Annotated in this window: 71 protein-coding genes and 2 pseudogenes (2 of these 73 running past the window's edge); 50 read left to right on the top strand and 23 right to left on the bottom strand. The window is 51.6% G+C overall.

Features of this window, described 5'->3' with window-relative positions:
- The 20 genes from HV302_RS23530 to HV302_RS23435 all read right to left on the bottom strand — a co-directional run.
- Window positions 1–182, bottom strand: partial view of a VpaChn25_0724 family phage protein gene (locus tag HV302_RS23530; RefSeq protein ID WP_016239612.1) — the 5' portion only. It extends 106 nt beyond the left edge of the window; 182 of the gene's 288 nt are visible here — the first part of the coding sequence; it begins with the start codon at window positions 180–182; the stop codon falls past the left edge of the window.
- A 12-nt stretch (window positions 183–194) separates the two neighbouring features.
- Window positions 195–500 carry a DUF2730 family protein gene (locus HV302_RS23525; protein ID WP_016239613.1) on the bottom strand — a complete coding sequence of 102 codons (306 nt, stop codon included), beginning with the start codon at window positions 498–500 and terminating at the stop codon, window positions 195–197.
- Window positions 501–707 carry a TraR/DksA family transcriptional regulator gene (locus HV302_RS23520; RefSeq protein WP_181626634.1) on the bottom strand — a complete coding sequence of 69 codons (207 nt, stop codon included), beginning with the start codon at window positions 705–707 and terminating at the stop codon, window positions 501–503.
- Window positions 704–1,312, bottom strand: coding sequence for a hypothetical protein (locus HV302_RS23515; RefSeq protein WP_181533150.1), 609 nt, complete (start codon window positions 1,310–1,312; stop codon window positions 704–706). The genes HV302_RS23520 and HV302_RS23515 overlap by 4 nt, the downstream gene beginning before the upstream one ends.
- Window positions 1,300–1,707, bottom strand: a complete 408-nt coding sequence (locus HV302_RS23510; protein ID WP_181533152.1) for a hypothetical protein — start codon at window positions 1,705–1,707, stop codon at window positions 1,300–1,302. The genes HV302_RS23515 and HV302_RS23510 overlap by 13 nt, the downstream gene beginning before the upstream one ends.
- Entirely contained in the window at window positions 1,700–1,918 is a 219-nt protein-coding gene (locus tag HV302_RS23505) for a hypothetical protein (protein WP_023277381.1), read from the bottom strand. Before HV302_RS23505 ends, HV302_RS23510 begins: the two co-directional genes overlap by 8 nt.
- A 1-nt stretch (window position 1,919) precedes the next feature.
- Window positions 1,920–2,510 carry a glycoside hydrolase family 108 protein gene (locus HV302_RS23500; protein ID WP_181626633.1) on the bottom strand — a complete coding sequence of 197 codons (591 nt, stop codon included), beginning with the start codon at window positions 2,508–2,510 and terminating at the stop codon, window positions 1,920–1,922.
- A gap of 96 nt (window positions 2,511–2,606) precedes the next feature.
- The gene (locus tag HV302_RS23495; RefSeq protein ID WP_181626632.1) at window positions 2,607–2,930 is read right to left on the bottom strand and encodes a hypothetical protein; all 324 of its coding nucleotides are present in this window, start codon (window positions 2,928–2,930) and stop codon (window positions 2,607–2,609) included.
- A gap of 4 nt (window positions 2,931–2,934) precedes the next feature.
- Entirely contained in the window at window positions 2,935–3,342 is a 408-nt protein-coding gene (locus HV302_RS23490; RefSeq protein ID WP_016239620.1) for a Mor transcription activator family protein, read from the bottom strand.
- Window positions 3,339–3,866 (bottom strand): gp16 family protein, encoded by a 528-nt coding sequence (locus tag HV302_RS23485; protein WP_181626631.1) that lies wholly within the window; start codon window positions 3,864–3,866, stop codon window positions 3,339–3,341. The genes HV302_RS23490 and HV302_RS23485 overlap by 4 nt, the downstream gene beginning before the upstream one ends.
- Before the next feature lie 2 nt (window positions 3,867–3,868).
- Window positions 3,869–4,183, bottom strand: a complete 315-nt coding sequence (locus HV302_RS23480) for a hypothetical protein (protein ID WP_181532976.1) — start codon at window positions 4,181–4,183, stop codon at window positions 3,869–3,871.
- A gap of 4 nt (window positions 4,184–4,187) precedes the next feature.
- The gene (locus tag HV302_RS23475) at window positions 4,188–4,391 is read right to left on the bottom strand and encodes a hypothetical protein (RefSeq protein ID WP_048216328.1); all 204 of its coding nucleotides are present in this window, start codon (window positions 4,389–4,391) and stop codon (window positions 4,188–4,190) included.
- Window positions 4,392–4,781 (bottom strand): hypothetical protein, encoded by a 390-nt coding sequence (locus tag HV302_RS28425; protein WP_326926346.1) that lies wholly within the window; start codon window positions 4,779–4,781, stop codon window positions 4,392–4,394.
- An 89-nt stretch (window positions 4,782–4,870) separates the two neighbouring features.
- Window positions 4,871–5,398: a host-nuclease inhibitor Gam family protein gene (locus HV302_RS23465; protein WP_057063585.1), complete on the bottom strand. Its 528-nt coding sequence runs from the start codon at window positions 5,396–5,398 to the stop codon at window positions 4,871–4,873.
- 13 nt (window positions 5,399–5,411) lie between these two features.
- On the bottom strand, window positions 5,412–5,666 hold the full coding sequence (locus HV302_RS23460) for a host nuclease inhibitor protein (protein WP_071445090.1): 255 nt from the start codon (window positions 5,664–5,666) through the stop codon (window positions 5,412–5,414).
- A gap of 12 nt (window positions 5,667–5,678) precedes the next feature.
- The gene (locus HV302_RS23455; protein WP_044712157.1) at window positions 5,679–5,969 is read right to left on the bottom strand and encodes a hypothetical protein; all 291 of its coding nucleotides are present in this window, start codon (window positions 5,967–5,969) and stop codon (window positions 5,679–5,681) included.
- 2 nt (window positions 5,970–5,971) lie between these two features.
- The gene (locus HV302_RS23450) at window positions 5,972–6,211 is read right to left on the bottom strand and encodes a hypothetical protein (RefSeq protein WP_061068290.1); all 240 of its coding nucleotides are present in this window, start codon (window positions 6,209–6,211) and stop codon (window positions 5,972–5,974) included.
- A gap of 4 nt (window positions 6,212–6,215) precedes the next feature.
- Window positions 6,216–7,154 (bottom strand): AAA family ATPase, encoded by a 939-nt coding sequence (locus tag HV302_RS23445; RefSeq protein ID WP_061068291.1) that lies wholly within the window; start codon window positions 7,152–7,154, stop codon window positions 6,216–6,218.
- A gap of 95 nt (window positions 7,155–7,249) precedes the next feature.
- A complete protein-coding gene (locus HV302_RS23440) occupies window positions 7,250–9,187 on the bottom strand; it encodes a transposase domain-containing protein (RefSeq protein ID WP_326928735.1) in 1,938 nt (645 codons plus the stop codon).
- 48 nt (window positions 9,188–9,235) lie between these two features.
- The gene (locus tag HV302_RS23435) at window positions 9,236–9,472 is read right to left on the bottom strand and encodes a helix-turn-helix domain-containing protein (protein WP_131381044.1); all 237 of its coding nucleotides are present in this window, start codon (window positions 9,470–9,472) and stop codon (window positions 9,236–9,238) included.
- Between the two features lie 224 nt (window positions 9,473–9,696).
- On the opposite strand from HV302_RS23435, the gene HV302_RS23430 reads away from it, so the two are divergent.
- From HV302_RS23430 to HV302_RS23230, 42 genes and pseudogenes are all read left to right on the top strand, one after another.
- Window positions 9,697–10,149 carry a DNA-binding protein gene (locus HV302_RS23430; RefSeq protein ID WP_131381046.1) on the top strand — a complete coding sequence of 151 codons (453 nt, stop codon included), beginning with the start codon at window positions 9,697–9,699 and terminating at the stop codon, window positions 10,147–10,149.
- Window positions 10,150–10,430: 281 nt separating this feature from the next.
- Window positions 10,431–10,694, top strand: a pseudogene (locus HV302_RS23425) (YmfL family putative regulatory protein); the annotation flags it as partial.
- Between the two features lie 172 nt (window positions 10,695–10,866).
- Window positions 10,867–11,046: a DUF4222 domain-containing protein gene (locus HV302_RS23420; protein ID WP_003034732.1), complete on the top strand. Its 180-nt coding sequence runs from the start codon at window positions 10,867–10,869 to the stop codon at window positions 11,044–11,046.
- On the top strand, window positions 11,036–11,893 hold the full coding sequence (locus HV302_RS23415; protein ID WP_181626629.1) for a conserved phage C-terminal domain-containing protein: 858 nt from the start codon (window positions 11,036–11,038) through the stop codon (window positions 11,891–11,893). Before HV302_RS23420 ends, HV302_RS23415 begins: the two co-directional genes overlap by 11 nt.
- Entirely contained in the window at window positions 11,890–12,789 is a 900-nt protein-coding gene (locus HV302_RS23410; protein WP_181626628.1) for a phage N-6-adenine-methyltransferase, read from the top strand. The genes HV302_RS23415 and HV302_RS23410 overlap by 4 nt, the downstream gene beginning before the upstream one ends.
- A complete protein-coding gene (locus tag HV302_RS23405; RefSeq protein ID WP_181626627.1) occupies window positions 12,782–14,779 on the top strand; it encodes a DNA cytosine methyltransferase in 1,998 nt (665 codons plus the stop codon). The genes HV302_RS23410 and HV302_RS23405 overlap by 8 nt, the downstream gene beginning before the upstream one ends.
- Complete coding sequence (locus tag HV302_RS23400; RefSeq protein WP_000780154.1) at window positions 14,776–15,174, top strand: RusA family crossover junction endodeoxyribonuclease; 399 nt, start codon at window positions 14,776–14,778, stop codon at window positions 15,172–15,174. Before HV302_RS23405 ends, HV302_RS23400 begins: the two co-directional genes overlap by 4 nt.
- 86 nt (window positions 15,175–15,260) lie before the next feature.
- Complete coding sequence (locus HV302_RS23395; RefSeq protein WP_163208392.1) at window positions 15,261–15,632, top strand: KilA-N domain-containing protein; 372 nt, start codon at window positions 15,261–15,263, stop codon at window positions 15,630–15,632.
- Entirely contained in the window at window positions 15,629–16,450 is an 822-nt protein-coding gene (locus tag HV302_RS28080) for an antA/AntB antirepressor family protein (RefSeq protein ID WP_081328879.1), read from the top strand. Before HV302_RS23395 ends, HV302_RS28080 begins: the two co-directional genes overlap by 4 nt.
- Entirely contained in the window at window positions 16,447–16,968 is a 522-nt protein-coding gene (locus HV302_RS23380) for a hypothetical protein (protein ID WP_069219404.1), read from the top strand. The genes HV302_RS28080 and HV302_RS23380 overlap by 4 nt, the downstream gene beginning before the upstream one ends.
- Window positions 16,969–16,978: 10 nt before the next feature.
- Window positions 16,979–18,034, top strand: coding sequence for a DUF968 domain-containing protein (locus HV302_RS23375; protein WP_181626626.1), 1,056 nt, complete (start codon window positions 16,979–16,981; stop codon window positions 18,032–18,034).
- Window positions 18,035–18,055: 21 nt separating this feature from the next.
- Window positions 18,056–18,745 (top strand): bacteriophage antitermination protein Q, encoded by a 690-nt coding sequence (locus HV302_RS23370; protein WP_181502011.1) that lies wholly within the window; start codon window positions 18,056–18,058, stop codon window positions 18,743–18,745.
- A 74-nt stretch (window positions 18,746–18,819) separates the two neighbouring features.
- A complete protein-coding gene (locus HV302_RS23365) occupies window positions 18,820–19,035 on the top strand; it encodes a hypothetical protein (protein ID WP_181502010.1) in 216 nt (71 codons plus the stop codon).
- Entirely contained in the window at window positions 18,986–19,177 is a 192-nt protein-coding gene (locus HV302_RS28420; RefSeq protein WP_181629377.1) for a TrmB family transcriptional regulator, read from the top strand. The genes HV302_RS23365 and HV302_RS28420 overlap by 50 nt, the downstream gene beginning before the upstream one ends.
- Window positions 19,178–19,327: 150 nt before the next feature.
- The gene (locus HV302_RS23360) at window positions 19,328–20,380 is read left to right on the top strand and encodes a DNA-methyltransferase (RefSeq protein WP_131351221.1); all 1,053 of its coding nucleotides are present in this window, start codon (window positions 19,328–19,330) and stop codon (window positions 20,378–20,380) included.
- Between the two features lie 148 nt (window positions 20,381–20,528).
- On the top strand, window positions 20,529–20,915 hold the full coding sequence (locus tag HV302_RS23355; protein WP_065944628.1) for a phage holin family protein: 387 nt from the start codon (window positions 20,529–20,531) through the stop codon (window positions 20,913–20,915).
- On the top strand, window positions 20,902–21,183 hold the full coding sequence (locus HV302_RS23350; RefSeq protein ID WP_024160547.1) for a phage holin family protein: 282 nt from the start codon (window positions 20,902–20,904) through the stop codon (window positions 21,181–21,183). Before HV302_RS23355 ends, HV302_RS23350 begins: the two co-directional genes overlap by 14 nt.
- The gene (locus tag HV302_RS23345; RefSeq protein WP_065944629.1) at window positions 21,183–21,800 is read left to right on the top strand and encodes a glycoside hydrolase family 19 protein; all 618 of its coding nucleotides are present in this window, start codon (window positions 21,183–21,185) and stop codon (window positions 21,798–21,800) included. Before HV302_RS23350 ends, HV302_RS23345 begins: the two co-directional genes overlap by 1 nt.
- A complete protein-coding gene (locus tag HV302_RS23340) occupies window positions 21,797–22,336 on the top strand; it encodes a DUF2514 domain-containing protein (RefSeq protein ID WP_071681467.1) in 540 nt (179 codons plus the stop codon). Before HV302_RS23345 ends, HV302_RS23340 begins: the two co-directional genes overlap by 4 nt.
- Before the next feature lie 215 nt (window positions 22,337–22,551).
- Window positions 22,552–23,040, top strand: a complete 489-nt coding sequence (locus tag HV302_RS23335) for a DUF1441 family protein (protein WP_044700360.1) — start codon at window positions 22,552–22,554, stop codon at window positions 23,038–23,040.
- On the top strand, window positions 23,040–25,142 hold the full coding sequence (locus HV302_RS23330) for a phage terminase large subunit family protein (protein WP_071681911.1): 2,103 nt from the start codon (window positions 23,040–23,042) through the stop codon (window positions 25,140–25,142). Before HV302_RS23335 ends, HV302_RS23330 begins: the two co-directional genes overlap by 1 nt.
- On the top strand, window positions 25,139–25,354 hold the full coding sequence (locus HV302_RS23325; protein ID WP_001082414.1) for a hypothetical protein: 216 nt from the start codon (window positions 25,139–25,141) through the stop codon (window positions 25,352–25,354). The genes HV302_RS23330 and HV302_RS23325 overlap by 4 nt, the downstream gene beginning before the upstream one ends.
- On the top strand, window positions 25,351–26,859 hold the full coding sequence (locus HV302_RS23320) for a phage portal protein (RefSeq protein ID WP_047499054.1): 1,509 nt from the start codon (window positions 25,351–25,353) through the stop codon (window positions 26,857–26,859). The genes HV302_RS23325 and HV302_RS23320 overlap by 4 nt, the downstream gene beginning before the upstream one ends.
- Entirely contained in the window at window positions 26,804–28,828 is a 2,025-nt protein-coding gene (locus HV302_RS23315) for a ClpP-like prohead protease/major capsid protein fusion protein (protein WP_220131621.1), read from the top strand. The genes HV302_RS23320 and HV302_RS23315 overlap by 56 nt, the downstream gene beginning before the upstream one ends.
- 91 nt (window positions 28,829–28,919) lie before the next feature.
- Window positions 28,920–29,246: a DUF2190 family protein gene (locus tag HV302_RS23310; RefSeq protein ID WP_181626624.1), complete on the top strand. Its 327-nt coding sequence runs from the start codon at window positions 28,920–28,922 to the stop codon at window positions 29,244–29,246.
- On the top strand, window positions 29,239–29,514 hold the full coding sequence (locus tag HV302_RS23305) for an ATP-binding protein (protein ID WP_086504789.1): 276 nt from the start codon (window positions 29,239–29,241) through the stop codon (window positions 29,512–29,514). Before HV302_RS23310 ends, HV302_RS23305 begins: the two co-directional genes overlap by 8 nt.
- A gap of 8 nt (window positions 29,515–29,522) precedes the next feature.
- Window positions 29,523–30,101, top strand: coding sequence for a phage tail protein (locus tag HV302_RS23300; RefSeq protein ID WP_086504790.1), 579 nt, complete (start codon window positions 29,523–29,525; stop codon window positions 30,099–30,101).
- The gene (locus HV302_RS23295) at window positions 30,098–30,499 is read left to right on the top strand and encodes a phage minor tail U family protein (protein ID WP_127790513.1); all 402 of its coding nucleotides are present in this window, start codon (window positions 30,098–30,100) and stop codon (window positions 30,497–30,499) included. The genes HV302_RS23300 and HV302_RS23295 overlap by 4 nt, the downstream gene beginning before the upstream one ends.
- A 9-nt stretch (window positions 30,500–30,508) precedes the next feature.
- Window positions 30,509–31,252, top strand: coding sequence for a phage tail protein (locus HV302_RS23290; RefSeq protein WP_103848673.1), 744 nt, complete (start codon window positions 30,509–30,511; stop codon window positions 31,250–31,252).
- A 10-nt stretch (window positions 31,253–31,262) separates the two neighbouring features.
- Window positions 31,263–31,694, top strand: coding sequence for a phage tail assembly chaperone G (gene gpG, locus HV302_RS23285; protein WP_047499062.1), 432 nt, complete (start codon window positions 31,263–31,265; stop codon window positions 31,692–31,694).
- Window positions 31,637–32,008 (top strand): annotated as a pseudogene (locus tag HV302_RS23280) (phage tail assembly protein T); the annotation flags it as partial. The gene gpG and the pseudogene HV302_RS23280, both read left to right, overlap by 58 nt.
- Window positions 32,001–35,132 (top strand): phage tail tape measure protein, encoded by a 3,132-nt coding sequence (locus tag HV302_RS23275; RefSeq protein ID WP_181626623.1) that lies wholly within the window; start codon window positions 32,001–32,003, stop codon window positions 35,130–35,132. The pseudogene HV302_RS23280 and the gene HV302_RS23275, both read left to right, overlap by 8 nt.
- Before the next feature lie 2 nt (window positions 35,133–35,134).
- Window positions 35,135–35,473, top strand: coding sequence for a phage tail protein (locus HV302_RS23270; protein ID WP_151237493.1), 339 nt, complete (start codon window positions 35,135–35,137; stop codon window positions 35,471–35,473).
- 92 nt (window positions 35,474–35,565) lie between these two features.
- Window positions 35,566–35,907, top strand: a complete 342-nt coding sequence (locus HV302_RS23265) for a hypothetical protein (protein ID WP_151237491.1) — start codon at window positions 35,566–35,568, stop codon at window positions 35,905–35,907.
- Between the two features lie 63 nt (window positions 35,908–35,970).
- The gene (locus HV302_RS23260; RefSeq protein ID WP_181626622.1) at window positions 35,971–36,708 is read left to right on the top strand and encodes a phage minor tail protein L; all 738 of its coding nucleotides are present in this window, start codon (window positions 35,971–35,973) and stop codon (window positions 36,706–36,708) included.
- A 2-nt stretch (window positions 36,709–36,710) separates the two neighbouring features.
- Window positions 36,711–37,445 (top strand): C40 family peptidase, encoded by a 735-nt coding sequence (locus tag HV302_RS23255; RefSeq protein WP_181626621.1) that lies wholly within the window; start codon window positions 36,711–36,713, stop codon window positions 37,443–37,445.
- Entirely contained in the window at window positions 37,423–38,040 is a 618-nt protein-coding gene (locus HV302_RS23250; RefSeq protein ID WP_181626620.1) for a tail assembly protein, read from the top strand. Before HV302_RS23255 ends, HV302_RS23250 begins: the two co-directional genes overlap by 23 nt.
- Window positions 38,041–38,093: 53 nt before the next feature.
- Complete coding sequence (locus tag HV302_RS23245) at window positions 38,094–41,294, top strand: host specificity protein J (RefSeq protein ID WP_181626619.1); 3,201 nt, start codon at window positions 38,094–38,096, stop codon at window positions 41,292–41,294.
- Complete coding sequence (locus tag HV302_RS23240) at window positions 41,287–41,604, top strand: hypothetical protein (protein ID WP_048220767.1); 318 nt, start codon at window positions 41,287–41,289, stop codon at window positions 41,602–41,604. The genes HV302_RS23245 and HV302_RS23240 overlap by 8 nt, the downstream gene beginning before the upstream one ends.
- Window positions 41,605–42,279, top strand: coding sequence for a hypothetical protein (locus HV302_RS23235; RefSeq protein WP_161668396.1), 675 nt, complete (start codon window positions 41,605–41,607; stop codon window positions 42,277–42,279). It begins immediately after the preceding gene.
- Window positions 42,280–42,387: 108 nt separating this feature from the next.
- Window positions 42,388–42,627 (top strand): phage exclusion lipoprotein Cor, encoded by a 240-nt coding sequence (gene cor / locus HV302_RS28415; protein WP_232794673.1) that lies wholly within the window; start codon window positions 42,388–42,390, stop codon window positions 42,625–42,627.
- 57 nt (window positions 42,628–42,684) lie between these two features.
- On the top strand, window positions 42,685–43,782 hold the full coding sequence (locus tag HV302_RS23230) for a tail fiber domain-containing protein (protein WP_181626618.1): 1,098 nt from the start codon (window positions 42,685–42,687) through the stop codon (window positions 43,780–43,782).
- Between the two features lie 127 nt (window positions 43,783–43,909).
- Here the strand turns inward: HV302_RS23230 and HV302_RS23225 are convergent, their stop codons facing one another.
- The gene (locus tag HV302_RS23225) at window positions 43,910–44,152 is read right to left on the bottom strand and encodes a DinI-like family protein (RefSeq protein ID WP_181626617.1); all 243 of its coding nucleotides are present in this window, start codon (window positions 44,150–44,152) and stop codon (window positions 43,910–43,912) included.
- Between the two features lie 78 nt (window positions 44,153–44,230).
- On the opposite strand from HV302_RS23225, the gene HV302_RS23220 reads away from it, so the two are divergent.
- Window positions 44,231–44,620 carry a HumD family translesion DNA polymerase gene (locus HV302_RS23220; RefSeq protein WP_181627489.1) on the top strand — a complete coding sequence of 130 codons (390 nt, stop codon included), beginning with the start codon at window positions 44,231–44,233 and terminating at the stop codon, window positions 44,618–44,620.
- Window positions 44,621–44,652: 32 nt separating this feature from the next.
- Here HV302_RS23220 and HV302_RS23215 read toward each other — a convergent pair whose 3' ends face one another.
- Window positions 44,653–45,747 (bottom strand): tyrosine-type recombinase/integrase, encoded by a 1,095-nt coding sequence (locus HV302_RS23215; protein ID WP_149911819.1) that lies wholly within the window; start codon window positions 45,745–45,747, stop codon window positions 44,653–44,655.
- Window positions 45,748–45,834: 87 nt separating this feature from the next.
- On the opposite strand from HV302_RS23215, the gene dusA reads away from it, so the two are divergent.
- Window positions 45,835–46,872, top strand: a complete 1,038-nt coding sequence (dusA, locus tag HV302_RS23210; protein WP_181626616.1) for a tRNA dihydrouridine(20/20a) synthase DusA — start codon at window positions 45,835–45,837, stop codon at window positions 46,870–46,872.
- Between the two features lie 133 nt (window positions 46,873–47,005).
- Window positions 47,006–47,248 carry an envelope stress response protein PspG gene (gene pspG, locus HV302_RS23205; protein WP_016155352.1) on the top strand — a complete coding sequence of 81 codons (243 nt, stop codon included), beginning with the start codon at window positions 47,006–47,008 and terminating at the stop codon, window positions 47,246–47,248.
- A 232-nt stretch (window positions 47,249–47,480) separates the two neighbouring features.
- On the opposite strand, the gene HV302_RS23200 is transcribed toward pspG, so the two are convergent.
- On the bottom strand, window positions 47,481–48,464 hold the full coding sequence (locus HV302_RS23200; RefSeq protein ID WP_016155445.1) for a quinone oxidoreductase: 984 nt from the start codon (window positions 48,462–48,464) through the stop codon (window positions 47,481–47,483).
- 64 nt (window positions 48,465–48,528) lie between these two features.
- Here HV302_RS23200 and dnaB point away from each other — a divergent pair, with 64 nt between their 5' ends.
- From dnaB to HV302_RS23175, 5 genes are all read left to right on the top strand, one after another.
- On the top strand, window positions 48,529–49,944 hold the full coding sequence (gene dnaB / locus HV302_RS23195) for a replicative DNA helicase (protein ID WP_003826610.1): 1,416 nt from the start codon (window positions 48,529–48,531) through the stop codon (window positions 49,942–49,944).
- Between the two features lie 47 nt (window positions 49,945–49,991).
- The gene (alr, locus tag HV302_RS23190; RefSeq protein WP_016155354.1) at window positions 49,992–51,071 is read left to right on the top strand and encodes an alanine racemase; all 1,080 of its coding nucleotides are present in this window, start codon (window positions 49,992–49,994) and stop codon (window positions 51,069–51,071) included.
- A 129-nt stretch (window positions 51,072–51,200) separates the two neighbouring features.
- Window positions 51,201–52,394 carry an aromatic amino acid transaminase gene (gene tyrB / locus HV302_RS23185; protein ID WP_181626615.1) on the top strand — a complete coding sequence of 398 codons (1,194 nt, stop codon included), beginning with the start codon at window positions 51,201–51,203 and terminating at the stop codon, window positions 52,392–52,394.
- Between the two features lie 249 nt (window positions 52,395–52,643).
- Window positions 52,644–53,357 carry an acid phosphatase AphA gene (aphA, locus tag HV302_RS23180; RefSeq protein ID WP_003826615.1) on the top strand — a complete coding sequence of 238 codons (714 nt, stop codon included), beginning with the start codon at window positions 52,644–52,646 and terminating at the stop codon, window positions 53,355–53,357.
- A gap of 126 nt (window positions 53,358–53,483) precedes the next feature.
- Window positions 53,484–53,725: the 5' portion of an MmcQ/YjbR family DNA-binding protein gene (locus HV302_RS23175; RefSeq protein WP_016155357.1), read on the top strand. It continues 115 nt past the right edge of the window; the window shows 242 of its 357 coding nt (coding positions 1–242); it begins with the start codon at window positions 53,484–53,486; its stop codon lies off the right edge, out of view.

Below are 53,725 nucleotides of genomic sequence, written 5' to 3'. Positions count from 1 at the left end.
GACAGGGTGACGAGTCCCTGTTCACGTAGCCACGCAAGGAGGGTGCGGACGGTGTCACGGGAAACCCGATGGCCGTAAGTCTGAAGGCAGGTCTGTAGAATGGATTCGTTTGCACTGTCTCCGCACTCCACCAGTGAGCGCAGAATGACCAGACGCTGGTCGCTGTTGAGGATTTCTTGCATGCTCATAGCCTCTTAATTTTTTTCCTTCAGTTCGTTTTCCAGCAACAGATCGCTGATACGTGTGGCCTGCCGGAGCATTCCGGAGAACTCCCGTATTTCGCCGCGCAGGTTGCTCATATCCAGTTGCAACTGGTGGAGTTCCTGTCGCGACGGCATCCCGTCGATGGCCTTTTCAAGTGCACTCATCCGGCTGTTAACTTTCTCCATCTCTTCCCGGCGGGCATAGGTTTTCACAAGCAGCAGGTGGATAATATTGATACCGGACATCAGTCCGGCCCAGATGACAGCCCAGTTACTTCTTACGGTTTCCCACTCCATTTATGCCGTCTCCCTGAGTGTCTGACAGTCAATGCAGGTCACTGCATCCGGCATGGCCGCCAGTCGTTTTGGGTCAATTTCTTCACCACAGTCGTTGCAGTGACCGGGAATGTCAGGAGATTCTTTAACCCTGTTTAACCGAGCATTTAATGCCCGTTCACGGTCAGCCATCTCAAGGCCGCTGGCCTTGTCCAGTTCATCCGTCATTTACCCGCCACCATCGTTTTGTGTTTGCTGGATTTGCTGTACCGGGCGAATCCGTCGAGGGTACGAAAACCGAGATACCCCAGTGCCGGCGTCGCCAGCATGAGTGCGATATCCCAGTCCGGTGATGGCATGGAGAAGGCATGACCAAAAGCACCGGATATCGCGCCAGCCTGCTGACCCACTGACATCAGCATCACATACACAATGCTGCTGTAGAGCGACAGTCTGGCCATCAGCGGTCTGGTCTGACGGACATATTCATCCGTGGCGTTGTCCCCGTTACGGATGGTTTCCTGTTGCTCATGGTGAGCAGCCTGACGGTCAGCCAGTACGGCTTTGTCCCGCTCAAGCTGGAATTGCTCAATCTGGACTTTCAGGGACTGAAGCTGAACGAACTGTTCTGGCGGCAGCGCCGCCAGTTTCTGCTCAAGCACCCGTTGCTGGTCCTGCGGGTTTATGACGCTGTTGACGTTCTCAACGATCCCCGCCACAGAATCTGCCGTTCTGGCGGTGTCGCCACCGAACCAGCCGCCCACGGTACGCAGTAACGACGGTCCGGCCTTCATCAGAACGCTGGCAACGGTAGAGATGGTCACTGGATCCATGCGAGAAGCCCCTTACGTTCAACCCACATACAGAAAAGAACGCCGATTGCAGCACCCACTGGTGAAAGAAAAATCAGGTATAACGGGATGGCATATAGCTGGCTCAGAATGAGAAGAAAAACGCCTACAACCCAGATGACCCACGCCCAGAAACGGGCATGCCGGCTGATATGCATTTCAGGTTTAAGAAGCCTGTACGGAAGATTGCCGAGAAAGATGCTGAATCCGATCAGAACCACGCCGGAGAGTGCCAGCCACCAGACCATAAATGCCTGGCGGCCTGTGAAACTACAGATGAACAGCGACAGGCCGACGAGAATGACAATGCTCCATCCGGAGCGCAAAACCTGTATCCGCGCCAGCTTTAACCAGTCGCAGCAAAACGATTTAAACATTATGTTTTTCCTTGTATCGCTGGCATTGCCAGACGATGTCTCTGATATCGACGGATGACCAGCCGCGCATGTAGTAACTGGCGTGTGTACCGTCATGACCTGCATAACTTGTCGGAACGGGGACGGGGCCACCGGCCATTCGGTGAAGAACTTCCTGCCGCAGCCGGTCACGTCGTCCCTGCTTCAGCGAAGCGTCCCATCCCTTGCCCATATCAGCTCCGGGCTACCGAATAGTGGACACCGGAAATCTCACGACAGGCGTCAGCGAGGTTGTCAAGGCGGTTAAACCAGCCGTTGAGGAACTTGCCCTGCGAAGAGTTTGCTTTGATGATGTCGGCGTAATAGCGGGAACGTTGCAGAAACAAACGGTTCAGCAGCCAGTCAGGGTCAGCACGCTCAACGGCTGCACGGGTGTTTTTACCGGCGATACCGTCAACGCTTTTGCCAGTGAAACCCACAGCTTCCTGAAGCAACTGGACAGCCTTTTTGACGCCATGCTGGACGGCAGAATCAAAGACAAACAGGGCGATATCATCCGGCCATAACTGGCAATACGCCGGATACCAGTAGTCACGGAAGTAAATCTGTCCGGCCTGTTCAACCGTTAAATCACGAATACGAGTATCAGGCTTGCCATCGCCATTAACGTCGGTCATGCCATCGGCAACACCGTCGCGTTTATCTGATATACCGAAGTTAGTTTCACCGCCACGGTCAGTGGGGTCATTGACATATCCGCGTTCTGCGCTGAGCACGAAAGCAAGAGCATTGCGAAATGCGGGAGAATCGGGGGTGTTGTTCATAAAACGGCACCTTTGGAAGTGGGTTAGATTTCCCTTCCATCATGTGCCGGACGAAAAAAAAGCCGGATTAACCGGCTTCATTGTATTGGCTATAACTTAATAGAATAAATAATCTTTGTAGCGATAGAGCAACCATCCTGATACCAACAAAAGTAGAATAATAAAACTTACGCTTTTATCAGTCTTTACTGGATATTCTTCCGCAGCGATCAATAAAGATTTCCTGTTGATCATATACCAAATAAAAGGAAGTATAAATATACTCAGCGCAGCCCAAACCACAGGGTGTATGCCTCTGCGACATCCTTTTCGCACACCGTCTCTAACAACATAACTTCCTATGTTGTTAGAAGTAGCATCAAAGAAAACCCAAAAAACACATATAATACAAACTATGTTAATAACAATCACACCAACCATATTATCACTCCATATTAAATGAGAGCTGCCTCTTACCTTGCTCTAACTTTCGCATTCTCCGGATTGCTTTATACACCGTTTTATAGGTAACACGGTAGCGCTCAACCAACTCTGTGATGTTTCTGCCGTTGAAATCGCGCCAGATTTTCATATCACGAATCAATGACTCAAGAGTCTGGCCGCGTGGGAAATAAATCTGCATGCCGCCAATCTGACAGCTAATCGCGTAAACCAGCTCCAGAGAGATACGTGGGTCAACGCCATGCTTTGTCAGTTCGCCACGCAGCAGCGTATTCAGTTCTGTCAGCAGTGCAGGGAAACGCACAGTTTCCGCCGAACTGTCATCGTCCAGGTGCTCCAGAATACTGTCGTCCTGGATATCACCAAACAGGTCGTTCTGCTTTTCGCTCATGTGCGCACCTTTCTTACTTTACTGGAATACAGGCTGTTGATGGCGTCATAACCCCGATTATCCTGAAATGCCAGGTCTCGCGGACTCAGCGCCTCTGTCATTTCTCTCAGGTGCCATTGCTTGAGGCTTTCCAGCACCATCAGAAGATTATCGCCACGGCACCATGCCAGGCTGGCGATACCTTTACCTTTGTTGGTTCTGACAGTCATCTTCGCGACGAACGAATCCAGTGCGGTATCGCTGCCATCACGGATAAACCCATCAAGATGCATCTGCCGCCAGATGCTGCGGACCTTTGCGGTGATATCTGTCTCACGATGACGGCGAGCCGGAGAACGGGGACGGGTACGTCTGAAACCCTTATCCTCCAGTACCTTCAGCACATCCTCCAGTTGGCCGACTCTCAGGTCACGACAGCTTTGCTTTCCCGTCACTCGCATCAGTACAGAACGGTAGGTGTCATCGTCCAGCTGTAGATTGCGACGGGCAACATGGATTAACTTAATCAGGGATGCGCGGCTCATCGTTACTTCTCCTTCACGCCAATGCCAGCGGCGGCAACATATTTTGCTGGGCTGGCGTTCTGGCGGTTCGAGCGGCATACCAGCGCCCAAAAATTCATTTCGCAAATTATCGCTGCCGTTGTTTCAGCCCGGCTACGGAACCCCAATTTATTCGACTTTCCGACCGAGCGTTTACGCTGACGCATTACCTTTCTCGTGTGCGCAGATTGCACTTCATCACGGCGCTGTTTTGATGCGTAAACACCTTTTGCTGGTACTTTACGCGCCTGCTTCTGATACGCAGTTAACAGGTCGTGTACGTCTGTAAATTTAGCCATGCTGTTATCGCCCCCAATCAGAAACTTCTTCCTGCACACGGAATTCAGCCTCTACCGCGTCAGCAACATCGTTATCCATCTCAAGACTCGCCGCTGCCAGTTCACGCGCAAATGCCTTCCGCCGCTTCTTGTTTCCCATATTCCACTCACGGCCTTTGAGTTCGTTATTCCACGCCCTGACCATGTAACCCATCATTGATTTAGCCATCTATTCATCCCCCTTCACGCCAATGCCAGCGGCGGTCAGTTCTGCGTCATACAGCCACGCATCAATCGGATTCAGCGAGTTTTCGATGGGCGCACCGCCAGATTGATACATCAGAGCCTTTGCACGTAAAAACAATTCACGCATAGCCTCCAGTTCTGTTATGCGTTTTTGGGCCTTGACCAGTTCATCTGCCAGTGTCCATTCTGATTTTGACAGGACGTCTATTTCACCCAGCAACAATTCCACGACTTCAAGAGTGAAACTGCGCTGGGTCTCATTGATAGTTTTAAGACGATTAATACTGGTATCGGGGCCAAATGGCGGCATTGCTTTACGTTTGCAGATATCGTCACGTATCTGCTGGATATTGATAATCGTATGCCTGGTCATTCGCTTAAACTCCATATTTAGTTGCCTGCGGGTGCACGAAGCCCCGGCAGGCATACCGTATTAAAATTCTGAGAATCAAAGAAAGTTAATTAATCAGTTACAGTTTGTTCAAATGGGATTATTTCAAAATCCTCAACATCTGATTTAATGGATATCCCTGCAATTCCCTTAACTTCATTCGGTGATGCAAGAATTGCCTCTTTATTAATTTCCTCTTTATTGCGAAGAAATTTACCCAGGCTGAATTTCTTGAGTAACGCAATAACATCTTCAACTTTGCGAATGGTGACGCTGGGTGGTCGTTTACGCCAGCGGACCTCACCCGTTGTCAGGTTAGCCGTCTTGGTCTTGCCGTCTTTCGTCAGCTCTGCACGGTTGGCTTCACACCATGTCTGAACGCCAGCCTGCAAACGCGCAAGCTCTTTTTTTAGTGCTTCAATGCCGGGCGCAACATCATTTGTCAGGGCCGCTATTTTGTCATTCAGTTCCGTTTCACGACGCAGAATGACACGGGTAATATCGCCAATCTTGCGGATGTCGCTGATTACGTCATCGCGGCATTGAGGAACGGCAACAGCAGCGGCTGATTTTGCGCGGGGCTTTTTGGGTGCTTTCATGTAAACCTCAGCTTTATTTTTCAATATATTCACGAGTGATAAGGTCAGTAAATCTCATTAGTGCATTACATCCCTCATGCTGGTTACTGGCTTCAGGGACTCCCGGCACAAGAAGCTCGCTACCTGCACGGGAATGTCTGGCATGGATATCAATTAAATCCCTGATTCGATTTTCTTCGCCAGTGATAATGGGCAATGCCCCGTTGGGTAGTGTTTGTCCGAATTCAATTAACCCCGAAGCCCAGGCATAAGCAGTAACTTTTGCCATTTCACACCTCCGTTAATTACCTCTATAAATAATGTTAAATACCTGACTACGGGACATTTCCATTTTTTCGGCGATAACCGAGATGGTCAGCCCCTCCTTATAAAGCTCACGACACAAATATGCGTCGTCATCATTTCCTGCTCTGATGCGCAGCGAAAGACCCTGCCGAATGGCGCAATTCTGCACTGACTGTTTAGATCGCCCCAGTTGCAGCGCCAGACCGCTTACACTTACCTTTCCCGCGTTCTGTTCCAGAATAAGGAGTTCTTCGCGTGACCATGCTCTCCCCGTACTCCAGCCCATACTTACCTCCAGATAACCCGGCAACCTTCCAGACTGGCTACCCAGACGGAGCGGGTGCCGCCGTTGTGTGTTTCCGATATACGGGATGCACTACGCACCAGCTCTGTTGGTGGGCAGACAATCTCCAGTAACGGGCGACGCATGAAAACCCGAACGTCAGTGACACGGCTACCACGGGAGCGAAGCCAGTTCTGAGCCGCCTCTGCCATGCTGATGTGTTCTGCAATACGTTCAGTAATCATGGTGTTATTCCTCGTTCAGATTGCTGTGACCCAGTTCCAGCATCGCAGACTGGATGTGTGACGTGCCGATGGTCTCACCCTTGCCCTGTGCGTAAATCCCCGCCAGCGGGAGGATGTGAGACAGAGAACGGAGAGCACCGGGACGACGGGCGATCATCTTCAACAGTTTCCGTTCCTCCTGTCCGCAGACCTGCCAGGCATCACAAAAACTGTCCACGTCACCGGCTGATACGGTGTTGATGACGTACTTTTTAGAGACGCGGGAGAACAGACGGGCGAAGTCCACACTGCGTTGTCCACCGGTCAGGCGGTCGTAGACTTTATGGTTTCCGACCAGCGCCAGACCAACGCCGCATTCCTCCTGGAGAATTCGCAATTCTTCAACGGCATCCAGACTCAGCCAGTCAGCTTCATCCACGACGATCAGACCACGCGTATCCGGCAGACGCTGGCGTAACAGACGGGACAATGCGCCGCGACGGTATGGTGCATCAGCAATCCCCATTTTCAGCGCCAGTTCGTACAGTGTTTCCAGTTCGTTGCTGCGGGACTTGCTGGCGGTGATATGCCAGACGTTGTTTCCTGTCGCTGCATACTGTCTGATGGCTTTTGTTTTACCAACGCCAGGGTTGCCGTAAACCAGCACAATCGTTCCGGCCAGTTGTGCCCACGTCAGGGTGGCGAGAATTTTCTGTGAGGTCGGTGTTTCAACGAAATCCGGAGCCACTGGCAGCGAGGTTTTCGCGGCAGTGTGGCTTTCCAGCCAGGTATTCAGGCTGGCGGCAACCGTATCGTTATCGCCCTTATATTTCCCGTTCAGAAACTGAGAAACCGTAGCCGTTGAGGTGCCGGTTTCACGTGCCAGAGCTGCGCCTGAAATCGCTTTGCTGTCAATTAATTCACGAATGGCACTACGCACAACATCATGGTTAATTTGCGTCATGATTATTAATCCTGTATTTTTCAAATGGCCTGTACTTAATCAGGTGTTAAAACTGATTCACTTCATTCAAAGCGGCGCTCGCAACGTCGCTTTTTTTATTTCTGCGACTGTTTCGCTTTATTAACGAACGTCTGAAAAATCACATCATTCTCGGTTTGCGTATCCTGTATTTCCTCCACACGTCTGACGGTGTTACCCATATTGAATACACGCTCAACAACATGGCGTTCAGGCAACTCTGCATGTTCTGTCTTCGGTAGCAGGTCGTTAACTTCAATCGCCGTCATACGGTTTAGTGCCTTCGTTGCTTTCTTCGTGCTGCGCATCATTTCACGACGGGCGCGGTTGTGTTCACGACCAGCCTCGGTATCACCAAACGCCACTGCGGCGCGACACTCCGCCATACAGAGGAAGCGGCCATCAAGGTCGTAACAGGCCACTTCACTGTGAAGGTTACGCGGGTCAAAACGGACTGTAATTTTGCGGGAGCGATGGCTGACAAGTTGCTCACTCCAGTAGGTGTTTTTGCGGCCAAACAGGGAGCCGCCGCTTTCCATCGTGAATTCTCCGGTTGGTTTCACGCGAACCGACTCTGCCGGCAGCATGAACTGGCGGATTTGTTCTTCAGTTAAACGGGTGATCACAGTCTGGCTGTAGCTTTGTTCAAAGGCCTGATCGAAGGACAGTTCGCCCCGGCACATTTCCGTTTTACGCTGGGTTTTCCTGTTAAACATGGCGACACCTTCACTGATAATTTCCATAAAGGTCTCAACATCAACAGCGCGGCTGCCGTAGTTTTCTGGTTTGGAACTGACATTTTCACCGGCAAATGCGCCAGCCAGTGCCGGATGTTTATCAATGTATTCACCCAGACCACCCACACCAAAGGCACGTTCTACGGGTTTAGCCTGGCCCCAGCCTTTACCACCGATAACACCGGTCCAGTGCAGCTTGATACCCAGCAGAGGGATAATCCCCATCGGGTCATCCTCACGGACTTTGAACCGGTAGCGGTTAGGAACGCCACCAGACAGCCATTTGTTCGCCGCTGCACGGGTGTTGTCTATCGTGATGTGTTGGGGTTTCCCGTAGGTTTTCAGCGTATCCATGAGTGACAGGCGGATACTGTCGCTGTTTTCTGATACATCAGCCCGCCAGCCGACAATTTTGCGGCTGTGGACGTCCTGCCAGAACCATGTTTTAGGACGAATGATTTCACCGTTAAACCAGCGGACAAACACGTTGTGCTGATAACCGTCACCATTAATCCATTCCATCGCATGCAGCTGCGCGACGGTGCGCTGTTGTGATGGGTGCATCTGCGCCAGGGCATTTTCACCTTCACGGGTGGCAACGACAATGCGCGGATCAACTTCACGTTCCAGCTTACGACGCAGGGTACGTTCAGCCGGTATGGTCCAGCCATGTGTTTCTGCGGCGATTTCCAGCCGTTCATAGCATTTGGAGAAAAACGGTGCTTCGTTGCGCAGGTAATCGCCCAGGAAGAATTGCCATGCATCATCAGAGATTTCAGCCGAACGTCCTGTCACGCGTTTTTCACGAACCCGGCGATCCAGCAGTACCGGTCCCCAGAGGTCAGGGCTGAAGTCCTTCACTTTGTAGTACAGGTTGCGCAGCGTTCCTTCACTGATTTGCAGTTGCTTGGCAGCAAGGGTAATAGCTTTGCGATTGCCAACACCTGATGCCATCAGCTCAGCCACCAGCGCGGCAGCTTTCGTGCGACGCTCTGCATGCAGTCGCTGTTCGCCTGTTGCTTTCTCCCAGGCTGACCAGAGACGCTGACGATCAAGATCATCAGCAGCCACACGTTCCGGCTCTCTCGGCAAAGTAATGAGTCCGGATGAGGTTTCAATCAAACCACGACCAGCCAGCAATTCAGCACGAACTTCTGGTGGCAATACTGATATGTGGTATTCAAATGCTTTGGTTCCAGCACGTTTACGGCGTAGCTCGCTGCGACCAGCCACTAGAGCTTCAAGTCGATTACGGATACCTGGTTCAGTATTAGGCATAGAGGATAAATCTATACTTTCTTTTACTGTAATCCACAGCTCATTCATTTACGCCACCGCCTTTTGAATTGTATTTTCATAACGACTAGGCCATATATCACTCGCTTTCAGACCTAGAAATTCCGCAATTATCTTTTCTCCTTTAGGCCAATGATGGCGGAATACGTTACGCAGCGTTGAGTCCGCCAGCCCATTCATCCGAGACAACTGACTTGTCGTCATACCTCGTTTTCTAATCGCTGCTTTGATGTCTTCTGGGTGCCAGTCTTGGCTTTTGGTCACCATTCTGCGATCCTTAAATGTTTACACACTCCGTTTAACCGGATGATTAAACGCTACGTGTAAGAGAATGGCACACAAAAGAAAGCCTGTAAAGTAAGCCGCTTTCTTTTTGCGTCTTATATTAAAGTATGAATTTGATTTAACTTGTTGATAATTAACGCAAAATCAAAAAGAAAGCTTATAGAAATTATATTTCTTTTTGTTGCGCACAAAAGAAAGGGGTGGTTATGTCTAAAGAATGGGTGACTGTCCAGGAGTGTATGGGGATTCCGGGTTTTCCAAATACAGCTCCTGCTGTGCGAAAAAGACTGGAAGATTTGGCCTGTGGTATAGAGGGAAGTAAGAGGAAGAAGGCCGGCACAAAAGCATTTGAGTACAGTATAAAAATTCTTCCTACCCATGCTAGATGTGTTTTTGATAACAGGCAGGAAGTTGATTCTGAGAATGTAAGCGATGAACCCTATCGCTCTGATTTACTTGAGTTTTGGATAATGATTTTTAAACTTCTGACACCCCGTCAACAAAAAGACTGCATCGAACTTTTCAAAAATCGTGGCATTCAAGCTTTGCTGCCAGAGATTTTAAATTCTGACGACAGCAAAGAGATTTCAGAACAATGTAATTCATATGAGCAAGTGGAGTCCGCGCCGAACCTGAGCACGCAAAACAAAGCTGGCTGATCGATTTGGCTGGCTTTATCTCTGCTCCTTCATGGTTGTATAAGTTGGTTTTAAACTCCGTAAAACCATTTTTAAATTATCTCTGCAACGATCTAAATCTATCTGTCAGGTTCAAACCTCCTTGGCGAATGATCCAAAAATACATGAGGTTTGAATTTTTTAACAGCTATTGAATCTTAGACCGTGCTAAGCCGCATCATGTAAGGCTTCCTTCCGCTTATTCCCTCGAATTCCCGGTTGTTTCCGGGTGCTCCGTTTGATCCATACATCACTGTCAGTCATCAGCCGATATCAACCAGCGCCTGATGGAGTCCATTGAATGGATTGGCCGTCATTCTAACTTTGTGCGTAAAGCTACTGCTGATGGGGTTATTGACGCAGATGAGCGCGCTCAGATTGAAGAGAACAGCTATCAGGTGATCGCGAAGTTTCAGGAGCACGTCACGCTGCTTTATCGAGTTTTTTGTGTCGCTGAAAAGAGTGACGCCCGCGAGTGTGCAGCTCCGGGCGCCTTGGCGAACAACTCTTCGAGTATGGAGAAATAATCCGCATGAGCAGTTTAACGGCTTTTAACCGTCTACCGCAACTCAGGATGATCCCGGTTTCGGGTACTCCGTTGTTTCGGTATGAACGCAGATTATCAAACCGCTGGGTTCCGTGTAACCACAGTAGGGCGGTTTCAATTGTGGGGGTCTACAACCGGAGGGCAAAACGCCTGTGCGCGAACTTAACCGAAGGTTCAAAGACCACCGCGGAGTGCCAGTCCGTGTTATCCGCTGGGAGCCAGAAACACAGCGCGTTATCTATCTGCGTGATGGCTACCCGCACGAATGCTTCAGCCCACTTGAGCATTTCAGGCAAAAGTTCAGGGAGATAACGGACGATCATGAGCACTAAATTAACCGGCTACGTATGGGATGGTTGCGCGGCGTCGGGCATGAAGTTGTCTAGTGTCGCGATCATGGCTCGCCTCGCTGATTTCAGCAGCGATGAGGGCGTGTGCTGGCCGTCCATTGAAACTATTGCTCGCCAGCTTGGCGCAGGGCCGAGCACTATCAGAACGGCAATCGCAAAGCTTGAAAAAGATGGCTGGCTCACGCGTACACAGCGCCGTAATGGTAACCGTAATGCTTCGAACGTGTACCGCCTGAATGTGGCGAAACTTCAGGCTGCCGCATTTTCTCAACTGTCAGATTCTGACACGTCAAAATCTGACGCATCAAAATTTGACGCCTCAAAAACTGACCCGTCGAAATCCGTCAAAAACGGCGGTTTTGACCCGTCAGAATCTGGCGGGGATCCGTCAGTAAAATCAAAACAAGATCCACAAGTAACTTCAAAACCCTCTTGTCCGGTTGCGGCGCAACCAGACCCTGAAGTCGTGATTACTGACCAGGCGATTCTGGTTCTGACCCATTTGAACCAGACCAGCGGATCCCGGTATCAGAAATCAAAAACATCCCTGGAGAACATCCGTGCCCGACTGCGTGAGGGATACAGCGTTGCAGACCTGCAACTTGTTATCGACCTGAAGCATGAGCACTGGCACGAGAACGACGAGCAGTACCAGTACATGCGCCCGGAAACGCTGTTCGGCCCGAAGAAATTCGAGAGCTATCTGCAAAGCGCTACCCGCTGGGAGCAGAAGGGACGGCCTAAACGTGCTGACTGGGGAGCGAAAAAGCGCGATGTGATGGCTTTTGGTCCGGTTGAAACAACGATTCCAGAGGGGTTCAGAGGATGACGTTAAACAAATATTGCCAGGCGCTGGTGGCACTACGTAGCCAACCAGCCCACGAATTGAAAGAAGTTGGCGATCAGTGGCGGACACCGGACCTGCTTTTTTGGGGCATTAATGCGATGTTCGGCCCGCTGACGCTGGATCTCTTTGCTGATGACGATAACGCTAAGTGCCCTGTGTGGTACACCGCCGAAGATAACGCGCTGGTACAAGATTGGGCGGAAATGCTGGAATCAATCGGCGGGGCCGCATTCGGTAATCCACCCTATAGCCGCTCTCAGTACCACGAGAAGCAGGCGATCACCGGCATGACCCACATCATGGATCACACAATGGAGATGCGTGAAAAGGGTGGGCGTTACGTGTTCCTCATTAAAGCGGCGACAAGTGAAACATGGTGGCCGGAAGACGCCGATCACATCATGTTTATTCGCGGTCGTATTGGCTTCGATCTCCCTGTGTGGTTTGTTCCTGCCGACGATAAGCAGAAACCCACAGGTGCTTTCTTTGCTGGTGCAATCGCTTTGTTCGACAAGACCTGGCGCGGCGAGCGTTTCAGCTACATCAGCCGTACCGATCTGGAGGAAAAAGGGAAGGCGTTTATGTCACTGGTCGAATTTGCCGCGGGAAAGGTTCAGCCACCAGCCACCACGGTGCCAGAGCAAGAAGAACCCATTGTAGTGCCAGCAGTATTACCTGATGTGGATTCGCGTATCTGGCCGCTTGAGGTTGGTCTGGTGTTCAACCAGGTTGAGGGGGCGAATTCTCTGGACGCATCGCAGCAGAACAAGCTGAAAGCGAACATTAACCAGCTGTGGCTTGAGCGTATGCCAACCAGCGAAATCATTACTACTGCTGGTGGACTGGTCAGCAGCATGCAGGGGGCCATCAATGCGTGAAATTATCGTTGATAACTTTGCTGGTGGCGGTGGCGCATCAACGGGTATTGAACTGGCGATCGGGCGCAGCGTGGATATTGCGATCAACCACGACGAAAACGCCATTGCGATGCACAAGACGAACCACCCTGACACACTGCATTACTGTGAATCCGTATTTGACGTGGATCCGGTAGCCGCCACCGGCGGTAATCCTGTTGGCCTGGCATGGTTTAGCCCGGACTGCCGACATTTCTCAAAGGCCAAAGGCGCAAAGCCTGTCAAAAAAGAGATACGCGGTCTGGCCTGGATTGTTCTGCGTTGGGCACTGGCTAAGCGACCGCGCGTGATGATGCTGGAGAACGTGGAAGAGTTCAAAACGTGGGGACCGTTAATTGACATCCCGCCTAAACCTGATTTGCCGGAAGCCCTTATGGCGGATTTTATTGGCCCGGTTTACCCTGGAAATAGTCGCCCAGACCCTGCCCGCACTGGAGAAACATTCAATGCATTTGTCGGCATGCTGTCCACTGGTATTCCTGCTGACCACCCGGCACTGTCAGAGGTTTGTGAGTTTCTGTCTATTGAAAGAGGTAGCGAGCAGGCGCAACAGCTGGTGGATGGGCTTGGATATGATGTTGATTATCGCGAACTGCGCGCGTGTGATTACGGAGCACCGACGATCCGCAAACGTTTCTTCATGGTTATGCGCTGCGATGGTTTCCCTATTCAGTGGCCTGCTGTTACCCATGGGGATCCTAAGTCTCTGGAGGTGCAGAGCGGCAGGCTGATGCCATGGCGTACCGCTGCGGAATGTATCGACTGGAATGTTCCGGCCCTGTCCATCTTCGACCGCAAAAAACCATTGGCTGAAAATACGCTCAAACGCATCGCTCGTGGTATCCAGCGGTTTGTGATCGAGAGCGCGTCGCCGTTCATCGTTAAGTGCAACCACACGACGACCAAAGGGAAATACGACTGTTTCCGTGGTCAGAAGCTGGACGAGCCTTTGCAAACTATTACTAAAACCCACGGTTACGCGTTAGCTGTTCCACATCTGACAAAATTCCGCACTGGCGCAACCGGGCAGCCCGTTACCGAACCTGTCCCGACGGTAACCGCTGGCACATCAAAACGTCCAGGTGGGAATGGGCATGCTCTCGGGATTGTTGAGGCTGCACTGACACCATTTCTGGCGGGTAATGGTGGTAGTGAATACCAGGCTAAACCGCGCCCGCTGGATAAACCTGCTCATACCATTCTGAAGCAATCCCGCGCCTGTCTTGTTGCGCCAGTGATAGCCCGCCAGTTTGGGGCCAGCGTCGGCCACCGTGCAGACGAACCGAGCGCAACCATCACCGCTGGTGGTGGCGGTAAATCTCAACTGGTAACGCCTACGCTGATTCAGATGGGTTATGGCGAACGACCTGGACAAGAACCGCGTGTGCTGCGACTGGATAACCCGCTGGGGACCGTTACTGCAGGCGGAAATAAATTTGCGACGGTGAGCGCGTTCCTGGCGAAACACTACGGCGGTAACTATACGGGGCCGGGTGTCAGTATGGATGAACCCGCGCATTCAGTGACCACTGTCGACCATCATGCGGTAGTTGCCTCTCATCTGGTGAAACTGCGTGGAACATGCCGCGACGGGCAACGCCTTGATGTGCCCATGCCAACAATCACCGCTGGTGGCCAACACGTGGGTGAGGTGCGCACATTTCTCGAGACGTATTGCGGGGAAAGTGACGATGAATGGCTGGTAACGATCGATGGGGTTAAATACCAGATCGTTGATATCGGAATGCGCATGTTGCAGCCGCATGAACTCTACAAAGCGCAGGGCTTCCCGGATGGATACGTTATTGATCAGGACTACCGTGGAAATCGCTATGCAAAAGATAAGCAGGTAGCCCGCTGCGGTAATGCGGTACCACCACCATTCGCCAGGGCGCTGGTGGAGGCAAATCTTCCGGAACTGTGTGCAGTGCAACAGCAGGAGGTGGCATGAAACTTGTGCTCCCGTTCCCTCCAAGCGTGAACACGTACTGGCGCGCCCCTAATAAGGGGCCGCTGGCCGGTCGTCACCTCATTAGCGCTGATGGCCGTAAATACCAGAGCGCTGCCTGCGTGGCGATCATTGAGCAATTACGACGTCTCCCGAAGCCATCGACTGAACTGGCAGCGGTTGAAATCACTCTGTACCCGCCGGATGCGCGCCGTCGGGATATCGATAATTACAACAAAGCCCTGTTTGACGCGCTGACGCATGCGGGTGTCTGGGAAGACGACAGCCAGATTAAGCGCATGCTGGTGGAATGGGGACCGATAGTACCGAAGGGAAAAGTTGAGATAACCATAACGGCATATAAAAAAGAGGTGGTTATATGTCCAGCTGTGGGTTGAATATTGGTCGTTATGGCAGTAATGTCGGAAAGTGCAAGCGAAAAGGGCGTGCAGGCCCTTCGCAACAATCAGAGTATGGAGAGAATATGAGCAATCATCATGTTATGGGCACTGCTACGCCCAAAAAAGACTCTTATCTTGTTGTTGATGGATGTTTAATCAACTCATTCGAACCAAATCTTTATAGTCTCAATGATATTCATAAGGCTTCAGGTGGGTCTGCGTCCAAAAAACCTGCGTTTTATCTCAGGACGCTAACTGCAAAAAGAATTCTAAATGCTCTCCCTGGTGAACGTTGGGAAAAGTTGCATGTTATTCGCGGTGGAGTCTTACAGGGTACTTTCGCCTCTCAGGAGTTGGTTTTTGCCTATGCCCTCTGGTTGAGCCCTGACTTTTATGTTCGCGTTCTGAGCAATCTCCCTTTTATCAGCGATCTGCGCAACGGGGAGGCAAAATGAGTCAGCTACATCAGATCATCCCGATCACTCAGGGCAATATTGGCAACCACATAACCCCGATGGTCAGCGCTAAAAGGTTACATGCCTTTCTCGGCGTTGGGCGTGATTTCACCAACTGGATTAAAGGGCGTATCAGTCAGTATGGTTTTGCTGAAAATACTGATTATGTGGTTTACGCCAATTCTGGCGAGAACCCCCTCGGTGGACGCCCAACCGTTGATTACCTGATCACCATTGATATGGGTAAAGAACTGGCGATGGTGGAGAGAAACGAGAAGGGTCGTCAGGTTCGTCGTTATTTCATCACATGCGAACAACAAGCGAAAATGCGAGTTGGTACACCATCATTACCAAATTTCTCTGATCCGGCACAGGCTGCGAGAGCATGGGCTGATGAATTTGAAGCCAGGCAGCGCGCGGAAACAGTTACCCACCAGCAGGCCGAATATATCGAGCATCTCGAGAGTCTCTTCACTGACGGGCTTTCCCCTGTACAGTTCTGTAAGCGTTTGAATGGTGTGAATACCTCCAAGATCAGTGCCTGGCTTGTCTCTGCTAACTGGCTGTACGACGACAATCCCGAAGGCCGCAGTGCACAGTGGCGTGTTCGTTCGTATGCCCGCGACAAATACCTCACCGAGAAAAGCAGTAAAGTATCGCCAAACTCTGCGGTGAGCTTTACTACCTACCAGCCCGTCCTGCTGCGTGAAGGCGCTGTCTGGCTGTACAAAAACTACCTGAAGGGGAAGCTTCCGATGAAGGTCACCTGGAACGGTAGTTTTACCCACGATAAAGATTTAGCAGGGGGTCTCCAGTGAGAGTGACCCCTCCGCACCTTCAGCCTGTATTGTCCAGGGTTAAACGGTTTGTTGAAAAACAACCTGATGGGGCAACGCTCACCCATCTGACGCACAAAGTATCAGCATATAGCTCGTTGAGCCGGAAGGATAAAGAAAACCTGATCGATATCATCCGCGAAAACAGCCTGCTCTGCATTACTGATGACGGCAGGACAACAACCCTGCATCACCCTAAGTTTGGTCATAAATCCGTGGCGCCGGTTATTGCGTCGTCGAAGACATTGAAGGAAGCCACTATGAATAAGCCAACCGTGACCCCTGAAGAATTACGCAAGCAGGCTGAAGCCCTCATTCGTGCCGCTGAAGAAGCTGAAAAAAAGGCAGGTGACCGCGCTGAAATAAAAAAGCAACTCGATCCTCTGAAGCTTGAAATCCTCCAGGCTTATGGAATGGCAAGCCGTAAGTTTGATGAGTTTGTGGATGCTATGGCGGACATGGGGAAGGCCGTACAGAAATTTAAAGATCTGACGGTATAAGGGGTGGGCATTGAGAGCCTTACTTACCCCTGAAATGGTGCCACGCCTTGGCGTGGTGCTGTTCAAGCCAGGACGGGAGTTAATGCCCCTGTTTGCATCAGGTCGCGTGCTGGTTGAACGGGAGCCAGAAAACATGGCCCGGCTTCCGTCTGGTCGGATCCCCGATGCACAGCAACCGCTACTGGATGATGCCAGCCTTCACACTTTCTTTACCGATGAACGGGTCATTACTGCTGCTGGTGGTATGTCCGGGCTTGAGTACTGGCTTCGTCAGCGCGTTAAAAAGTGCCAGTACCCTGTTTCTGACTACCATCATGCCGAGCTCACAACACTATGGCATCCGCCTGGCGCGCTGGTGGTGTGCTGGCATTGCGATAACAAATTGCGTGGGCAGACTACGGAGAGGCTGCAGGCGCTTGCCCTGAGCAATGTTGCCGAGTGGGTTATTGATACCGTACTGGTTGGGCTTGGCTACAACAAAGAGCGCTCCCTCTCTTTAGCCGAGCTTTGCTGGTGGGCTGTTCAGTCAGGTGTCGCTGATGCCGTCACTGAAGGAATGGCGCAACGGGCACTACGGTTGCCAGACGAACCATTATTATCTGTTTACCGGGAAAGTGACATCGTACCTATGCCGCCGGCCACCAGCATTATGCAGGAAAAAGTCAGGCCGATTGAAACGTTACCAGCTCGTCGATCAGACAGCCTGGATGTGGAAACCCAAAAGCCAATACTGACGTTAACCGTCGATCCGGAGTCTCCGGAGTCTTTCATGCTCAGGCCAAAACGTCGCCGCTGGATAAATGAGACGTACACCCGCTGGGTTAAAACACAACCCTGTGAGTGTTGCCGACGGCCAGCAGATGATCCGCACCATATCGTAGGGCACGGTATGGGGGGGACAGCAACAAAAGCCCATGACCTCTTCGTGATCCCTCTGTGCAGAGAGTGCCACGACGAGTTACACGCCGATGTACCGGCATTCGAGCAGAAGCATGGTACGCAGCTTGAGCTGCTACTGCGTTTTATTGATCGGGCGCTGGCGATCGGCGTAATTGCGAAAGCTTAAGTGTATGGAGCGCAAAGAAGCATGAATCAACAAGACCTGAATTTTGTAAGAATAGAATTGCGCCGCGCGCTACCTGACCTCTCTGGGGGAACAAAAGGGCAGCTTGAGGCTTTCAGTGAACACCCACCAGCAGACAAAAATGCCACCCCGCGCCGTGGAATTCATCTCGTCGAACTCGAAGGAGAGAAGGGGCCACGCTTTGTTAACTCGCTTTCCGCGCCACTGTATGTGCTGGAAACACGCAGCCGCCGCAGGCCAATGCCGCCGATAAAAGATGCGGAATTTGAGTCCGCGCCGTGGCGTAGGGCAGTGTCCGCGCTTAGTGGATACCAGCAGGCCTGGTTGCGGTACTGCTACGGTTTTGACCTTAGCTATAAGCACCAGGTGATGATGTGTGAATACGTCTGGAAGACTTATCAGAAATGCCTGGGTGAAAACTCGCTTCAGGAGCGCGTAGTAAAGAAACTGATAGGCCTGGTATGGCTGGCAGGGCAGGAAATTGCCGCAACCCGAAACAATGAAACCTATAAAGACTACGCTGGTGCGGCACTGGCCCGCATGGTTAGCGTTGACCGTTCGACATGGTTGCGTGTCTATTCAGGGCACTGGGCTGGGTTAAAGGCCGCTTTTATGCAGCTTGATGAATCAGCGTTGGCCATGGCTCTTGAATACTATGAGGAAGAAGAAGCCCTCAAAGTGGCAGAAATGTGAAGTAAATTTCACTATCTCCTTCAAACGCGCTTGCAAAATGCAACAAAATAAGCCATATTTAAAGCATATTTGATATGTTGCCAAAGTTATATAAACCCGCCGATGAGCGGGTTTTTTTATGGCAAATCAGCCATGCACGGCGCATAAAGGCGCTGGCGGTCGCAGAATGGAATTCTTCTCTTGCTGGTATCACCAACCAGAGTTATTTGTATGTCACGCAACTAATTTTAGGTAAAAGACATGCTAAATCAGGAAGATATGACAGAAACGGCAAAGGCTGTTTTCAATGAATTAAGCGATAAACCAGCAACGACTGGGGAGATTGCACAGAATACCCACCTCAGCCGCGAACGTTGTCAGCTCATACTCACACAGCTGGTGATGGCGGGGTTATCTGATTACCAGTTTGGATGTTATAAACGCCTCCAGTAATGGGGGCTTTCTGCTGTGGAAATGGGCGGCTGGTGGGTGTTAGCGCACCCGGCCAGCCATCAGCTCATGCTTTCAGGTCACAAGCTAACCAAGGCCCACTGCTTTAGCGCAAAAGCAACGTGAGCCTATCAGAGTTACGCTTACTGATCTATGAAAAATACTGTAAAAATAAACAGTGCTGAGTTAATCAACGCTGATAGCCTGCATTACGTCGCCACCCTCCCGGATAACTCTATTGATCTTATAGTTACGGATCCTCCGTACTTCAAAGTGAAGCCCAACGGCTGGGACAACCAATGGAAGGGGGACGAGGACTACTTACGCTGGCTTGATAGCTGCCTGGCTGAGTATGCTCGCGTTCTTAAACCTGCTGGCAGCATCTACCTGTTTTGCGGTCACCGACTGGCCTCAGACATAGAGATTATGATGCGTGCCCGGTTCAACGTTTTGAATCACATCATTTGGGCAAAACCATCGGGCCGCTGGAATGGATGTAACAAAGAAAGCCTGCGCGCGTACTTTCCATCTACGGAACGGATTTTGTTTGCTGAGCACTATCTTGGGCCGTACACAGGTAAAGAGGATGTTTACGAAAGGAAAAGCACAGAGCTAAAGCAGCACATTATGACGCCGCTGATTGATTACTTCCGTAATGCCCGTGAATCACTGGGTGTCAGCTCGAAAGAAATAGCTGAGGCAACCGGAAAGAAAAACATGGCGTCACACTGGTTTGGTGCAAGCCAATGGCAACTACCAAATGAAGTGGACTATAGAAAATTGCAGGAACTGTTCACGCGGATCGCTATCGATAAGCACATTCAGCAGAAGCTTGAACATCCTCACCACCAGCTGGTAGCTACCTATCAGTCATTAAACCGCAAGTATTCAGAATTGCTGGAGGAATACAAAACCCTCCGGCGCTGCTTCTCTGTTTCCGCTCTTGTTCCGTATACCGACGTATGGACGCATAAGCCTGTTCAGTTTTATCCAGGCAAACATCCATGCGAAAAACCTGCCGATATGCTGAAACAGCTCATTAGCGCCAGCAGCAGGCCGGGGGATATTGTTGCCGATTTCTTTATGGGCTCTGGTTCAACTGTGAAAGCAGCAATAGAACTTGGCCGTCGGGCGATCGGCGTAGAACTGGAGGAAGACAGGTTTATACAGACCACCGAAGAGGTGGAAAAACTGAAAAAATCATAACGATCACCACGCTTCCCCGTTGCTGTGGCGATTACCATTTTCAGGCACCGGGAATCATCCTTACTTTTATTTGAACAAAAGAGCCCGGTTGCCTGATTCCACATCCCCTCATTTCTGAGAGGAATCACAGCAATTAAGAGGGGGCTAAATGTCCGATCCGATTTCCGGTACTGGGCTGGCTGGTGGTGTCCTGACGGGGGCCAGCGTCTATGGATTTCTGTCCGGAACCGATTACGGCGTGGTGTTTGGCGCGTTTGCCGGAGCTGTATTTTACATTGCAACCACAGCGGACCTGAGTGCAGCGCGCCGACTGGCATATTTTCTGGTTTCGTATATCGCGGGGATCCTTTGTTCCGGGCTGGTGGGTTCAAAGCTGGCTCAGGCTACCGGCTACAGTGATAAACCACTGGATGCCATTGGCGCCGTAATCGTTTCTGCTTTAGCCGTCAAAATCCTGACGTTCCTGAATAATCAGGATGTCGGCTCGCTGGTGGCGCTGATAACGCGCCGGGGAGGTTCAGGTGGTACAAAATGACCCATCGGCAACTTTTAATGCATTGCTTTGTGCTGGGGTAGTGTTAACCCTGATGTTTTACCGTCGCGGCGACTCGCGACATCGACCGTGGATATCTCGTTTAGCGTGGCTGCTTACGGTTATCTACAGCGCCGTTCCGCTGGCGTATCTGTGCGGTATTTACCCGTACTCATCATGGGCCACTATCGGGGCCAACTTTATTTTCCTGTCCGTGCTGGTCGCCGTAAGAGGCAACGTGGCACGTCTGGTTGATCATCTGAGGCACTAATGAACCAATCACAATTTCAGCAGGCGGCTGGTATCAGCGCCGGGCTTTCTGCGCGCTGGTTTCCGCACATTGATGCGGCAATGAAAGAGTTTGGCATTACAGCTACGAACGATCTGGCTATGTTCATCGCCCAGGTTGGGCATGAGTCTGCGGGTTTTACCTCGCTGGTGGAAAGCTTCAACTACTCGGTAGAGGGGCTGAAGAAAACCTTTGGTAAACGCCTTACTCCTTATCAGTGTGAAATGCTGGGTCGTGTCGATGGTAAGCAGGTGGCCCACCAGCCGCAAATAGCCAATCTGGTGTACGGTGACCGCATGGGGAATAACAGCCAGGGTGATGGCTGGAAATATCGCGGTCGTGGCCTGCTTCAAATCACTGGCCGCGAGAACTACGTTAAATGCGGTGCGGCGTTGAAGCTCGATCTGATCAGCACACCAGAGTTGCTGACACAGGAGAAGCATGCAGCCCGTTCTGCTGCCTGGTATTTCACGTTACGTGGTTGCCTGATGTATTCAGGTGATGTTGTACGTGTCACGCAGATCATTAACGGTGGCCAGAATGGACTGGCTGACAGAAATAGTCGTTATAACAAAGCGCGGGCGGCGTTGCTGGTATGACAGCGATCTTTGCTTTAGTTAAGGCCCGGTGGAAAACAATCATTGTATTGTTGCTGATGGCTGGTGCGTTTCTTGCCGGGAATGTCTGGAGTGAGCGGGGCTGGCAAAAGAAGTGGGCTGACCGCAATAGCGTGGAATCTTCACAGGAAGCGAACGCGCAGACTGCCGCCCGCTGGATTGAACAAGGGCGCATAATTGCCCGTGATGAGGCTGTAAAAGATGCACAAGCACAAGCTGCTAAATCTGCTGCCACTGCTGCTGGCCTGTCTGCCACTGTTAGCCAGTTGCGCACAGAAGCAACAAAGCTTGCCGCCCGTCTGGACGCCGCAAAGCACACCGCAGATCTTACCGCTGCCGTCAGAAGCAAAACAGCCGGAGCCGACGCCGCAGTGCTCGCCGACATGCTCGGAGATATTGCAGCAGAAGCTAAGCGATATGCTGGAATCGCTGACGAACGCTACACCGCCGGGATGACGTGTGAACGTATTTACGATTCGGTGAGAGAGTCAAACAACAACCCCATAGCCTCGCAATAGCGGGGCTGTTTTATGATCACTGTCAATCATGAAAATGATAACCATTACCATTTTGGCGGGTCCTCCTGGCGGGGCGGCCTGCCACGGGGCGGCGTGCTCGCGGAAAACGGCTAGTTTTTCAGATCTAAGGTCATCATCATCATTTGCGCAGGTTATTGATCTCATTGGAGGCGATTTCGTGCAGATGTCGAATCGTTTAAAAAGTGTTCACCATCATGGACCAGGAAATTGCCACTTTAAAACTGAATATCAACCAGTTGGCGGGGATCACTGGCGTACACCGTCAGACGGTCGCCGCCAGGCTGAAAAATATTGAACCGGCACCAGGTAGCAACAGCAAATTAAAGCTTTACCTGATCACCGACATTCTGACCGAACTGATGATCCCCACTGTGTCAGCCAATATCGATGACATGCTGCCATCGGACAGGCTTTCCCACTGGAAAGCGGAGAATGAGCGACTCAAGTTTGAGCAGGATACGGGGCAGCTCATTCCCGCTGATGAAGTGGCGCGCGAATTCTCATTGATGGCGAAAGCCGTCGTCATGGTACTTGAAACCCTCCCTGATGTACTTGAGCGTGACTGTGCATTAACGCCTGTTGCGGTTTCTCGCGTGCAGAGCGTTATTGATGACCTGCGCGATCAGATGGCGGAGAGGGTGCAGGACGCTGAAGCAGAGGAGGAAGAGCCAGAGGAGGACTGATGGCAAAGCGGGCATCCGCCAGAGGCATCCGCCGCGATGTTTCCGGTATCTTACGTGCCCCGCGTCGAATGCAGGTGGCCGATGCGGTCAGTACTTATATGCGCGTGCCGATGGGGGCGGGTAACTCCGTTCCATGGGATCCGGATCTGGCACCTTACGTGATTGAACCGATGAACTGCCTGGCATCGCGTGAATATGACGCGGTAGTGTTTGTTGGTCCGGCGCGAACGGGTAAAACCATTGGTCTGATTGATGGCTGGATTGTTTACAACGTTGTCTGTGATCCGGCTGATATGCTCCTGATTCAGATGACTGAGGAAAAGGCGCGCGAGCACTCCAAAAAGCGTCTTGATCGTACATTCCGTTGCAGCCCTGAAGTGAAATCCCGACTGAGCCCGCGGCGTAATGATAACAACGTATATGACCGCACGTTTCGCGCCGGGAACTACCTGAAAATCGGCTGGCCATCGGTCAATATCATGTCCTCATCGGACTATAAATGCGTGGCACTAACCGACTATGACCGTTTCCCGGAAGACATTGACGGGGAAGGTGACGCCTTTTCACTGGCATCAAAGCGAACAACAACGTTCATGTCGTCAGGTATGACACTGGTTGAGAGTTCGCCGGGCCGCGACATACGTGACACAAAATGGCGCCGTAGCTCACCGCATGAAGCACCTCCTTCAACGGGGATTCTGGCGCTGTACAACCGTGGTGATCGCCGTCGCCTTTACTGGCCGTGCCCACATTGCGGTGAATATTTCCAGCCTGAAATGGACAATATGACAGGTTACCGCGATATCGCGGACCCTGTTCAGGCCAGCGAGAAAGCCTGTCTTCAATGCCCTGCCTGTAAAGAGCACATCACTGCGGATATGAAGCGTTCGCTCAATATGAAAGGGAAGTGGCTGCGGGATGGGCAAACCATCGACAACGATGGTGTTATCACTGGGGAAGGGCGACGCTCGCGCATTGCCTCCTTCTGGATGGAAGGCCCTGCCGCCGCGTACCAGACCTGGGCGCAGCTCATCTATAAATTTCTTACCGCTGAGCAGGACTATCAGGCCACTGGCAGCGAGGAGGCACTGAAGACGGTAATCAACACCGACTTTGGGCGTCCGTATCTTCCTCGCTCCAGCATGGAACAGCGCAAAAGTGAACTGCTTGAGCAGCGTGCGGAGGTTGTACCAAAGCGCTCTGTTCCGGACGGGGTTTGTTTCCTTATGGCGACCGTCGATGTTCAGGCGGGGCGCAACCGGCGTTTTGTTGTTCAGGTTACTGGCTACGGCAGCATGGGAGAGCGCTGGCTGGTGGACCGCTACAATATCAGGCAGTCGATGCGCTATGACGCCAATGGCGAGAGCCAGCAGATTGACCCGGCAAGCTATCCGGAAGACTGGGATTTATTGCTGACCGATGTGTTTAACAAAGCCTGGCCAATGGCATCGGATCCGACTAGGTGTATGCGGCTGATGGCGATGGCCGTTGACTCCGGCGGTGAGGATGGTGTGACCGACAACGCTTATAAATTCTGGCGTAAGTGTCGTCGTGAAGGACTCGGAAAACAGATTTACCTGTTCAAAGGCGACAGTGTCCGCCGATCCAAACTTATCTCCCGAACCTTTCCTGATAATACCGGACGTTCAAGCCGACGGGCACAGGCTTCTGGTGATGTCCCGCTTTACTTGATCCAGACCGATGCTCTGAAAGACCGGGTGAACAACGCTTTGTGGCGTGATTCACCAGGCCCTGGCTATGTGCATTTCCCTGACTGGCTCGGCAGCTGGTTTTACGATGAACTGACCTATGAGGAGCGATCGACTGATGGCAAATGGAGTAAGCCGGGACGTGGTGCAAACGAAGCATTTGACCTGCTGGTCTACGCTGATGCGCTCGCCATCCTCCACGGCTACGAGAAAATCAAATGGCCCGCTGCTCCTGAGTGGGCGAGGCGGGAAACCTGGCTGGAGAACGCGCCGCCGGAAGCTGGCGAAGCGGCATCCCAGACACCAGAACCAGTACCCACCAAAAAACGGAAGCGGAAAAAGCCCGTAACCGATGATTCTAACCCCTGGAGTACATCAGGAGGATGGTTGTGAACCGTGTTGATATTGAAGCCATGATCCAGCGATATACCGAAGCCGAAATGGCGGTGCTGGATGGCAAAACTATCCGTTTCAATGGGCAGGAAATGACGATGGAGAACCTGTCTGAAATCCGAAAAGGGCGTCAGGAGTGGGAGCGTCGGCTCTCTTCTCTTATTTCTCATCGCCGCGGGCGACCCGGTTACCGACTGGCGAGGTTTGAATGAGCCTTTTAGATGATGCGATTGGGGTCTTTTCGCCTGGCTGGAAAGCTGCCCGTCTGCAGGCGCGCGCGAAAATCAGGGCATATGAAGCCGTTACCCCGACCAGAACGCACAAAGGGCGCCGTGAAAATCGTTCAGCTGATCAGCTCAGCAAAATGGGGGCGGTATCACTGCGGGAGCAGGCCAGGTGGCTCGATAACAATCACGATCTGGTGATTGGGGTGTTCGATAAGCTGGAAGAGCGGGTGGTTGGGAAAGCCGGAATTATTGTTGAACCCCATCCCAAACTGATGAACGGTAAAATCGCCAAAAAGCTTGCAGATCAGATCCGTAATAAATGGGCAGAATGGTCTGTCAGGCCTGATGTCACGAACCAGTTTACCCGCCCGATGCTTGAGCGCCTGATGTTGCGCACCTGGCTGAGGGATGGCGAAGTGTTTGCCCAGCTTGTCAGTGGAACCGGGAATGGTCTTACGCCAGCAGCCGGTATCCCCTTCTGGCTTGAAGCGCTTGAACCAGATTTTATTCCCATGAACAGCGATGCTGCCAGCCAGCTTAATCAGGGGGTATTCGTCGACAACTGGGGCAGACCAAGGAAATATCAGGTTTATAAAAGCCTGCCCGTTTCAGGCCGTCAGCTTGATACCAAAGAAGTGGATGCGGAAAACATGCTGCATCTTAAATTTGTCCGCCGTCTGCACCAGACCCGGGGCGTATCGATGCTATCCGGTGTACTGATGCGTCTGAGTGCACTCAAAGAGTATGAAGATGCTGAGCTCACCGCCGCACGTATTGCTGCTGCGCTGGGTATGTACATCAAAAAGGGGGACGGGCAAAGCTTAGAGGAGGGTAACAGTTCTTCCGATGATGATGATCGGGAATTGATGATTCAGCCTGGCATCATTTATGACGATCTGAAACCTGGTGAAGATATCGGCATGGTGAAATCTGACCGGCCCAATCCTAACCTTGAAACCTTCCGAAATGGGCAACTTCGCGCTGTTGCAGCAGGCAGCCGACTCAGCTTTTCAAGCACAGCCAGAAACTACAACGGCACCTACAGCGCGCAGCGGCAGGAACTGGTGGAATCAACAGATGGCTATCTCATTTTACAGGACTGGTTTATTGGCGCGGTGACCCGGCCAATGTACCGCGCCTGGCTGAAAATGGCGGTGGCCGCTGGCGAGATTAAATTACCCCGCGGTCTGGATATGGAGTCGCTGTACTCGGCGGTGTATTCCGGCCCTGTTATGCCGTGGATCGATCCGGTTAAAGAGGCCAATGCCTGGAAGTTACAGATCCGGGGCGGAGCGGCAACGGAATCCGACTGGGTCCGCGCCAGCGGACGTAACCCGAACGATGTGAAGGCGCGCCGGAAGGCAGAGATCGACGAAAACAAAGAGATGGGGCTGGTGTTTGACACTGACCCTGCCAATGACAAAGGAGGCACAAGTGCCGAAGCCAAAGAACCGGGCGCACCACCGTCCGAAAGCCAGCGCAAAAAGTAATTCCTGGTTCCGTATGCAGGCCAGCGCCGACAACGAAGCGGATATTTATATCTACGACGAGATCGGCTACTGGGGGGTGACGGCGCGCCAGTTTGTGAATGACCTGAAGGCGCTGGGCGATATTACCCATATCAACCTTCATATCAATTCGCCCGGTGGCGATGTCTTTGATGGCATCGCCATTTTTAATGCCCTGAAGCATCACGGCGCGGCAATCACCGTTCACATTGATGGTCTGGCAGCTTCAATGGCTTCGGTGATTGCGATGGTTGGCAACCCGGTAATTATGCCGGAAAACACGATGATGATGATCCACAAACCATGGGGATTCGCAGGTGGCGATGCCAACGACATGCGGGATTATGCCGATCTGCTGGATAAGGTCGAGTCTGTCCTGATCCCGGCGTACGCGGAGAAAACAGGAAAAACGACCGATGAAATCGCCGCCATGCTGGACGATGAAACCTGGATGGATGGTAAAGAATGCTTAGCGCATGGCTTTGCCGATCAGGTCACTACATCTCTGCAGGCGATGGCCTGTATTCAATCAAAACGTATTGAGGACTTTGAAAAGATGCCAAACAGCATTCGTAACATGATCACCCCGCCGCGCAATACTACCCAGCGCGAACCGCAGCAACCGCAACCACAGGTGGCGGCAACGACGACCCCAGCGCCAGCGTCCACTTCTGATGAAGCCACTATCCGTGCACAGGTGCTTGCCGAGCAAAAGAACCGTGTTAACGCAATTAACGATCTCTTTGCGATGTTCGGTGGCAAGCATCATGAGCTGCAGAATAAATGCATCGCGGATCCGGAATGCACAGTGGCTCAGGCTAAAGATGAATTGCTGGCGGCGCTGGGCAAAAATGCCACTCCGTCGAATAAAACTACGGATGCGCACATTTACGCCGGGAACGGTAACTTTGTTGGCGACGGAGTTCGTCAGGCACTGATGGCGCGCGCTGGCTTCGAGAGCCTGGAGCGGGACAACGTCTATAACGGCATGACGCTGCGCGAATATGCCCGTATGGCACTGACCGAACGCGGCATCGGCGTTTCCAGCTATAACCCGATGCAAATGGTCGGTATGGCACTGACGCACAGCACGTCTGACTTCGGTAATATCCTGCTCGACGTTGCTAATAAAGCGTTACTGCAGGGCTGGGAGGAAGCGGCAGAAACTTTTGAGCAGTGGACCAAGAAAGGCCAGTTGTCTGACTTTAAAACGGCGCATCGTGTCGGTCTGGGCGGCTTCTCATCCCTGCGTCAGGTACGCGAAGGTGCTGAATATAAGTATGTGACCACCAAAGATAAAGGTGAAAGCATCGCGCTGGCCACCTACGGTGAAATCTTCTCTATCACCCGTCAGGCGATCATCAACGACGATCTGAATCAGTTAACCGATGTTCCTATGAAGATGGGCCGTGCAGCAAAAGGGACGATTGGCGACCTGGTGTATGCCGTTCTGACCGAAAACGCGAAATTGTCTGATGGTAAGCCGCTGTTCCATGCTGATCACGGTAATATTTCCGCAGGCGCGATTTCTGTAGCCAGCCTTGATGAAGCGCGCAAGATGATGCGTCTGCAGAAAGAGGGTGAGCGTCCCCTGAATATTCGCCCGGCATTCATGCTGGTGCCAGTCGCGCTCGAAACCCTGGCAAACCAGACGATCAAGTCTGCCAGTGTGAAAGGGGCGGATATCAACGCCGGTATCATGAACCCAATTCAGAACTTTGCTGAAGTTATCGCGGAGCCGCGTCTTGATGCCAAAGACACCAGCGCCTGGTATCTGGCCGCCGCTAAGGGCACGGACACCATCGAAGTGGCTTACCTGAACGGCGTTGATACTCCGTATATCGATCAGCAGGAAGGCTTCACTACCGACGGTATTGCCACCAAAGTGCGCATTGATGCCGGTGTATCTCCTCTGGATTATCGCGGCATGGCGAAATCAACCGGGAAATAATCCCTTCCACTCAAGCAGCACATCACAGCCCATCAGGGCTTTTTTTGTATCTGAATTCGGCCCCGTATGGGGCTGGATGGAGACTGAATTTATGGCGAAGAATTTTGTACAGCATGGCAAAACCATTGAGATTGCCAACACGGGCAGCGTTGCGATCCTGAGTGGTTCGCCGGTGATGGTGGGGAAAGTCGTGGCGATTGCCATTACTGATATTGCGGCAGGCCAGACAGGAGACGGTTTTGCCGAAGGTGTTTTCCTGCTGCCTAAGCTGACTACCGATGCGATCACCATCGGTGAGCAGGTTCATATCAAAGATGGCAAAGTGCAGAACGACGCGACAGGTGCCGATCTGGCCGGGGTTGCCTGGGAAGATGCAACTGCCAGTTCCGCAATTGTAGCCGTGAAAATCAATGCCTAATCCCTTTGACAGACTTGTCAGCCGCATGGATGCGGTCACGGTGAACAAAATGGGAAAGCCAGCGATCATCAACGGGGATCCCATGATTGTTATTCCGGCTGAGTTTCTGGAAGAAATGGGGCCTTTAAGCGGAACAGGGCGGTCGCTGGTGGTGTTTACCGCTGGCTACCAGCCACGCCGTAATGATGTGGTGATTTTTGAGGGGGAGGAATTCCATCTGACCCGTCACGAGCGCTTTAACGGTAAGCCGCGCATCTTTATCGAATAGGAGGGGGGATGTCGGTTAAAGGCCTGGAAAGGGCTATTCAGAATCTCAACAGCCTCAGTCGGTTAATCGTTCCTGAGGCAACTGCGAAAGCACTTAACCGTGTGGCCAGCAGAACGATAAGTCAGGGCAGCAAAACTGTAGCGAAAGAGGCAAAGGTGGATGATAACCGGAAAACGGGGCTTCCGGTTCGTCTGGTCCGGCAGCGTTCCCGTTTACGCAAGGCCCGCCACGATCGTCCAGTCGCGTCAATAAAAATCAACCGCGGTAATCTTCCCGCGATAAAGCTTGGTACTGCTCGCGTCCGGCTGTCGCGTAAAAAAGGGGCCAGAAACGGATCGGGCAGCGTCCTTAAAATCGGACCCTATACCTTTCGCAATGCGTTTATTCAACAACTGGCGAGCGGGCGCTGGCAGGTCATGCGGCGCGTAGGTAAAGCCCGTTATCCCATTGATGTGGTCAAAGTTCCTCTTGAGACACCGCTGACAGTAGCTTTCACCTCGATTTCAAAACGCCTTATTGAAAGCGACATGCCCAAAGAACTTTCCGCAGCACTGAAAAACCAACTGAGGATCCACCTGAAGCGATGAACAGACACAGCGCTATACGTGCAGCCATTCTGGCGAAACTGAAAGCTGATATCACCGATACCGTTACCTGGTTTGACGGGCGTCCCGTGTTTCTGGAGGAGCAGGATCTGCCTGCGGTGGCGGTGTATATCTCTGATGCGGAGTACACCGGTGATTCGCTCGATGAAGATTCGTGGCAGGCCGTGCTCCATATCGAGGTGTTTCTTAAGGCTTCCAGCCCTGACACAGCGCTGGATTCCTGGATGGAAGAGAAAATATATCCAGCGATGGAGGACATTCCGGGTCTTGACGCATTAATCGAAACAATGACTCCCCAGGGCTATGACTACCAGCGGGATGATGAAATGGCCACGTGGGGTTCCGTCGATTTCACGTACACATTAACGTATTCAATGTAAGAGGTATTTATGCCTACACCCAATCCACTGGCGCCCGTAAAAGGCGCCGGTACCACACTCTGGCTTTACACAGGAACGGGTAACGCTTTCGCTAACCCACTCTCGGATATCGACTGGAACCGTCTGGCGAAAATTAAAGAGCTGACGCCGGGCGAAATGACCGCCGAATCGTATGACGACACCTACCTTGATGATGAGGACGCCGACTGGAACGCGACCGCTCAGGGGGCAAAATCGGCAGGGGATACATCACTTACGCTTGCCTGGAAGCCGGGAGAACAGGGACAGAAAGAACTGGTCACCTGGTTTAACGATGGTTCTGTCCGGGTGTACAAGATTAAATATCCGAATGGTACCGTCGACGTTTTCCGCGGCTGGTGCAGCAGCCTGGGTAAAGCTATCCCGGCAAAAGAGGTCATTACTCGCACAGCGAAAATCACCAATACCGGCAAGCCCGAACTGGCTGAAGAAAGTGGTTCTGCGCCCATTGCTGTTACAGGTGTTACGCTGGATAAATCCACGGCAAGCGTCGCCGTTGCAGCGACCACCGCGCTCAATGTGACGGTTAATCCTGCCAGTGCATCGGATCCTTCGTTCCGCGTGGCAACCTCTGATGGGGCAAAAGCGACGGTATCTGTAAGCGGAAACACGATCACCGTAACGGGTGTGGCAGCCGGTAACGCTGACATTATTGTTATGACCAGCGACGGCAATTTCGTTGCAGTCTGCAAAGTCACTGTCACCGTTTCCTGAGGAGGGGGATATGTTCCTCAAAAAAGAACCATTTAACTACCTTGGCGAATCCACCACGCTGAATGAACTGTCAGCGCTTCAGCGTATTGAGTACCTTGAATTTCTGGCTGCGGAAGAAAAGACACTTGGCCATGAAAGCGACAGTATCAGCGATCAGGAAATGACTGCCCGTCTGGTGGGTTCAAACATCCGCTGCGGTGCGCGCGTGATCGCACTTTCTCTCTGGCATAATGACCCCGCAGGTCCCGACGAAGAAGCACTTTACCAGCAGGTTCTCAAAGGCTGGCCGCCGGAAGCGATCGGCAAGGCTGAAATGCAGGTTAAGTTGCTCTCCGGCATGCTCGTTCCGGTTGATGATGACAACACTGACGATCCAGGTGCCCCATCAGAGGCCGAAGGCGCAGAAGCTGTTACGGCGGAAAAGCCCTTGCCAGCGAGCTGAAATTTGTCCTGAATCTGGCGCGCGAGTTCGGGCGACCCGACTGGCGCGCCATGCTGGCTGGAATGACTTCTGGTGAGCTGGGTGACTGGCACCAGTTCTACCGGGAACATTATTTTCAGGACGCGCAGCTCGATGCGCATTTTTCCGGGCTGCTTTATTCCATCTCTTCTATTTTCTTCCGCGATCCGGAACTTACCCCCGCACATTTCAGCCTGCTTTCTCCTTCCGGCAGCATCATCAGTGATGATGAACCGGATGATGACACGCTGATGGCCGCAGCTGAGGGGATCACAGGAGGTATCCGATATGGCCCAGCAGATTAGCGATCTGGTCATCAACCTTGATGTCGACAGCGCCACGTTCAGCGAGCAGGTTGCCCGCATAAAGGGCCAACTCACAGGGATGGCTGATGATTCTGAAAAAGTCCAGACGCGAATGCAGCGCGCCTCAGAGCGACAGGTTGCAGCATTAAAAAGTGTGGGGGATGCAGGAGCTTCTGCAGCGGCGGAAATCAAATCCCGCCAGGCAGACGCCACGGAAGGGTTGGCTCAAAACTGGCAAAAAGTATCTAAATCCGTTGATGAAACACACCGCCGGGTGACAGACCTCAGCCAGCGCATGCGTGAGAATGACGGCCAGGCGGCAGTGCTCGCAAGGCGGCAGGATGAACTTGCTGCATCTTTTTTTCGCCAGATAGACAGTGTTCGCCAGTTGAACGGAGAAACACAATCTCTCGCTAATGTGCAGGCACGCTTTCGTGCCGCAAGGGCTCAGGGAAATATTACCCAGCAGGATTACCTTGCGTTGATCTCTCATACGACAGCCCGACAGAAAGAGCTTCAGATTGTCGAAGAGAAAGCAGGGATTGCACGGGCGCGTTTTCTCCGTCAACTGAAGTCTCAGGTTGTGGAGCAAAAGCTCTCCGGTACCGAACTGCTGCGAATGAAGGCTGCACAGGTTGGAGCCAGTGATGCCGCAGAAGTTTATATCCGTAAGCTTGAAGCGGCTAAAGTCGCCACGCACGGGCTGGGTCTGCAAAGTGCTGCGGCGCGTCGGGAACTTGGCGTTCTGATGGGCGAAGTCATGCGCGGTAACTTTGGTGCCCTTCGTGGTTCCGGTATTACGCTGGCCAACCGCGCCGGATGGATAGATCAGCTGATGACTTTACGCGGGCTGGGCATGGCCGGCATGGTCGGGGGGATTGCTGCGGCGGTTGTTGGGTTGGGTAAAGCCTGGTATGACGGCAGCAAAGAGTCTGAGGAATTTAATAAACAGCTAATCCTGACCGGGAACTACGCGGGTAAAACATCCGGTCAGCTTCAGGCGCTGGCGCGCTCGCTGGCCGGTAATGGTATCACTCAGCATGCCGCTGCAGGCGTGCTGGCGCAGGTCGTTGGAAGCGGCGCGTTCAGCGGTAATGACGTCAGCATGGTCAGCAATGTCGCCGCCAGGCTGCAGCAGGCTACCGGGCAGGCCGTCGACGAAACCATAAATCAGTTTAAACGCCTGAAGGATGATCCGGTTAACGCGGTCGCGACGCTCAATGATTCCCTGCATTTTCTGACGGCCACCCAGTATGAACAGATTTCCTCTGCTCAGGCGCTGGGGGATTCGCAGAAAGCAGCCGAGCTGGCAATGCGGGCATATTCTGACGCCGTTATACAACGAGCGGGGGCTGTAGAGGACAATCTTGGTTCTCTCGAAAAAGCGTGGAACTGGGTGAAGAATGCTGCTTCCGGGGCGTGGGATGCGATGCTGGGCGTAGGGCGTAATCCTGACACCGCGATGAAGCGCCAGGACTCTTTCGCTGAATGGCAGGCAGCAGAGAAAGAGTACCGCGCGCTGTCCAGCAATCTTAAAGTCGACCCAGATTATGCCGGTAACAACGTTCTGCAGAAAGCTGATGCGGAAAGGCTGAGAAACGCGCGCCAGCAGGTGGAGCTTAAAAAGCAGGCTTATGATCTGGCTGATCAGCAATATGCCCAGGAAGGACTGACAGCCGCGCGGGAAAAAATGCGGACGGATCAGCAAACTCAGGCAATCCGCAGCCAGCAGCAGTTTAACCAGTTGGTGGAATCCGGCGCGACGGCGGCAGAAAAGCGGGCTTCAGCAGAGAAAAAGCTCAGTCAGCTTATTGAGAAAAACCGTCAGGATGCGAAAGACGGTATCGCCACGCTGTGGACTGACAAGGACATTGCTGCAGCACGGGCAGGGATCGAAAAGCAGTTTAAGGACGCCAAAACCCCAAAAGGCAAAAGCTATTCAACGCCAGCCGGGGACAAAGCTGAAGAAAAAGCACAGGCCGAACTTCTCACCCTTCAGGCCCAGCTTAAAACGCTTGAGCAGCATACCAGCGTGAACGATGTTATCAGCAAACAGCGTCAGGACCTCTGGCAGACTGAAAATCAGTTCACAGTTCTTCAGGAGGCCGCTGGTCGTCGTCAGCTTACGGCGCAGGAAAAATCCCTGCTGGCGCACAAGGAAGAAACGCTCGAGTACAAGCGGCAGCTGGCCGACCTGGGCGATAAGGTTGCCAGTCAGCAAAAGCTCAACCAACTGGCCGATCAGGCCGTGAAGTTTGAGCAGCAGCAAAAGGCGGCGAGAGCGGGTATTAAGGCGCAGTCAGAAGGGGTTTCTTCACGCGATGCCGGGCGAGCAACCACTCTGGAACGCCTGCGTGAAAGCTATGCCCATAATCCGCAGGCTCAGCAAAAGATTCTGGAAGAGCAAAGAGCGACATTTAAAGATGAAGATGCTCTGCGCGCAAACTGGCTGGCCGGTGCCAAACAGGGATGGGCTGAATATCAGGATTCAGCGACAAACGTCTTTAGTTCGGTTCAGCAGATTTCACAGGCAACGTTCAGCGGACTGGCGGGCCAGCTTACCAGCCTGGTGACAACCGGCAAAGCCAGCTTTAAGGACTTCACCAGTTCGATCCTCAAAATGATTGTGTCCGTGATTAATCAGTTGCTGGTGGCTTACGCCATCCAGAGCGCGATGGGCTGGGTGAGTGGCGGTGCGAAAGCGCCAACGTCAGGCCAGTCGTTTGGTGTGCCGTCTTATCGGCCTCCAGGATACGACGTTGGCGGTTACACCGGACACGGCGGGAAGTATGAGCCTGCCGGTATTGTCCACCGTGGAGAATTCGTTTTCACCAAAGAGTCTACCAGCCGCATCGGTGTGTCCAATCTGTACCGACTTATGCGCGGTTATGCCTCGGGGGGCCTGGTTGGTGCAGGTAATATGCCGGTTCCGGCTATAGGGGGGATCAGCGTTTATGCTCCGGTCAGTATCAGTCAGCAAAGTGGTGGTGGAGAAGTCAGCCAGGCGAGTACCGCAGGAACAGCACGTCAGTTGCAGGGTATTGTCCAGCAGACTATCACCGACCGTCTGAAAAAGGAGATAAGTCCGGGTGGATTACTTTACTCAAGGGGGTAATCGTGACAGACACGTTTAACTGGCGAACACGCAAAACGGCTCAGGGAACTGAAAATGTCCGCACGCTTCAGGCTCAGTTCGGTGACGGGTATAAGCAAATAGTCGGGATGGGAATTAACGACAAGTCCGAAACATGGAACCTGGACTGGACAGGAACCCGAAGCGAGGCTGCTGTGCTACGTGCTTTTCTGATGTCCCATGTCACAGCCTCTTTCTGGTGGACAAACCCCTGGGGGGAGAAAAATCTCTATCGGGTGAAAGCTGATTCATTCAGTGTTTCATTCCCTTCCGGGATAAAAGCGACAGTAGCATTCACTTTCGAGCAGGCTTTTGCCCCATGACGTTATTTTTTTATCATGTATCATGAATGACATAACCACAGCATCAAATAACACTATGCATTAGTTTTATAAACGTCTACAGGTGATAAAAAGTGAAAAGGATATTGTTGTTAGCAATCGCGTTGAATCTCACTGGTTGTATGAATATATATAACTATCGAGGTGAGCAGCCTATAACTGCTACTTTTTTGTCTTCACATACTCCGCAGGAAACTCAGGAATGTATTCTTTCCTCTTGGCAAAAAGAACCTTTAGGGAATAGTGTTACCGCGCAAAAAACTTACGGATTTTACAGTGTGTTAGCGGTTAGTGATAATGTTGATGTTTATTATGAAAAAAATAGCGTAATAGTTAATTATTACTCTCTTCGAGGATCATTAGATCCTTGGAATGGAAAGGTTAAGAGAATAAAGGCAATTCAATCATGCTTATAGATTTTTGTAGACTCTACATAAATTAAAACCGCCTAAGGGGCGGTTTTTTTTTCGGGGGTAGGTATGAGTTTTATCAGTGATATACAACAGTTAGAACCTGGCAGTCTCATTCAGCTTGTTGAGATTGACGGGACTGACTTTGGCATGGAAAAAATTCTGCGCTTTCATGCTCATAACATCCAGGAGGAAGGCTGGGCGTCGTTTGCCGCGGATAATCTACCTTCCATAATCTGGCAGGGGCATCAGTATGATCCGTATCCATATGAGCTTAAAGGTATGGAACTTTCGAGCACGGGAGTCCAGCCGACCCCCATGCTGTCTGTCGGTAACGTCGGTAATTATGTGACGGCACTGTGTCTTGAGTATGACGACATGGTTAAGGCAAAAGTAAAGATCCACACCACGCTGGCAAAATATCTGGATGGGGCTAACTGGGATAATGGCAACCCGAATGCGAGTCCGATTGACGAGCGGGTGCAGCTTTTCTATGTGAATGCGAAAACGGTGGAAACACGAGTTCAGGTTGATTTTGAACTGTGTTCACCCTTCGACATTCAGAGTCTTCAGCTACCAACTCGTCAGATCACGCCTGTCTGTACCTGGTGCCTTCGTGGCTGGTATCGAAGTGGCACCGGATGTGACTACAACGGGACTAAATATTTTACAAAAAACGGTACACCAACCGACGACCCGTCGAAAGATGTCTGCGGCGGGCGGCGGCGGGATTGCCAGGATCGGCATGATCCGGATGCACCTCTGCCGTTTGGTGGTTTTCCGGCAGCTAACCTGCAGGGGAAATAGTGATGCGTGAAAAATTGATGGATGCCATACGCCAGCATGTCGCTGCGGAATACCCGAAAGAGGCCTGTGGGGTGATAATTCAGACTGGTTTCTCGCAGACGTTTATTCCCTGTCGCAATATTGCCGACAACCCGGAAGAAATGTTTACGCTTTCCCCTGAAGACAGGATGGGCGCAGGGGAACTGGGTGACATCATTATGATTATTCACTCACATCCTGACGTGGTGCAACTGGTGCCGTCAGAAATGGACCGCATTCAGTGCGACTGGTCTGGTATTGAATGGGGGATCATGTCGTGGCCAGATGGTGATTTTTGCACGATTTCTCCGCGGGAGGATCGTGACTATGTTGGGCGTCCTTGGGTACTCGGTTACGCAGACTGCTGGTCGCTTATCCGGGAGTATTTTCAGCGTGAGTTCGCTCTCGTTCTGGGGGACTACTCGGTACCATATGAGTGGTGGGAGGAAGGAAAGGAGCATCTCTACGACGACAACTGGCAACAGGAAGGTTTTGTCGAAGTGGCTCCCCGTGAGATGCGGCCAGGCGACATTATCATGATGAGCATCCAGGCTTCGGTTACCAACCATGCAGCGGTATATCTTGGCGATAATATCATTCTGCATCATATGTCCGGGCATCTGTCGTCACGTACCCCATATGGAAAATATTACCGCGACAGAACTGTGCGGGTGGTGAGGCATAAGGAGTTTGTGAATGCTGAAAACACTGATTCTTGACGGCAAGATGGCGAAGAAATTTGGCAAACGCCATCAATACCACGTCGCTGACCTTCGTGAAATGCTGAGAGCGATGTGCTCACAGGTGCCGGGATTTAAAAAATACATGTCAGAAGCGCATATGAAGGGGATCCAATTCGCCTTTTTCAGCGGGAAAAGCAATATTGGGCTTGAAGAGTTCGATATGACTCTGGGTAGTGATACATACCGCATCAGTCCCATTATTGAGGGGGCAAAAAATGCCGGAGTACTTCAGGTAGTGATCGGTGCAGTGGCGCTGGTCGCTGCTTTTTTTACAGCTGGTGCCAGTCTTGCTGCATGGGGGGCGGCAATGAGTGCGGGTGCAATAACCGCCACAACGGTACTGACCGGCATTGGCGTTTCAATGATGCTTGGCGGCGTAGTTCAACTACTCACCCCGCAGCCATCGTTTAACACTGGCGCCTCTTCCAGTACGGATAATAAACCCAACTATGCGTTTGGTGCGCCAGTCAATACGGTGGCTATGGGGTATCCCGTTCCCGTTCTCTATGGGGAGCGAGAAATTGGCGGGGCCATTATCAGCGCCGGTATGTATTCAAGCGATCAACAGTAAGTTGACAGTTATTAACCTCAGGGCGCTTATGCGTCCTTTTTTACGGGTGAAATATGCGACTCCTCGAAGGTGAAACCATTATTCATGGCGCCAAAGGTGGCGGCGGCAAAGCGCATACGCCAGTAGAGCAACCTGATGATCTGTTGTCAGTGGCAAAACTGAAAATGCTGGTGGCGCTGTCAGAAGGTGAAATTAAGGGTGACCTGACAGCACAGCAGATTTTCCTCAACGATACTCCACTGGCTAATGATAGTGGTGAATACAATTTTCAGGGCGTGAAATGGGAGTTCCGTAAAGGCACTCAGGACCAGAGCTATATCGCTGGTATGCCGGAAGTGGACAACGAGCTTGCCGTGGGTGTAACGGTAACCACTACAGCGCCGTGGACTCGCCAGTTTTCCAATCTTTCTCTTGATGCGATCCGTATAAAACTGAGCCTTCCTGTTCAGTATTTGTATAAAGATAACGGTGATATGGTCGGGACTGTCACGGAATACGCCATTGATTTATCAACGGATGGCGCAGCATGGCAGACGGTCGTGAATGGTAGGTTCGATGGTAAAACCACAACAGAATATCAACGCGATCACCGTATTGACTTGCCGGATTCCGTTTCCGGCTGGTCCGTCCGGGTAAGACGTATCACGCCAGATGCCAGTGGTTCTAACTCAAAACTGGTAAATGCCTTTAAAGTCTTTTCTTTTGCTGAGGTCATCGACAGTAAATTTCGTTATCCCAATACCGCTCTCCTGTTTGTGGAGGTGGACAGCAGCCAGTTCAACGGCAGCGCGCCGAAAATCACCTGCAAGCCAAAGGGTAAGCTTATTAAGGTGCCGGATAATTATGATCCTGCAACGCGTACCTACTCCGGGTCGTGGTCCGGCGGTTTCAAAATGGCTTATTCAAATAACCCCGCATGGATTTTCTATGATCTGGTGCTGGATGAAATTTATGGTATGGGTACGCGCGTTGACGTATCCATGGTTGATAGGTGGGAACTGTATTCCATCGCTCAGTATTGTGATGAAAAAGTTTCAGACGGAGCAGGGGGAACAGAGCCCCGTTTTACCTGTAACGTATTCATCCAGAACCAGCAGGATGCTTATCAGGTTCTGCGCGATCTGGCTGCTGTGTTTCGTGGCATAACGTTCTGGGGTAATGAAAAAATTTACGTCCAGGCTGATGTTCCGCAAGCTGATGTTGACTGGGTTTATAATGTTTCAAATGTCATTGATGGCTTGTTCACTTATGCTGGCGGGTCTTATAAGAACCGCTACAGCTCCTGTCTTGTTTCCTGGTCTGATCCGCAGAATCACTACAGCGATACAGTAGAAGGTGTCTACGATTCAGGGCTTGTTGAGCGGTATGATGTGCGGCAGACAACACTGACCGCAATTGGCTGCACTTCACAGAGCGAAGCACACCGGCGCGGGCGTTGGGTTCTTCTTTCAAACGCGAAGGATGGCACGGTGTCGTTTGGCGTAGGACTCGACGGGTACATTCCGTTACCTGCGGAAATCATTGGTGTGGCCGACCCGTTTCGCGCCGGTAAGCAGAATGGTGGTCGAATCAGTGCGGTGAATGGCCGTCAGGTTACCCTCGATCGTGCAACTGACTACACCGTTAATGATCGGTTGGTTGTTAACCTGCCCGATGGTAAAGCGCAGACGCGGACAATCAGTGCTGTTAGCGCAGATAAAAAAACAGTGACGGTATCCACCGCATTCAGCCAGCCACCTGTTGCTGGTGCTGTATGGGCAATTGACAGTGATAATCTGGCGATTCAGTATTTTCGGGTCACATCAATAGCAGCCAGTGATGATAGTAACGGCGGCTTTACCATCACCGCGGTACAGCACGATCCGAACAAATATCGCTATATCGATGATGGTGTTCGCATTGAGTCGGCCCCAATCACCGTCACGCCGATAAGCGTCCTGTCTGCGCCGAAAAATATCGTGGTGACTGAAAGCGATCATGTGTCGCAGGGGTTGACTGTGGCAAGCCTAGATGTGTCATGGGATAAGGTTGATGGTGCAATCCGGTACATTGCTCAGTGGAGGAAGGACAGCGGCGACTGGATAAACGTTCCGGTTACCAGCGCGCAGGGATTCTCTGCTCAGGGGATTTATACGGGAATTTATGATGTGCGTGTCCGGGCGCTGAATGCGCAGGAAACGTCTTCTCCATGGGGCTACGCGGATAAGACATACCTTTCCGGTAAGGCTGGCAAGCCAGGGACGCCCGTTAATCTGGTTGCTTCTGACAATGTTGTCTGGAATATCAATATTACCTGGGCCTTTCCTGATGGTTCTGGTGATACGGCATATACCGAAATCCAGCGTTCGACGACGGGAGACCACGCCAATCCGCAGCAACTTACGCTGGTTCCTTATCCGACATCAAATTATCAGCATGGGATGATGCCGGCGGGTATCCGGCAGTGGTACCGGGCACGTCTTGTTGACCGTATTGGCAATGTTGGTGAGTGGACCGCCTGGGTGATGGGGGAAACGAGTTCTCAGGCTGATGAATATCTGGGCGACATCGGCAAAAATTTTATGTCTTCCGAAGACGGCAAGGCATTAATGGGGCAACTGGAAACAAGCCTGGAAGCTATTCTTCAGAACTCCCTGGCTGATTACGACAATGTGAATCAGCAATGGGCGCAGTATGGCGAAAACAAGGCTGGCATTATTCAGGCGTCTAAAGTCGCCGCTGACGCAGAAAAAGCAGTTGCGAAACTTGAAACTGATGTTGCGGCTCAGTTTGGCGATACAGAAGCTGCAATACAGGAAAAAATGACCGCCTATACCGATGCGTCAGGTGGTTCTGCCATTTATACCCTGAAAACGGGGATCAAGTATAAGGGGCAAAATTATGATGCCGGGTTATCGGTAGCCGTAACTATTAATGGAGTGTCTGTAGATACGCGCGTTGCTGTTAATGCAAACCAGTTTGTTGTTATGTCCGGTTCGGGAAGTAATGTTTATTCGCCATTTGCGATAGTTAACGGTCAGGTGTTTATCAGCGATGCGTTTATTCAGAATGGAAGTATAACAAGCGCCAAAATTGCTAACGCCGCAATCAACAATGCGAAAATCTCAGGTTCTATCTGGTCAGAAGGTTACAAAGTAGCAAATCAGGGGGGGTGGTGTCTTTCTAAAGCCGACAACAATCTTTCCTTTACGGGGCCGGAAGGTCGTTTGTTTGTGCAGATTGGTAAACTAACAGGAGTGGCTCCCAATGTCTGATTTTGGATTTGCCTCATGGGACGCTAACGGTGTCCCGAATAACTATGGCATTAAACCTGTAACCGTGGTGGGAATCATCGATCTTGCTTTAGGTCAGAAAACGGGAAGCTACCAGTTCAACCTCGAGCCCGGTTTAAAGGTCGGTTTTGCGGTTGGTACTCTGGAGGATAAAGGGACAATAAGTTACACAGATAAAAGAAATATTATTGCATCTGGAAACACCATAACAATACAGCCTTCAGGTAGTGATGGGATCAATGATTACCCGGCAGTCAAAGTGCAGTTAATCGTTTTTGCGGAGACTGCGTAGATGGCTAAATATGGCGCATTGATTTCATTACCTAACGGGAACCCTTTTATCACGCCTGATTCCACACCAATGACGCTTTACCGGAAAGTCACTGTAAACTCAACTTTTGGGGGAAATTTTAACAGTGCTTCGGCGTCCGTGACTATCGACGGTCAGAAGGGAGGGATTGCATTTGCAAGAACCAGCGCCCCGGCGAAGATATCTGCTTCAAAAAGTGGCAATACGTTCAGTGTTGATGCGTCTAATTACAGGGGATCGGCTTTTGTCCTTGAGGCCTATTTTTTTGCCATATATCCGCTTACCCTTCCGGCCTGGGGTGTGGCTATATGGGATGCCGAAGGGACACTGGTACTTACGAATGAGTCCCGGGTATTAAGCGACCTTACAACTATTGGTTCACCAGGTGCTGTAAGTGGTGGGCTTAACATTGATACATACATGGCAGGAAAATGGGCCGTAAATCCGATGGGGCTGGGATCTGTCATCCTCCATGCGGGTTCTGCACCAGGTGGACAGCCAATATTTCAGTCTGTTGATGTGGGGACGGGTTGCCATGACGACACTGGTGGTACAAGAATTAGGGGGCAAAGTTCAACCACAGCGAGTGGGGCCTCGATCGGATCAACGAATAGTGGCATTGTGATAACGGCGATAAACACAGCTGCATATGATTAAACTGATCGATTTAAACGATCAATTTTAGAATATTGATCTATTAAAACTATTTTTATTATTCAATGCTATTGGTTATTTTTTGTTTAAATAATTAACCTTGGTGTCGAAATGAAAAATATAATAATTCCGGTTATTGTCTGTCTGGTGCTTTCAGCGTGTTCAGGACCTGTTCTTGAGAAACAGAAACCGGTTTGTCAGGCTGAGTTTGTGTCTGGCGGGCTGCCCCAGTCGGTACACATTTACGGTGTGCGAAAAGTTGCTAATCAGACTGAGTACAGGGCCGGTTATCCATTTAACTGGCGATGGGTGAATAAAAATAACTTCACCAGTTCGAATTGTCCTCAATGAAATACAAAAATATCCCGCTCCGGCGGGTTTTTTATTATCTGAATTCAGGAGAAATCCATGTCAGCAGGAACTTTAACCCTTAATAATAACTCAGCCTCAGTTGCCGGAACTGACACCACTTTCACCACTGAGTTAGCTGCAGGTGATTTTGTTGTCGTTACGGTCGGCGGTATTACTTACACACTGCCAGTAAAGACGATCGACAGTGACACTCAAATCACCCTGATCAGCAAGTATCCCGGCCCGTCACAAGCATCCTCTGCGTGGAATGCTGTTCCACGAGCCACCCAGAACCAGGTGACCGCTGCGCTGGTTGCGCAGACAACTGAGGCGCTTCGTGGGCTTAATTACGACAAGCAGAACTGGCAAATGGTGTTCAGCACCGGTGGTGATATTACTGTGATGCTGCCTGACGGCTCTCAGTTTTCCGGACCAAGCTGGAAAAAGATAACCGACCTGCTTAAAGACACAGCAGCTGCACTCGGTAATTTATCCGACTTCTCTCAGTGCATAGCATCAGTAAATACCGCGACATTCGCCATTAGTATGAAAGGCGATATTTCCGCACCAACGACGGTTATTACGGAAGCCACACCGGCAATCAAAGCCGCGCCCTTTAATATAAAGCATATCTACTCCGGGAGCCGGGTATTTGCGCCTGCGGGGATGGCAACCATACAGAAAACAGGAGGTACGGGAAGCCAGTTCACATTAAACATGGCGTTCGGTGGTTACATTGGTTCTGCAGGGACGGCAGACTCAGCAGGCCCAATGTTGACCTGCTCTGACGGGGCTGGCTATACAAAGTACTGGCTTTTTGCGAATGGTTCCGGAGGAATCAATACCGCAAATGGGGCGATATTTCCGTCAGGTTCGGATCGACGCCTGAAAAAAGAAGCAACTGCGGCACAAACAGGTGCCCTGGACCGTGTCAGCCGGATAGAGCCTTACGAGTTCACATGGCGAGGGGATGGCCGACGAGACCGCGGGGTTATAGCCCAGCAGCTCCAGGAAGTGGACCCACTATATGTGTTTGAGGCGGGAGGTGAGGACCCGGAAAACCCTATCCTTAACGTGTCGTATCTGGCCCTGGTGTCTGACTTGATCGGGGCAGTACACGAGTTGAAAGCAGAACTTGACACGTTGAAAAAGTAAGCAATATACCACCTGAAAAACAGGACTAGTGTGCCTGACGAATCGTTAAAAAACCGTAGCCATTGTCTGGAAAGTTCAGGCTACGGGTCGATTCATAACATGATTAGAGTGCGCGCCTCGCTTCATATTACTCAGAAATAAGCCAGAACTCAGCCTCTTCAAACATTTCCTGAACAGTACGGCTTATCTGTTCTTTCTCATGCTTGCTGGCGTCAGTATTGATCGCCGGCAACGTCATCATCGGTTTCACCCGGACATCAGCATCAGGGAAGACCCGGTGAACCCTCTTAGTCAATTCGCCCAGAATGATATCTTTTGCACCGGGCAGACCATCAAAATTCCTTTTGTCATAAACGAGTTCCACGAACATTGCTTATTGCCTCTTTACTGGATGTATATACAGTATTTATACTGTGTTTTTATCCGGTATTCAAGAGAGGGCGTAAACATGGGCTTTCCTTCACCTGCGGCAGATTACGTTGAAACAAGGATCTCCCTCGATCAGCAGCTAATCAGCCAGCCCGCAGCGACTTATTTCATGCGGGCATCGCGTTCACATTTCAGGGAAGGGATAATCCAGGGGGCGCTACTTGTTGTGGACGCGTCGCTTTCAGCCTGTGATGGCTCGCTGCTGATATGTGCGATAGATGGGGAATTCAGGATCAAGCGATACCGAACTCACCCTCAGCCCCACCTGATAAATCTGGAGAACGGGAGAAGGGAAGCGCTGCCAGTAGATGATGACGGTTACAGTTCTGCACCCGCTATATTCGGAGTGATCACGTACATCATTAATGATGCCAGGAATGGAGAGTTCGACGATTGCCCAGTTATGTAATGAAAAAAAAGCCCGTTTATACGGGCTTTCGTTTAGTCATTTTTTCTGGACTTTTGCAATTGTTCAAGCCTTACATGAAGTGATTTAGGGAATAGCTCTGTGTAAACTTGCCACAGTACATTCAGCGACCTGTGGCCAGTAACTTGGGCCACTTCCTCTATACTGAATCCAGCTTCAAAAAGTCTGCTGGCGCCTTCCCTTCTAAGGTCATGATATCTTAGATCCTCAATTCCAAGAGCACTTCTTACCCTTTGGAATCCTGCCGTTACGGAACTGCTTATATAAGGGAATATTAGCTCTGACTTACGCGGCTGGCGCTGGACAATATCCCAGGCTTCTCCGAGTAAAGCGACATTCATGTGGTTCCCTTCTTTTTTACGTGGATCCTTCCTGTCTCTCACCAGCACTGATTTTTGTTTTTCATCGATATCATCCCATCGCAGACGGCAAACCTCGCCAATGCGCATGCATGATAAAACAGAAAACATCAGAATATCGACGAATGGGATTTTTGATCCCCGCCTTTGAGAACGTTGCTTCAGGCCTTCAATCAGCATGTCTAGTTCTTCAGATGCTGGTCGACGACTACGTCGATTTGATTTTCCAATTAACCCCAATTTTAGGAGGTGAGGGCGTGCCTCTTTTGCCGGATTGCTAGTATAGTTAATGCCATACACTGGCTTTGCACAATCTAGCACGCTTCCAAGATAGCTGACGTCGTGGCTTACGGTCGCTGGCCCGGCTCCTGCATTATTTCGCAATCGACAGTGCTCTATGACGTCATTTGCGGTTAAAGACAGCAGGGGGATAGCTGCAATGTCGCAGTCAACGAGCATATTAAGAACATAGCTTTTTGTTCGTCCCGCTTTGCCACCAGCGTTTGGATCATTGATGTATTTTTGCAACAAATCACGGACTGTTATTCCGGTTGCATCATCAGATGATGGGAGACCATAAAGATCCAGTTCCATAACCCTCTGGGATCCCCATGTTTTAGCATGCGCCTGTTTTGGGAAGGTTTTACTTTCTCTGAATGTGATAACGCCTTTTTCCTTAATGAGCACGGTACAGCGGTAGCGTGGAGTGCCATCAGATTTTAATCGTTTCTCTATGTTATAGTATGCCATTACTCTGTCTCGTTATTTCAGGTTCCCATAAGCGTGGGGGCCTGAGTGGGGACCTGATGAGAGAAAAATATACTTAAATGTCAAAAAATGCACGGTAATCTTGAAATGATAAAAACCAGCCAAACCAGCGCAATGCCTGAAAATACTGACAATCACTGGAATGGTCGGTTTAGTGTTGCTCCTATGCTCGACTGGACGGACAGACATTGCCGCTACTTTTTGCGCTTACTGTCCCGCCAGACGCTGCTCTACACGGAGATGGTAACCACCGGCGCGATCATTCATGGTAAAGGCGATTATCTGGCGTATAGCGAAGAAGAACATCCAGTCGCTTTGCAACTGGGCGGGAGCGATCCGGCTGCGCTGGCGCAGTGCGCAAAGCTTGCTGAACAACGGGGCTATGACGAAATTAACCTCAACGTGGGTTGCCCTTCCGACCGTGTACAGAATGGAATGTTTGGTGCCTGTCTGATGGGAAATGCGCAACTGGTCGCTGATTGCATCAAAGCGATGCGCGATGTGGTATCGATTCCGGTAACGGTGAAAACCCGTATCGGTATTGATGACCAGGACAGCTACGAATTCCTGTGCGATTTCATCAACACGGTCTCCGGTAATGGTGAATGTGAGATGTTTATCATCCACGCCCGTAAGGCCTGGTTGTCCGGGTTAAGCCCGAAAGAAAACCGCGAAATCCCACCGCTGGATTATGACCGTGTTTACCAGCTAAAGCGCGATTTTCCGCATCTGACAATGTCGATCAACGGTGGTATAAAATCGCTGGAAGAAGCGAAAATCCATCTGCAACATATGGATGGCGTGATGGTGGGGCGCGAAGCTTATCAAAACCCAGGTATTCTGGCGTCCGTTGACCGCGAGATTTTTGCTTTCACCAGCGAAGATGCCGATCCGGTCGCCGTAGTGCGTGCGATGTATCCGTATATTGAGCGTGAACTGAGTAAAGGAACCTATTTGGGGCATGTCACGCGCCATATGCTGGGACTGTTTCAGGGGATTCCAGGGGCACGGCAGTGGCGTCGCTATCTGAGCGAAAATGCGCATAAAGCCGGGGCAGATATTGAGGTTCTGGAACATGCGCTGAAGCTGGTGGCAGACAAACGTTAAGTTTTCGCCAAAAGTTAGTGAATTTCACCACGCCCTGCGCTTCGTCGCGGGGCGTTTGCTTTATAAATCAATATATTAATTTTGGCATGTTTCTTGTAAAGCTGTGGAGAGTATTTCATTTCGGGAGAGAGCCATGCTGGAACTACTTTTTGTGATTGGATTTTTTATCATGTTGATGGTCACCGGCGTATCTTTGCTGGGAGTGCTGGCCGCATTGGTGGTAGCCACTGTGGTGATGTTTTTGGGCGGACTATTTGCGTTGATGATTAAACTGTTGCCCTGGCTGTTATTGGCCGTTGCCGTGGTGTGGGTTATCAAGGCGATAAAAGCGCCAAAAGTCCCACAGTATCAGCGCAATAACCGCCGATTTTACTAAGGTATTGAGCGGTGTGTCACAACCTGCAACATTGCCTTTAGAAGCAAATAGGAATTGATTATCAAATCTGTCACTATTGCCAGGTTAACGAATTCATCGAGCTGTACCCTACATACAGCCGAACTAAAAAAAGAAAGGGCTTCCTACGGGAAGCCCTAATTCTTTCTTCCCCCTTCATAATTCAAACCGCAGGTTTGTTGGCGGCTTGAATTATTTAGCGGAAATGAGGGCGTTACGGGATCAGCAAACTCGACCCCTGTGTGGCCCGGCTTTCCAGCACTTCATGAGCACGCTGCGCGTCGTGCAGTGCGAACGTCTGGCCCGGTGCGACATCCACTTTGATCACTCCGCTGGCAATCAGCGAGAAAAGCTCATTGCTGGCTTCGGTTAATTCATGGTGGTTGGTGATGTAACCCTGGAGTGAAGGGCGAGTCACGTACAGCGAACCTTTCTGATTCAGAATGCCTAAGTTAACGCCAGTCACCGGTCCGGAAGCATTACCAAAGCTGACCATGAGCCCCCGGCGCTGCAGGCAATCCAGTGAGGCTTCCCAGGTATCTTTCCCCACCGAGTCATACACCACCCGCACTTTTTTACCGCCAGTGATCTCTTTTACACGTTCTACAATGCTCTCTTCACGATAGTTAATGACCTGCCATGCGCCGGCCTGCAGCGCAATTTGCGCTTTTTGCGCATTACCGACAGTGCCAATCAGCTTCGCACCCAATGCTTTTGCCCACTGGCAGGCAATCATACCGACGCCGCCTGCTGCCGCATGGAATAAAAATGGTTCATCGGGCTGAATTTCATAGGTCTTACGCAACAGATAAAAAACGGTGAGCCCTTTAAGAAATGAGGCGGCAGCTTGTTCAAACGAGATAGCGTTGGGCAAAATAGCGGTTTTATCAGCCGGGACGTTATGCACTGAGCTGTAGGCGCCCAGGGGAGACTGAGCGTAAACCACGCGATCGCCGGCTTTAATGTGCGTCACTTTGCTACCGACTTTACTGACCACGCCTGCGGCTTCGGTACCCAGACCGCTGGGCAGAGAAGGCGGTGGATAAAGACCACTGCGGATATAGGTGTCGATATAGTTGATCCCAATCGCTTTGTTCTCGACCTGGATTTCATTTTCCGCCGGGTCTACGGGCGTAAACTCCACAGCCTTGAGTACATCAGGGCCACCATGCTTGTGAAATTCAATACGTGTTGCCATGCTTCCTCCAAAAGAAATGTGGTAATCTTTCGACCCAATCATTATCTCGGTAACTCCATTCACTATGGCAGGAAATAAACCCTTCAACAAACAACAGACTGATGCTCGTGAGCGCGATCCCCAGGTCGCCGGGCTGAAAGTACCGCCGCACTCGATTGAAGCGGAACAGTCGGTGTTGGGCGGTTTAATGCTGGATAACGAGCGCTGGGACGATGTGGCTGAGCGTGTGGTGGCGGAAGATTTTTATACCCGACCGCACCGGCACATCTTCACCGAAATGCATCGCCTGCAGGAGATGGGAAAACCCATCGATCTGATCACGCTTGCAGAATCGCTGGAAGTTCAGGGGCAACTGGACAGCGTCGGCGGTTTTGCTTACCTGGCTGAGTTATCTAAAAATACGCCAAGTGCAGCGAACATTAGTGCCTATGCGGATATTGTCCGCGAACGTGCCGTTGTTCGTGACATGATTTCGGTGGCGAACGAGATCGCGGAAGCCGGGTTTGATCCGCAAGGCCGTTCCAGTGAAGATCTGCTGGACCTCGCGGAATCCCGCGTCTTTAAAATTGCTGAAAGTCGCGCCAATAAAGACGAAGGTCCGAAAAATATTACCGATGTGCTCGACGCTACCGTCGCGCGTATCGAACAGCTGTTCCAGCAGCCCCACGATGGTGTCACCGGGGTCAACACCGGTTATGACGACCTCAATAAAAAGACTGCTGGTTTGCAGCCGTCAGACTTAATTATCGTCGCCGCGCGTCCGTCGATGGGTAAAACGACATTTGCAATGAACCTCGTCGAAAATGCGGCGATGTTGCAAGATAAGCCGGTTCTTATCTTTAGTCTTGAAATGCCCTCAGAACAGATCATGATGCGTTCCCTGGCCTCACTCTCACGTGTAGACCAAACCAAAATCCGTACCGGTCAACTGGATGATGAAGACTGGGCGCGAATTTCCGGAACAATGGGTATTTTGCTGGAGAAACGAAACATCTATATTGATGACTCCTCCGGCCTGACGCCAACGGAAGTGCGCTCACGTGCCCGTCGTATCGCCCGCGAACACGGTGGTATCGGACTTATCATGATCGACTACCTGCAGCTGATGCGCGTGCCGTCGCTCTCCGACAATCGTACGCTGGAAATTGCTGAAATTTCCCGCTCGCTGAAAGCGTTAGCGAAAGAACTGCATGTGCCGGTGGTGGCGCTGTCGCAGCTTAACCGCTCTCTGGAACAACGCGCCGATAAGCGTCCGGTCAACTCGGATCTGCGTGAGTCCGGCTCCATCGAGCAGGATGCCGACTTAATCATGTTTATCTATCGTGATGAGGTTTATCACGAAAACAGCGACCTGAAAGGCATCGCCGAGATCATTATCGGTAAACAGCGTAATGGTCCGATCGGTACGGTGCGCCTGACGTTTAACGGTCAGTGGTCGCGCTTCGATAACTATGCTGGCCCGCAGTACGACGACGAATAACAACACTGAATCAGGTTACTCAAGCAAATACTTATCAAGGAATACAAATGCAAGCGGCAACTGTAGTCATTAACCGCCGCGCTCTGCGACACAACCTGCAACGTCTGCGTGAACTGGCTCCAGCCAGTAAACTGGTTGCGGTCGTGAAAGCGAACGCTTACGGCCATGGTCTGTTAGAGACCGCGCGAACGCTCCCCGATGCGGACGCTTTTGGTGTCGCTCGTCTTGAAGAAGCCCTGCGGTTGCGAGCGGGAGGGATCACGCAGCCCATCCTGCTGCTGGAAGGATTTTTTGATGCTTCCGATCTGCCGACTATCTCCGCGCAGCGTCTGCATACTGCCGTCCACAACCAGGAGCAGCTTGAAGCTCTGGAAGCCGCGGTACTGGCTGAACCGGTCACCGTCTGGATGAAGCTCGACACGGGAATGCACCGCCTGGGCGTGCGTCCGGAGCAGGCCGAGGCGTTTTATCAGCGCTTGACGCAATGCGAAAACGTGCGCCAGCCGGTCAATATCGTCAGCCACTTTGCGCGCGCGGACGAGCCTGAGTGCGGCGCGACCGAAAAGCAGCTCGATATCTTCAATAGCTTTTGCGCAGGCAAACCGGGTCAACGTTCGATCGCCGCGTCGGGTGGTATTCTGCTGTGGCCGCAGTCTCACTTCGACTGGGCGCGTCCGGGGCTGATTCTGTATGGCGTATCGCCGTTGGAAAACCACTCTATCGGTGCCGATTTTGGCTGCCAGCCGGTGATGTCGCTCACTTCCAGCCTGATTGCGGTGCGTGAACACAAAGCGGGCGAGCCGGTTGGCTATGGTGGAACCTGGCTGAGCGAGCGCGACACGCGTCTGGGCGTGGTGGCGATGGGCTATGGCGATGGTTATCCGCGCGCTGCGCCGTCTGGGACACCGGTACTGGTCAATGGCCGTGAAGTGCCGATCGTCGGTCGCGTCGCGATGGATATGATTTGCGTCGATTTAGGTCCCGAGGCGCAGGACAAAGCCGGCGATTCGGTTATCCTGTGGGGTGAAGGCCTGCCCGTTGAACGCATTGCTGAAATGACGAAAGTAAGTGCTTACGAACTTATCACGCGCCTGACCTCAAGGGTGGCAATGAAGTACATCGATTAAGTTCATGATGTGCCGGATAAGGCGGTTACGCCGCCATCCGGCAATATTCCTCTCAACATCCTCTCGATCTTCTCCCGCTTCCGGTTTATTGTGTTCTTAACCCCTGCCTGTAAACCTGGAGAACCACACGTGTTTCAAAAAGTTGACGCCTACGCTGGCGACCCGATTTTATCGCTCATGGAGCGTTTCAAAGACGATGCACGTAGCGACAAAGTGAACCTCAGCATCGGTCTGTACTACAACGAAGACGGCATTATTCCTCAGCTTAAAGCGGTGGCAGAAGCGGAAGCCCGACTGAATGCCAAACCGCATGGCGCTTCGCTGTATCTGCCGATGGAAGGTCTGAACACTTATCGCCATACTATTGCGCCGCTGCTGTTTGGCGCAGAGCATCCGGTTCTCCAGCAGCAGCGCGTCGCAACGATTCAGACGCTGGGCGGCTCCGGTGCGCTAAAGGTTGGCGCAGACTTCCTGAAACGCTATTTCCCTGATTCTGGCGTGTGGGTCAGCGATCCGACCTGGGAAAACCACATCGCGATTTTTGAAGGTGCTGGATTCGAAGTAAGTACTTACCCCTGGTATGACGACACCACCAATGGCGTGCGTGTCAACGACCTGCTGGCCACGCTGAACACCTTACCGGCGCGCAGCATCGTACTGCTGCATCCGTGCTGCCATAACCCGACGGGTGCGGATTTAACCCCCGCGCAGTGGGATGGTGTCATTGAGATCCTGAAAGCTCGCGATCTGATCCCGTTCCTGGATATTGCTTACCAGGGTTTCGGCGGCGGAATGGAAGACGATGCCTATGCGATCCGCGCCATTGCCAGCGCCGGATTGCCTGCACTGGTCAGCAACTCATTCTCGAAGATTTTCTCTTTGTACGGCGAACGTGTCGGCGGACTTTCAGTGGTCTGTGAAGACGCTGATGCCGCCAGCCGCGTTCTGGGGCAGCTAAAAGCGACGGTGCGTCGTAACTATTCCAGCCCGCCAAACTTTGGTGCGCAGGTCGTGGCCTCGGTGTTGGGTGATGACGCGCTGAAAGCCAACTGGCTGGCGGAAGTCGAAGAGATGCGTACCCGTATTCTGGCGATGCGCCAGGCGCTGGTTAACGTATTGAATGCGGAGATCCCTGGTCGTAACTTTGATTACCTGCTGCAACAGCGCGGGATGTTCAGCTATACCGGGCTCAGCGCTGCTCAGGTCGATCGCCTGCGCGATGAGTTCGGTGTGTACCTGATAGCCAGCGGTCGTATGTGCGTGGCCGGGTTGAATCACGGTAACGTGCAACGCGTGGCGAAGGCATTTGCCGCCGTCATGTAACCGGGTTTTTAGGCCTGATAAGCGTCGCGCCATCAGGCATTGTATTGCCGGATAGAGGTGTAATCACCTTATCCGGCCTACTTTCTTTCACCGTGCTATTGGTCTGTTTTCCAATGTGATCATGCTCTTTTTCCAGGACAAAACCAGAGAAAATCCTTCCTTTCCCTCCCCCTAAGGGGTAAGGTCAGATAGTTTTTTGACCAGTTGTTAATAAAAAAATGATAACTAACTGACTACTTAGGGAAAAATATGCGCAAGTTTACGTTGGCACTGAGTGCCGTTTGTTTATTGTTCACGCTAAATCAGCCGGCCCAGGCGTTAGTTTCTTCTCCCTCTCAGCTTAATCCAGGCACCAACGTTGCAAAACTCGCTGAGCAGGCACCCATTCACTGGGTCTCCGTGGCACAAATTGAAAACAGCCTGACCGGACGCCCGCCGATGGCCGTCGGGTTTGATATCGATGACACCGTCCTCTTTTCCAGCCCAGGCTTCTGGCGCGGAAAAAAAACGTATTCTCCGGACAGTGAGGATTACCTGAAAAATCCGGCCTTCTGGGAAAAAATGAACAATGGCTGGGACGAATTCAGCATTCCGAAAGAAGTGGCGCGTCAGTTGATTGATATGCACGTGCGTCGCGGCGACAGCATCTTTTTCGTAACCGGGCGTAGCCAGACGAAGACCGAAACGGTGTCGAAAACGCTGTCCGATAACTTTCACATCCCGGCCGGCAATATGAACCCGGTCATTTTTGCCGGTGATAAGCCGGGTCAGAATACGAAAACGCAGTGGCTGCAGGATAAAAATATCCGCATGTTCTACGGCGACTCTGATAATGACATTACCGCCGCCCGAGATGTGGGTATTCGCGGTATTCGTATTTTACGCGCTTCTAACTCCACTTATAAACCGTTGCCACAGGCCGGCGCGTTTGGTGAAGAGGTGATCGTCAACTCGGAGTATTGAGGACGTTGCTTGCGGTTGTTGTTTTTTTAAACAAATTTGCGTTGCCTGCTTTTACCTTTTGCGGACTTGCTGCACACTGAATAAAAGATGTTCTCATTAGGCAATATGCTGGTAAGGGGAATTAAGATGACGAATTCGGAGTTGCTGCAATACTGCATGGCAAAAATGGGCGCCGAGCAGAGCGTACACAGTGACTGGAAGGCCACACAAATCAAAGTCGAAGATGTGCTTTTTGCCATGGTAAAAGAGGTGGAAGAACGCCCGGCGGTGTCACTGAAAACCAGCCCGGAACTGGCAGAGTTGTTACGTCAGCAGCATAGCGATGTACGGCCAAGCCGGCATCTCAATAAGGCGCACTGGAGTACGGT

This window comes from Citrobacter sp. RHBSTW-00859, from assembly GCF_013729795.1.
Classification (GTDB): domain Bacteria; phylum Pseudomonadota; class Gammaproteobacteria; order Enterobacterales; family Enterobacteriaceae; genus Citrobacter; species Citrobacter braakii.
Note: the sequence above shows the minus strand (reverse complement) of the source record. Positions and strands in the feature narration are given on the sequence as shown.

What these genes read in the sequence shown, in the direction of transcription:
- HV302_RS23490 (WP_016239620.1), bottom strand. Translation starts at nt 3,342, where the DNA reads ATGAGCGAAAAGCAGAACGACCTGTTTGGTGATATCCAGGACGACAGT.
- HV302_RS23200 (WP_016155445.1), bottom strand. Translation starts at nt 48,464, where the DNA reads ATGGCAACACGTATTGAATTTCACAAGCATGGTGGCCCTGATGTACTC.
- HV302_RS23440 (WP_326928735.1), bottom strand. Translation starts at nt 9,187, where the DNA reads ATGCCTAATACTGAACCAGGTATCCGTAATCGACTTGAAGCTCTAGTG.
- HV302_RS23225 (WP_181626617.1), bottom strand. Translation starts at nt 44,152, where the DNA reads ATGTTCGTGGAACTCGTTTATGACAAAAGGAATTTTGATGGTCTGCCC.
- HV302_RS23330 (WP_071681911.1), top strand. Translation starts at nt 23,040, where the DNA reads ATGGCAAAGCGGGCATCCGCCAGAGGCATCCGCCGCGATGTTTCCGGT.
- alr (WP_016155354.1), top strand. Translation starts at nt 49,992, where the DNA reads ATGCAAGCGGCAACTGTAGTCATTAACCGCCGCGCTCTGCGACACAAC.
- HV302_RS23465 (WP_057063585.1), bottom strand. Translation starts at nt 5,398, where the DNA reads ATGAAAGCACCCAAAAAGCCCCGCGCAAAATCAGCCGCTGCTGTTGCC.
- cor (WP_232794673.1), top strand. Translation starts at nt 42,388, where the DNA reads ATGAAAAATATAATAATTCCGGTTATTGTCTGTCTGGTGCTTTCAGCG.
- HV302_RS28420 (WP_181629377.1), top strand. Translation starts at nt 18,986, where the DNA reads ATGCTAAATCAGGAAGATATGACAGAAACGGCAAAGGCTGTTTTCAAT.
- HV302_RS23235 (WP_161668396.1), top strand. Translation starts at nt 41,605, where the DNA reads ATGGCTAAATATGGCGCATTGATTTCATTACCTAACGGGAACCCTTTT.
- HV302_RS23290 (WP_103848673.1), top strand. Translation starts at nt 30,509, where the DNA reads ATGCCTACACCCAATCCACTGGCGCCCGTAAAAGGCGCCGGTACCACA.
- HV302_RS23515 (WP_181533150.1), bottom strand. Translation starts at nt 1,312, where the DNA reads ATGGATCCAGTGACCATCTCTACCGTTGCCAGCGTTCTGATGAAGGCC.
- HV302_RS23410 (WP_181626628.1), top strand. Translation starts at nt 11,890, where the DNA reads ATGACGTTAAACAAATATTGCCAGGCGCTGGTGGCACTACGTAGCCAA.
- aphA (WP_003826615.1), top strand. Translation starts at nt 52,644, where the DNA reads ATGCGCAAGTTTACGTTGGCACTGAGTGCCGTTTGTTTATTGTTCACG.
- HV302_RS23240 (WP_048220767.1), top strand. Translation starts at nt 41,287, where the DNA reads ATGTCTGATTTTGGATTTGCCTCATGGGACGCTAACGGTGTCCCGAAT.
- HV302_RS23275 (WP_181626623.1), top strand. Translation starts at nt 32,001, where the DNA reads ATGGCCCAGCAGATTAGCGATCTGGTCATCAACCTTGATGTCGACAGC.
- HV302_RS23435 (WP_131381044.1), bottom strand. Translation starts at nt 9,472, where the DNA reads ATGGTGACCAAAAGCCAAGACTGGCACCCAGAAGACATCAAAGCAGCG.
- HV302_RS23500 (WP_181626633.1), bottom strand. Translation starts at nt 2,510, where the DNA reads ATGAACAACACCCCCGATTCTCCCGCATTTCGCAATGCTCTTGCTTTC.
- pspG (WP_016155352.1), top strand. Translation starts at nt 47,006, where the DNA reads ATGCTGGAACTACTTTTTGTGATTGGATTTTTTATCATGTTGATGGTC.
- HV302_RS23245 (WP_181626619.1), top strand. Translation starts at nt 38,094, where the DNA reads ATGCGACTCCTCGAAGGTGAAACCATTATTCATGGCGCCAAAGGTGGC.
- HV302_RS23415 (WP_181626629.1), top strand. Translation starts at nt 11,036, where the DNA reads ATGAGCACTAAATTAACCGGCTACGTATGGGATGGTTGCGCGGCGTCG.
- HV302_RS28080 (WP_081328879.1), top strand. Translation starts at nt 15,629, where the DNA reads ATGAGTCAGCTACATCAGATCATCCCGATCACTCAGGGCAATATTGGC.
- HV302_RS23450 (WP_061068290.1), bottom strand. Translation starts at nt 6,211, where the DNA reads ATGATTACTGAACGTATTGCAGAACACATCAGCATGGCAGAGGCGGCT.
- dnaB (WP_003826610.1), top strand. Translation starts at nt 48,529, where the DNA reads ATGGCAGGAAATAAACCCTTCAACAAACAACAGACTGATGCTCGTGAG.
- HV302_RS23215 (WP_149911819.1), bottom strand. Translation starts at nt 45,747, where the DNA reads ATGGCATACTATAACATAGAGAAACGATTAAAATCTGATGGCACTCCA.
- HV302_RS23310 (WP_181626624.1), top strand. Translation starts at nt 28,920, where the DNA reads ATGGCGAAGAATTTTGTACAGCATGGCAAAACCATTGAGATTGCCAAC.
- HV302_RS23370 (WP_181502011.1), top strand. Translation starts at nt 18,056, where the DNA reads ATGAATCAACAAGACCTGAATTTTGTAAGAATAGAATTGCGCCGCGCG.
- HV302_RS28425 (WP_326926346.1), bottom strand. Translation starts at nt 4,781, where the DNA reads ATGACCAGGCATACGATTATCAATATCCAGCAGATACGTGACGATATC.
- HV302_RS23460 (WP_071445090.1), bottom strand. Translation starts at nt 5,666, where the DNA reads ATGGCAAAAGTTACTGCTTATGCCTGGGCTTCGGGGTTAATTGAATTC.
- HV302_RS23260 (WP_181626622.1), top strand. Translation starts at nt 35,971, where the DNA reads ATGAGTTTTATCAGTGATATACAACAGTTAGAACCTGGCAGTCTCATT.
- HV302_RS23300 (WP_086504790.1), top strand. Translation starts at nt 29,523, where the DNA reads ATGTCGGTTAAAGGCCTGGAAAGGGCTATTCAGAATCTCAACAGCCTC.
- HV302_RS23520 (WP_181626634.1), bottom strand. Translation starts at nt 707, where the DNA reads ATGACGGATGAACTGGACAAGGCCAGCGGCCTTGAGATGGCTGACCGT.
- HV302_RS23320 (WP_047499054.1), top strand. Translation starts at nt 25,351, where the DNA reads ATGAGCCTTTTAGATGATGCGATTGGGGTCTTTTCGCCTGGCTGGAAA.
- gpG (WP_047499062.1), top strand. Translation starts at nt 31,263, where the DNA reads ATGTTCCTCAAAAAAGAACCATTTAACTACCTTGGCGAATCCACCACG.
- HV302_RS23360 (WP_131351221.1), top strand. Translation starts at nt 19,328, where the DNA reads ATGAAAAATACTGTAAAAATAAACAGTGCTGAGTTAATCAACGCTGAT.
- HV302_RS23430 (WP_131381046.1), top strand. Translation starts at nt 9,697, where the DNA reads ATGTCTAAAGAATGGGTGACTGTCCAGGAGTGTATGGGGATTCCGGGT.
- HV302_RS23495 (WP_181626632.1), bottom strand. Translation starts at nt 2,930, where the DNA reads ATGGTTGGTGTGATTGTTATTAACATAGTTTGTATTATATGTGTTTTT.
- HV302_RS23480 (WP_181532976.1), bottom strand. Translation starts at nt 4,183, where the DNA reads ATGGCTAAATTTACAGACGTACACGACCTGTTAACTGCGTATCAGAAG.
- HV302_RS23505 (WP_023277381.1), bottom strand. Translation starts at nt 1,918, where the DNA reads ATGGGCAAGGGATGGGACGCTTCGCTGAAGCAGGGACGACGTGACCGG.
- HV302_RS23295 (WP_127790513.1), top strand. Translation starts at nt 30,098, where the DNA reads ATGAACAGACACAGCGCTATACGTGCAGCCATTCTGGCGAAACTGAAA.
- HV302_RS23335 (WP_044700360.1), top strand. Translation starts at nt 22,552, where the DNA reads ATGGACCAGGAAATTGCCACTTTAAAACTGAATATCAACCAGTTGGCG.
- HV302_RS23305 (WP_086504789.1), top strand. Translation starts at nt 29,239, where the DNA reads ATGCCTAATCCCTTTGACAGACTTGTCAGCCGCATGGATGCGGTCACG.
- dusA (WP_181626616.1), top strand. Translation starts at nt 45,835, where the DNA reads ATGCACGGTAATCTTGAAATGATAAAAACCAGCCAAACCAGCGCAATG.
- HV302_RS23365 (WP_181502010.1), top strand. Translation starts at nt 18,820, where the DNA reads ATGTTGCCAAAGTTATATAAACCCGCCGATGAGCGGGTTTTTTTATGG.
- HV302_RS23475 (WP_048216328.1), bottom strand. Translation starts at nt 4,391, where the DNA reads ATGGCTAAATCAATGATGGGTTACATGGTCAGGGCGTGGAATAACGAA.
- HV302_RS23510 (WP_181533152.1), bottom strand. Translation starts at nt 1,707, where the DNA reads ATGTTTAAATCGTTTTGCTGCGACTGGTTAAAGCTGGCGCGGATACAG.
- HV302_RS23445 (WP_061068291.1), bottom strand. Translation starts at nt 7,154, where the DNA reads ATGACGCAAATTAACCATGATGTTGTGCGTAGTGCCATTCGTGAATTA.
- HV302_RS23395 (WP_163208392.1), top strand. Translation starts at nt 15,261, where the DNA reads ATGAGCAATCATCATGTTATGGGCACTGCTACGCCCAAAAAAGACTCT.
- HV302_RS23230 (WP_181626618.1), top strand. Translation starts at nt 42,685, where the DNA reads ATGTCAGCAGGAACTTTAACCCTTAATAATAACTCAGCCTCAGTTGCC.
- HV302_RS23455 (WP_044712157.1), bottom strand. Translation starts at nt 5,969, where the DNA reads ATGGGCTGGAGTACGGGGAGAGCATGGTCACGCGAAGAACTCCTTATT.
- HV302_RS23250 (WP_181626620.1), top strand. Translation starts at nt 37,423, where the DNA reads ATGCTGAAAACACTGATTCTTGACGGCAAGATGGCGAAGAAATTTGGC.
- HV302_RS23405 (WP_181626627.1), top strand. Translation starts at nt 12,782, where the DNA reads ATGCGTGAAATTATCGTTGATAACTTTGCTGGTGGCGGTGGCGCATCA.
- HV302_RS23525 (WP_016239613.1), bottom strand. Translation starts at nt 500, where the DNA reads ATGGAGTGGGAAACCGTAAGAAGTAACTGGGCTGTCATCTGGGCCGGA.
- HV302_RS23485 (WP_181626631.1), bottom strand. Translation starts at nt 3,866, where the DNA reads ATGAGCCGCGCATCCCTGATTAAGTTAATCCATGTTGCCCGTCGCAAT.
- HV302_RS23400 (WP_000780154.1), top strand. Translation starts at nt 14,776, where the DNA reads ATGAAACTTGTGCTCCCGTTCCCTCCAAGCGTGAACACGTACTGGCGC.
- HV302_RS23355 (WP_065944628.1), top strand. Translation starts at nt 20,529, where the DNA reads ATGTCCGATCCGATTTCCGGTACTGGGCTGGCTGGTGGTGTCCTGACG.
- HV302_RS23340 (WP_071681467.1), top strand. Translation starts at nt 21,797, where the DNA reads ATGACAGCGATCTTTGCTTTAGTTAAGGCCCGGTGGAAAACAATCATT.
- HV302_RS23345 (WP_065944629.1), top strand. Translation starts at nt 21,183, where the DNA reads ATGAACCAATCACAATTTCAGCAGGCGGCTGGTATCAGCGCCGGGCTT.
- HV302_RS23220 (WP_181627489.1), top strand. Translation starts at nt 44,231, where the DNA reads ATGGGCTTTCCTTCACCTGCGGCAGATTACGTTGAAACAAGGATCTCC.
- HV302_RS23255 (WP_181626621.1), top strand. Translation starts at nt 36,711, where the DNA reads ATGCGTGAAAAATTGATGGATGCCATACGCCAGCATGTCGCTGCGGAA.